Here is a 57671-nt window from a genome sequence, read left to right on the forward strand (position 1 = left end):
TTTTATAACGGTGGCGACTTTGTTGGTTATTTCACCTGGCCCCAATGGCTTCCTCATCGCTAAAACAGTTCCATTGTCTGGGCAAAAAGCGGGCGTCGCTAATATCTGTGGATTCGTTGTTGCCTTTTACGTGCATGGCACATTATCCATATTCGGTATTTCTATCCTTCTGGTTCAATCAGCTCAAGCATTCTTTGTCTTTAAAATGCTAGGTGCTGCTTATTTAATCTGGATTGGCATCAAAGCACTTGTAAGTGCTTTCAAAGTTAGCGGTGCTAAACTACCCGATTTAGATCAACGAAATGTTAAACCAGTTTCGGTTCGAAACGCATTTTTAGAGGGGTTTTTAACAAACGCTCTCAACCCCAAAGTATCAATGTTCTATTTGGCGGCTTTCCCACAATTCATATCGGTGAATGAGAGCGTAATAAATGCATATGCGTTAGTAACATTGCACTCTATAGTTAACTTTGTTTGGTTTTCTACTATGGTATTTATGTTATCGCGTATCAAAAATGCTACAAACAATGTGCGGTTTAAAAGGTGGCTAAATTCAATAACGGGTGTTGTATTTATTGGCTTTGGTTCAAAGTTAGCGTTAATGAAAAATGGTTAACAGATTAATCAACCGGACTCCGCATTGCGTGGTTCGCTTCGCTCACTTTACCAAGAAACGCTCCGCTCGGTTATTGTGACGTGAGGTGTGTAATGCCGCTATCGATAATAAATAAGGTCATTTTTGGGATATATATATTTCCAGTATTTTTACTGCTGTTGTTATCATTGACTCTGTTGGGAGACTCAAGACCAATATTCTTTTTTCTTTTGGTAGTGTCCATTTTGAGTATGCTATCTCTCATTTATATTCTTATTAAAACCATTTTAAATCAGGCTGACAGCGTGAAAACCAGGTTTGCTTACTTGTCTCATGTTGGCGTTTTAATTACGATTTTTGGTTGCACTGCATTTTTAGTTAATGGTAATGAATTTAAAAATCATTCACCTGCCGCCCCCTTTTCAATTTTTTCTTTTGGTGTGATTGTGTGCATTCCATATTTTCATGTAATGGTCGTTAATGGCTTTTTTAAAAAAGAAAAAATTTTGATAAAAACACCTAACAAGTGACTATGGCCCGAATGCGACAGTTTGAACCTTGCGAAATTGCGGTGCACGTTTTAATCGAGCTGGTCACGCGGTGATTTGAAATTATGAGTATTGATTGGAATTCTATAGTCTCGATATTTACGGCTATTGGTGTGTTGCTTGCGGCTTTTCAATTAAGGGTGAGTTCGAAGATTGCTCAATCTGAGTTCGAGGACTCAATTGATCAGCAGTACAGAGAATTAGCAAAAGATATTCCGGTGGATGCGCTGATTGGTAAAGCGGTGGCCGAAGACAAAGTTGAATTCACTCGTGAGCTTATATATAACTACCTTGATCTGTGTAATGAACAAGTCTTTCTGAGAAGAAAAAAACGCGTGAGGAAGGATACGTGGATTGATTGGTGCTCGGGTATTGAATCAAATCTTGGGAAGCGTGAGTTCAAGAAAGTTTGGACTGAAATAAAGCGTGAATCGCCAAAAACATTTACCTTTTTGGAAAGGCTTGAAGAATCAGAGTTTAAAGAAGATCCGTCGCAATGGGGTCAATAGCATTTAACAGGGAATTTAGATCAATGAAAAAACTAATTATTGCAGCCATACTTTTGATGACACCTGCGGCTCATGCTGCTAATTTTTATGATTTGGCGATCCATAAAGGAGAGACGGTTGCTGACATTCCTTTGGAGGAATATTCAAATATCTGGTGGCAATGGACTCAAACGATGCCTAAAGAAGTTAGTCCAATAAGTGATGCGACAGGCGAGAACTGTCATCAAGGGCAGAACGGAGATGTTTGGTTTTTAGCTGGAGGTTATGGCTCTTCAAAAGTTACTAGAACGTGTACTATTCCTGAAGGTAAGCATATATTTTTCCCTGTGATTAATATGCTTTACTACCCTAAAGAAAAGCACTCGCCATCGTGTGCGAGTGTTAAAAAAGGTGCAGCCCTTAACAATGAAGAGTTATTGAGCATTCGTGTTGAGCTCGACCAAATTAAAGCCATCAATCCAGCACACTACCGATTGTCTTCACCTGGCTGCTTTGATTTATTTGGGTTGCTTCCTGAAGATGTTGGTGCGCCCGAGATTTTTCCATCTGCTTCCGATGGTTACTGGGTAATGTTAAAGCCTCTGAGTAAGGGTAAGCACTCGCTTAAATTTAGTGCTCAATATGGTAGAGAAAAAGGAGCTTATAGCAAGATGCTCCAAGACATCCACTATGAGATTATCGTCGAATAAATTTTAAAAAGGTACGCTAGTAGGAATTCGAACATCGAGCCGTAGTGATGGCCCCTGCGAGTTCCGCTGTTTTAATAGTGAGTGGATACCCTATCTTCGCTAAGCTGTTAAAATTACTAAAACTGCTGTGTTGCGACGTGATATTCGGTATGTGATAACAACGATCAATTGAGAGTACGTAGAGTGATAAAAATAATTATATGTCTTATGTTGCTGTGTCCTATGAGTGTGTTTGCGCAAGTTGATGTCGCGCAAAATGACTTGTTAGGAAAGTGGACGGCGAATAAGCTGGTGGCGTTTGGTAGCACCACAGAGATGGATGACAACTACTATGTAACCTATGAATTCTCCAACGATGGCAATCTTACTCAGAGCGAGTATGACGATGGAAAAGTTACGACCAACGTTTACAAGTACTGGGTCAAAGATCAACGGCTTCAGATGAATAACGGGTTTTTAGACGTTGACTTGGAGGTGCTCGAAAAAAGTCCAGAGTCGTTGGTGATTAAGGGGCCGCATGCGACGCTCTATTTCGAAAAATAGTTAGTGACGGAGAAATCGGAGCGGCCTTTGTAAAATATTCGAAAAGTTGAGAGTTGCGTTAGACCGTTAACTTTGTTGCTACCGTTTGTTGGAAATTGCTAATACTAAAAATTTTGAATAAAGCGAGCGTTAAGCGAATGAGTGAAAGTCCTAATAATGCAACGCCATCTGATAGTGATCGTAGTGCACGGTTGATGGGTGTTAACCCCCTATTGCTGATTTTGTTATTAGCTGTTCTCGCATTTGCGGTCTATTTGCAAGTGAGCAACCCGCATAAAAAATACAGTCGCCAAGCGTACTGGCAAACGGCTACGGTAGATGACGTTTATACCATTCCAGATGAAGCGCTGCAGCCTGGAAACAGGAACGGCCCAGTACTACTTTGGGCGGCTACCGGTGCCAATGACCCTGAGGTGATTGCGGCACTGGTCGAACGAGGAGCGGATGTTAACGAATCAGATGCCGGAGCTTTTTCAGGAACACCATTAAGTGCGGCAGCGGGTTATTCATCTAATCCGGCAATTATCGACGTGCTGGTGCGATTGGGGGCTGATATTCACAAGGTCGTGGGCAGCAACAATAAAACGCCGTTAATCATTGCGGCGGAAATAAATCAAAACCCAGAAATCGCCGAGCGCTTAATCCGACACGGTGCAAACCTAAATTACCGAGATTTGACGGGCCGAACCGCGATTGAACAGGCTATTAGATTCGAAAATAATGCGGTTGCTGCTGTGCTGAGGAAGCACTCTGCGCCGGTGTTGCCGTAATAGAGTCAGGGTAATATTGAGTATGAAAAAAGTCGCGGTGTTCGGAAAACCAGGCGGTGGCAAGTCCACGTTAAGCAAAACGTTGTCGGTGGCAACCGGCATTGAGCTTTGTCCGTTAGATTTGATTGAGTATTCTCAAGGTGGCGAACGTGTGTCAGCGCAAGCCTACGCCGACAGCCATGCCAAGTTAATTGCGCAAGACAGGTGGATTATTGAAGGCTTAGGAACCTTACGATCATTTTGGTTGCGGGTAGATGCGGCGGATACACTTATCTATATTGATCTACCGTATCATGTTCATTATTGGTGGGTTACCAAGCGCTTGTTAAAGAGTTGCTTTATCCAGCCCGAGGGTTGGCCTGAAGGTAGTTCTGTTTTAAAAGGCACCTTAGCGAGCTGGAAATATCTGCGCTTGTCGCCTAAATTTTGGACTACTGAGTTGTTCAGCGAAATTGAGCTGCGTGCCAAGGGCAAAGTCATTCATCGAGTCACAACCGTTAAACAACTGAATGATTTGGTAGCGAACATCTCTTAATATTCGTTTGGTGCGAAAACACCTTGCTGACGTGACTAACAGCGTTGCTGTTGATTTAATAATTTAAAAAAACTGAATCATTACCTCTAAACCACTATGAATAAAACTATGCGACTAACTCAAAAAAACGGTGTCTTTCGATTACTTTTAAAGCCAGCCGTATTGTTAATATTTGGCCTCAATGTAGTAGCGGCATCAGCAGATCAGTCGACTGAAGAAGACGCGCCTCGACTAATTGATTCGGCTATCGTTTCGCAAGAGCAAGCGCACAAGACGCAGTATGACGGCAGCGTGTTTTATACCTATTTCATGGGTGATTCAGTGGGAACGGTAGACACAATAACTGGCGTAGCAGTATTGAATCCGGGTAAAGAGATTCATCCTCCGCATGCGCATGCGAATGAAGAGTACCTCATGATTCTTGAAGGCACCGGCGAGTGGAATCTGAACGGTAAAATTTCAAAGGCGAACACCGGTGACTTGCTCTATGCCGCGCCATGGGATCTGCACGGCATACTTAACACGGGCGAAACGCCATTAAAATTTGTAGTGTTTCGATGGAACAGCAAAGGTCTTCCTGTTCCGCCTTCACCGAGCGAATAATTGCTTTGCTACCCCTATGGTGCAGTACGAGATACTAGGCCTTGGGAATAAAGCTCAGGGCCACACCGTTATTGCAGTAACGCAATCCGGTTGGCTGTGGGCCGTCGTTAAAGATGTGCCCTTGGTGTCCACCACAGCGCGCGCAATGGTATTCGGTTCTGGGTAGAATTAACTTGAAGTCGCGTTTGGTTTCGACTCGGTCTTCAATGGCGTCAAAGAAGCTGGGCCATCCGGTGCCGCTGTCGAATTTGTGGCTCGCATCAAACAGTGCTAGTCCACAGCCGGCGCAGGCATACTGACCGTCGCGCTTCTCGTCATTAAACGGGCTGGTGAATGGTCGTTCGGTTCCCTCTTTGCGCAGTACATAAAACGCTTCTTCGCTTAACCGCTCGCGCCACTCGTCTTTACTAAGAGTGATGGGAGTTATCGATGATGGGTTGGGATCTAGGTCGTTGGGATCTAAGTCGAGAGTTGTCATAGTGGATTGAGTTTGGGTTAAAGTGTCGTCTTGCTCGGTAGCACGTAGCCAAGACACGCCGCCAAGTAGGCTAACCGCAGTCAGGGACAATAGTGTTCGTCTGTTCATAATCGATATTCTAGCAAAGTAGTGTGAGTATTATGACCTTGCTACACAGCGAGAACTTACAAACCTTGTGGTATTCTCCTCTCACTCAAAATTGGGAGCTGTCACCAACGTGCAAAAACAACCCCTAACAGATTTTCTAGCGCCTAAGTACTGGCCAACGTGGTTGGGCTTAGCCATCCTGCGCATTATCAGTTTTTTACCGCTGCCAATCTTGGCGATGCTCGGTAAAACGATTGGGCTATTGTTTTATTATCTGGGTGCTTCGCGACGACGAATTGCGTTTAAAAATATCTCGGTGTGTTTTCCAGACATGCCCGAAGCGGAGGTTCGACGCACTAACCGCACACACTTTATGTTGATTGGCCAATCGTTATTTACCACGCCAATGCATTGGTGGATTTCCAAGCGTCGGTTTAATAAATTGATCACCATTAGCGGGCGCGAGCACTACGATAAGGCGTTGGAGTCTGGTCGAAATATTATTATTCTTGCGCCGCATTTTATTAGCCTTGATGTCGCTGGTCTACGATTGGCTCAGGAGCGACCGATGCTTACCATGTATCAGTATGCCAAAAATGGATTGGTCGATGAAATTGTTAAGCGCGGCCGCTTACGTTTTGGTGGCGAGTTAGTTGAACGCAAAGCGCCGATGCGCAATTTGATTCGCGCGATCCGTAAAGGCGCGCCGTTCTATTATTTACCCGACCAAGACGCGGGTCGTAAAGGTATATTTGTCCCATTCTTTCATGAGCAAGCCGCTACTTATTCGGTATTGGGCAAGTTTGCTGAAATGACCGACGCCTTGGTGATTCCTTGTGGCACACGAATCAAACCTTGGGGCACGGGCTATGAAGTCACGTTAGGTGCGCCGCTCGATTATTTTCCAAGCGGTGATGAGTATCAAGACACCGCGCGAATGAATGAGGAGGTGGCGAATTTGATTCGGCCTCATCCTGAGCAGTACTTTTGGGTGCACAAACGATTCAAAACGCGCCCGCCTGAAGAGTTGGAAACAACTGTAAAATTTTATTAATCGTCGTTTATTTTAGAGATGGCTTGCGCTACTGTGATTTGAGTTGTTCGGACTATTCGTTGCACAGAGCTTAATCTGGCGCCAATGCGGTTGAGCAACGGTACTGACACTACGAAGTAGTAACACGTCAATTTAACCAATTTGGAGATATTCGATGAGCAAACGAGAAGAACTGATTGCGAAGTATGCGGCAGACCTAGAAAAAAAATGTGGCATGACGCCCGATATGAAGTTGTTGACTGCCGTGACGATTGGCTGTGGCCCGTCAATCTATAATGCTGATGCCTGCACAGTATCTGCTGGCGACCCGAAAGAACTTGAGCGGGTAAAGAAAAATTTCCTGATCAAGAAGCTCGGTTTGGCGGATTCGCCTAAGTTAGATGAAGGCATTGCCGCTGTGATTGAGATTTATGGTAAGTCGAACCGCAATAAGTATCGCGCCGTTGTTTACTATCTCTTGGTAAAGCATTTTCGTAAAGCATCTAGTTATAAGTAGATCTTAGAAAAACGATTTCAAAAAAAGACCGCTTTTAGCGGTCTTTTTTATTGGTTTTCATTTTGATACTATTGCTGGCAATGGAGGTTAGTCGCGCCAGAATGTGCTGGTGAATAAGACCAGTAAGGTAAACAGCTCAAGGCGACCGAGTAACATGGCGAATGATAAAATCCATTTCGCTGCGTCGTTAATGTCGGCGTAGTGCAAACCGACTCCTCCCAACCCTGGCCCAAGATTATTTAAGCATGCGGCGGCGGCGCTGAAGGCGGTTATCCAATCTAGGCCGACCGCACTCAGAGCAAATCCGGTAAGTGCAAAACACAGGATGTACATTGAGAAAAACGCGGTGACGGTATTGAGAATTTGGTCACTGATGACGTGGTTGCCAGATTTTATTGATAACACGGCGTTTGGGTGAATTAGGCGCACGATTTCTTTGCGGCCTTGTTTATACATCATTTGGATGCGCATCACTTTCATGCCACCGGCGGTGGAGCCAGCGCAACCGCCCATAAAACTTAACAGAATCAGCATGACCGGCAGCGCTCCCGGCCACCAAGAAAACCCACTTGAGGTAAATCCGGTGGTGGTTACGACGGACACCAAATGGAACAGGCCTTGGCGTAGAGCAGTCCATTGGTTGGCGTAGATGTCTTGCAGCATCAGCGCGCCGGAGATAACCACTGCGCTGAGCAATAGCACGATCAAGAAGAAGCGGTATTCGCTGTCGCGGCGATACGGCTTGAAGGTGCGGTCACGCCAAGCCAAAAAGTGTAATGAAAAGTTGGCCGATGCCACCAGCATAAAGAAAATGGCTATGGCTTCAATTGTTGCGCTATCAAAGTAGCCGATGCTGGCGTCGTGTGTCGAGAAGCCGCCGATCGCAACGGTGGAGAATGCGTGGCAGATAGCGTCGAACATTGACATACCGGCGACCCAATATGCCGCTGTGCACATCACGGTTAGGCCTAAATAGATGTACCACAAGGCTTTGGCGCTTTCGGTGATGCGTGGCGTTAGCTTGCTGTCTTTCATCGGACCAGGGGTTTCTGCGCGGTACAGCTGCATGCCCCCAATTCCCAGCATTGGCATAATGGCGACCGCCAATACAACAATACCCATACCGCCAAGCCATTGTAGCTGTTGACGATAATAAAGGGTCGATTGAGGTAGTGAGTCCAAATTGACCAGAATGGTGCCACCGGTCGTGGTTAAGCCTGACATGGACTCAAAAAAAGCATCCGTTAACGATAAAGAGTAATGCTCTGAGGTTAAAAACGGTAAGGCACCGAAGGTGGCTAGCACGGTCCAGAACAATACAACTACTAAAAAACCGTCACGGTAGCGCAAGTCCTTTTTGGTGCGTCGCACCGGGGCCCACATAATCAAGCCAGTGATAAATGTGACGGAGAATGAAATAATAAACGGGTAACTGTTGCCGTCATTATAGATTAATGAAACCAGCAGTGGCGTTAGATGCGTTACGCTGAATATGATCAGTAACACGCCGAGGATTTTTAAGACTGTTTGAAAATGCATGGTTAGCCTCAGTGTTGCTGCTGAGTTACGGCCTTAAAGGAAAGTCACGCTGACTTGGAACAAGGATTCGACATCGCTAATGCATGCCTTGTTGTCCATGAATATGATGACGTGATCTTGGGGTTCGATCTTAGTGTCTACATTGGGAATGATAACTTCGCCATCGCGTACGATTGCGCCGACACCGGTGCCGGCCGGAAACGGTATTTCCCGAACCCCTTTACCAATAACTTTAGATGAATTGGCATCGCCATGTGCGATTGCTTCAATGGCTTCAGCTTTGCCACGTCGCAATGAGTGCACGGCTACCACATCTCCGCGCCGAATGTGCGCAAGGACACTGCCTATAGTTGCCACTCGAGGTGAAATAATGACGTTGATATCGCGATGCTCAAGGTTTTCCACGTAGGCCGGTCGATTGACTAAGGCCATAACGCGCTTAGCGCCGAGACGCTTGGCTAAATTGGCCGATAAAATGTTCACTTCGTCTTTTTCGGTGACAGCGCAAAACACGTCGGCGTTCTCGATATTCTCTTGAAGTAGCAGGCCAGAATCGGCCGCGTCGCCATTTAATACAATGGTATCGCTGACTTGTTCAGCAATTTGCGCCGCGCGTTGAGGGTTATATTCAATCAATTTAACGCTGTAACCTTTGCGCTCTAATTCATTCGCCAGGTTTAAGCCGATATTCCCGCCGCCGGCAATAAACACGCGCTTGGGTTTGTCGCTCTTGCCGCGCATCTGCTTCATTATTTGCCGAATGTGTTGGCGCGCTGCCACGAAGAAGACCTCGTCTTTCTCCATGATAGTGGTGTCGGACTTCGGTGTGATAACTTCGTGGTCGCGATAAATCGCTGCGACACGAGTTTCGATGCCGGGCATGTGTTTTTTCATGTCGCGCAAGGTGCAGTTCATTAGTGCGCCACCTTTTACGGCTTTGATACCAATTAATTGCACGAGACCGTCTGCGAAATCCAGTACTTGCAGTGCGCCAGGAAACTCGATTAAACGCATGATGTGATCGCATACAATCACTTCTGGTGAAATCACTACATCCACTTTAAAGCCTGACTCCATCTTAAATAGAGCTGGGTTATTGAGATACTCTTTTGACCGCAAGCGGGCGATTTTGGTGGGAATCGAGAAAAATGCTTCGGCGACCTGACAAGCCACCAAATTAACTTCGTCGTTGTTGGTTACCGCTAGGAGCAAGGTTGTGTCTTCAGCGCCCGCGGCTTTTAACACCGACGGATGTGCTGCATTGCCGGTTACTGTGCGAATGTCGAGGCGGTTTTGCAGTTGGTGTAAGGCTTGACCGTCGATATCGACAATAGTGACGTCATTTTCTTCGCCGACCAAAACCTCGGCGATTGATCCGCCAACCTGGCTGGCTCCCAAAATCAAAATTTTCATGTCATCGTTACTTCGCGTCTCGCGCGCTGATATCTAGACTCTTTAGTTTTCGGTACAAATGGGTGCGTTCCAGCCCAACTTTTTTAGCTAGGGCGCTTACGTTGCCGTCCACCGTACCCAGATGATAGTTCAAATAGGCTTTTTCGAATGCTTCTTTTGCTTGGCGCATGTCGCCGTCAAAGTAGTCGGGCAGTACGGTAGCTTTCTGCTGCATTCCACCATCACCGCCTAGAGCGTCGGTGACATCCGCAATCATGATGGTTTTTTCAGTGTTCAAGATCAGCAAGCGCTGTAATACGTTTTGCAGCTGCCGAACATTGCCAGGCCAGCTGTAATCGATAAGTGCTTGCATGGCATCGTCGTTAAACGCCGGTCGCGGCAATTGATTTTTTACCGTGGTGTCTTCAATAAACAGCTCAATTAGTTCTGGTAAGTCTTTGCGTCGATGTCGTAACGACGGCACTTGAATAGGGATGACATTCAAACGGTAATACAGATCTTCACTAAACGTGCCTTGGTTGACGGCTTTTTGCGGATTGCCGCTAGTGGTTACGATTACACGCACGTCTAGTTCGATATATTCGCTGCCGCCGAGTCGTAGAAACTGCCTTTCTTGCAGTGCGCTGAGCAGTTTGTTCTGTGTATCTAGGGTTAAACCGAGCACTTCATTAATGAATAATGTGCCACCTTTTGCTTCCTCGAAGCGGCCAATAACTACTTTACCATCGGCTTCGCTGCCAAATAGCGCTTGGGCAACGCCTTCGCTTGGCATGGCAGCGAGATTCAATTCAACGAATTGCGCGTCAGCCCGCGGGCTGTTTTCGTGGACCTTGCGAGCAACTAAGCGTTTGCCAACACCGGACTCGCCAGTGATAAAGACCCAGCTGTCAGTTGGGCCGAGTAACTGCACGTGGCGCATGAGTTCGCGGCTGGCATCGCTGTTGGAAATAATTGGTGAGTCGTATTGAAGTCGAGACTTTAGCTGGCGATTTTCTTCGCGTAGCGACGCATTTTCTAAGCCGCGTTCGACACTTAGTAATAACTTACCGGTGGAAAGTGGCTTCTCCAGAAAATCATAGGCGCCTAATTTGACGGCCTCGACTGCATTTTCGACCGTGCCATGACCGGAAATCATCACCACTGGGGTATTGCCCAGCTGCTTGTGTTCAACCCAATGCTTGAGCACTGAAATGCCGTCTTCTTTGGGCATCCAAATATCAAGCAATACCAAATTGGGCTGATTGTCGCGAAATTGTTTGCGCGCCTGTTCGGCGTTTTCGGCGAGACTCACCGTATATCCCTCGTCTTGCAGAATGTCTTGCAAGATATTGCGGATATCGGGCTCGTCGTCGACGACTAAAATGTGTGGTTTAGAGTTAGACATACCGTCTTTGGTACTAGCCAATTAGTGAGGGTTTATCGTGGTCGATATCGGAATTCGTGGACTCGTCTGACTGTAAAGTATTTTGGTTACGATTACCACGATAGGTTTGCATTGCATTGATCGGTAGTCGCATATGCATGGCGGCGCCACCTAAACTGCTTTGGCGGGTCCAGACTGATCCGCTGTGCTCTTCGACGATTCGTTTCACGATCGCCAGTCCGAGCCCTGAGCCTTTCGCCTTGGAGCTGACATATGGGTCAAACAGTGATTCGCGAATTTCCTCTGGAATGCCAGAGCCATTATCTTCCACCACCAGATCAATATATTGACCGGTGATTTTGGCCGCAATGTGGGTACGAATTCGAAGTTTAGCCGCGGGCACATCTTCCAGTGCATGGCTGGCATTAATTACCAGGTTATTGAGAACTTGCCGCAACGCGGAGCCGTTGGCTTTGATTGCCGGTAGCGAGTCATCTAGGTCGAGCTCGATATCGATCGAGGTGAGTGATGAGGTATGTAATTCAACCACATCGCGCACCAGTTGGTTAATGTCTAGGGTGCGTAACTTGGCCCGCACTGGTTGAGCGTAGCTAGAAAATGCATTAACCATTTCTTTCATCGATTCAACTTGTTGGACAATGGTGCGTGTGGCGCGGTCGAGGGTTTCTTGTAGCTCATCACTCACGTGATCGGATAGTTTTGATTTAATGCGTTCGGCCGATAATTGAATCGGTGTCAGTGGATTTTTGATTTCGTGTGCTAAGCGCCTAGCGACCTCGCCCCATGCGGCATCGCGTTGGGCTTGAATCAGGTTGGTTACGTCATCGAACACAATGACATGGTTGTCGTACTCTACTTGATTGCTCTGATGCATTTGCATGGAGCCGTGTTCGCCATGCAAAAGTGAGCCTCGAATGATCAGAATTTGTCGACCGTGCTTGCCCAGCAGTGTAATTTCATCTTGCCAAGTTGCTTGGCCTGACGCGATACCGCTTTCGATAACTTCGAAAAACTGTGTGGTATGACCGTAGTTTGCAACGAGCTCGGGTAAGGTTTTGCCTAGCGTGGTGGAGCGATCGAGGCCGAGAATATCGGTCGCTGCGCTGTTGCAAATCTGTAAGCGTTTATCCTGATCGAATGAAAAGACCCCTGAGGATAAATTAGTTAGCACTGCTTCTAGGTAGCCTTTTTGTTGCTCGGTCTCGGTTTGGCTCGCTTGCGCGGCTTGTTGAGCATCATTAATTTTGCTGCTCATATTGTTAAATGATTTAGTCAAGATGCCGAGTTCGTCGGTCGTTGTCACCGGCAGATGCGAACCATAATCACCTTCGGCGATTTTTTGTGTGCCGGCTGCAAGGTTGGATATCGGCGCGACCAAACGGCGCGATAAATAAATCGCTGTGAGCATTGAAAATAAAAGGCTTGCCAGCGAAATTAGGCTCAAGGTCACAATTAGACTGAATTTAAGCGGCCCTCTCGCGAACAGCATTTGTGCGTACTGGCTATTGGCTTTTTCCACGCTCTCGGTGAGTGTGGCGTAGCGTAGTGGCAGAATCTTGATGGCTTGCAAGCCAAAAAACTCTCGCCCTAGTTCATTGACGCGGATCGGTGTGACGATGCGGAACTGTAAGGTGGATTCCGAAATGGGTTCGAGTAAGGTGTAGGTTTGGTTTAGTCGCAGCTCAGTGAACACTTCGTCGCCAGGTGTGTCAGGTAAAATCTTGCTGGCATCGGCGCTAGAGAACGCCACAATTCGCCCATCGTCGGAATACAGTGATAATTCGCTGTAGCCTTCGAGTTCGCGAATGTCGTCGAGCGTTCTTAGCAGTTCGCCGGCGGTGATTTTTTGGCGAATACTCTTGGCATACTCTTCGACATCGGCTGTGAGCTCTTCTTTGATGCCTTCTAGCGCGGTTTTGCTGAGGAGCAAAGAGTCTTTTACAGTTTGCTCGATTCGCACATCGAACCAGCTATCAACCCCTTTATTAAGGAACTGAATAGAGAAGAAATAAATCAGCGAAAACGGAATCACTGTTAGAAACAGGAAAATAACCACTAATTTCGCGGTTAACTTGGAGCCAATTTCATTACGTCTGAATTGGCGGAATAAGGTATAGCAATTGGTGAATAAGAAAAACACCAAGATCGCGATGCCAAGGCTGCCGAGCAGCGTGATCCAAAACTGCAGGTTGCCCGATGCGTCGTCACTCAGAGATTTAACAATGAGAAAGCACAGCGCAAAGAGCAAGATTGAGCAGACCGAAATAACCGGAATCGGTGCCGAGATTTTTTTAACTATGGAACGGATTGCCATTTCTTCCAGCCGCTGTTGATATCCCAGTCTTCCGTAATAAATGCACTTAGGCGCATGGGCCCAGGTAAGTCGACCTTGCTCAAGCGGAGCCGCATTCGATAGGGTGTTTCAGGGGAGTGATAATGATTAAATAAACCCATAGCACTACTTGCGACGTAGTCCATGGTGCTGGTTAATGAGCTAAATATATTGGGTGCTAAATCTGAACCATCGCTAACCAAGTAACGGTTTGATAAAGCATGATGAGTCACCACGAATTGATGGCTTTGAATATGTCGGGGAATCTTGAAAAAGAGAATTTGGGTGACCACTGCGTATTCGCTAATGAAAGTCAGAGGGACGCCGTTATCGACCGCCCGTGCGACTTCTGCCGACAGCGCGATTGTCAGCTCTCCGTTGTGGTACTCAATGGCTTGAGGATCCGCTGCTTGGACTTGCCCAGTTTGGGTCAATATCAGTATCGCCAGCAGAGCCCTAATGCCTGCGGGTAGGTGTCGCTGATAACTGCGTTTGGTGAGCAATGGTTTCTCTGTATAAGCGGTTTAAGTGTCGGTGTTCGCTTTCTGTATGAGGCAATAATAAAACCCATCCATCGCATGCACACCAGGCAATGTCTGCACACCAGGCTCTACGGTTTGTGCGACCGGATGTGGCGTGGCGATTAGCATAGCATCGTTTTGTTGCGCAACAAACTGGCTGACTTGAGCGTTATTTTCGGCCGGCAGTATTGAACAAGTCATGTATAACATTTTCCCGCCTGGTGCGAGATAAGCCCAAAGATTTTGTAATAACGCGGCCTGAATTGATTGCAGTTGTTCGATATCGCTGGGGCGGCGATGGTGTTTGATGTCTGGATGTCGTCGTATTACGCCTAAGCCGCTACACGGGGCGTCTATTAAAATACGTTGGTAGCCTGTTGCTGGGGTTGGCCAACTGGGTGTTTCGCTGGCATCGGCTACATAGACATTCGCATTCAGTTGTAGTCGGGCTAAGGTGCCATGTAATTGCTCGCAACGTGATTCTGAGATGTCTAGTGCATCCATGCTTAGTTGGTTATCGCAACGTTCCAAAATGTGCGCGGTTTTGCCGCCGGGAGCGGCGCAGGCGTCGAGTACGTGCATGCCTGGTTGGCAGTCGAGCAGGTCGGCGGCAATTTGCGCTGCGGAGTCTTGTACTGAGCACGCGCCTTGATCGAATTGTGGTAGCAGTGTTACCGACACCGGTTGTTGCAAAATCAGGCCGTCGCGGGTATTTGGGTCAATATCAGACGCTATACCAGCCTCAGCTAGTTGTGATTGGTAGTCATCGCGTGAAGCGTGTCTACTATTGACGCGCAAACACATAGGTGGGCGTTGGTTGTTGCCAGCCATGATGGCCGCAGCCTGTTGCGGCCAAGCAGTGTCAATGGCGTCGCGGATCCAGCTTGGATGGCTCAGCGAATTCATGTCTTGCTCAAGTATTAACGGATCGCGCTGCGCGGTGCGCAGACAGCCATTAATTAAGTTCTTGGCCCATTGTTTATTTAATTGTTTGCAGGCACTAACGGTTTCGGCCACCGCGGCATGTTCGGCGGTGTCTAATTTGCGAAGTTGGTATAAGCCCACGAGTAGCACGAAGTGGATAACTCGGTCTTTATTGCGAATCGGTGTTTTAAGCAAGCTTGCCGCAACGGTGTCTAATTCGCCGTACCAGCGGCACACACCATATATAAGTTCTTGAATGAATCCGCGGTCTTGCGGTGAAAAATCTTGTGTCTCAAACAAATCGGCCAGCGCTGCATCAAGCGAGTGTCCTTTGTCGATGATTTGCCAACAGAGTTTAGCCGCTGCTGCGCGCGTGTTTAGCGTCTTTGCCATGTCGTCAACCTATCCGAGTTGGTCGCCGACACTGAGCGGGTAACCGTTGCGGAACTCTTTATATGGCATGGCGCGACTACCATCACGTTGCAGCGTACCAATCTTAAGTGAGCCGGTGGCACACGCTACCGATATGCCGTCATCATCCAGCGCAATAATTGTGCCTGGTGTGGGGGCGCTCTGTTGGCTCACTGTTGCGTCTTGCACATTTGGATGGGTGTCGCTGATTCGTAAGCGGGTATCGCCATGCTGAGTTTGGCAGCCTGGCCATGGAAAGAAGGCTCTGGCCTTTCGGTCGATTGCCGCTGCACTGAGATTCCAGTCGACGATTGATTCGTGCTTCTCGATCTTTTTGGCGTAGCAGGATTGGTCATGATCCTGCGGTGTAGGCACTAGTTTTGGGTTTTCTGCCAAGTTGGTGAGTGTCTCGATGATGCCTTCGGCACCTAATGCGGCGAGTTTGTCATGTAATGACGCGCTGGTTTCATCGGGGGCGATCATGATCTTGCGCATTTGAAATACCGGCCCCGTGTCGAGCCCGCGTTCCATTTGCATGATGCTTGCGCCGGTTTCACTGTCGCCAGCTTCGATTGCTCGTTGAATGGGCGCCGCACCGCGCCAGCGAGGGAGTAACGAGGCATGAATATTCAGGCAGCCTAATGCGGGAACATCCAGAATTGATTGGGGCAGTAACATGCCGTATGCCACGACCACCATGATGTCAGCATTGAGCGCCTGCACATTAGCCACCTCGTTTTTCAGGCTGGTGGGCTGAAAAACCGGAATATTGTGTTGTTCGGCAACCCGCTTAACCGGTGGGGGAGATAATTTCTTGCCGCGCCCTGAGCGCCGATCGGGTTGGGTAAATACCGCGACCACGTCATGGCTATCTATCAATGCCGATAGCGGTGCCACCGCGAACTCGGGCGTGCCTGCGAAAATAACTTTCATGCTGGTATGTGTCTCGTGTGAGAGCCGCTACAGACGTGCTCGCTTAACCATCTTCTTGCGAATGCGGTCCTGCTTGAGTCGTGATAGATAGTCGACAAATACTTTACCTGCCAAATGATCCATCTCATGTTGTATGCAAACGGCGAGCAGGCCCTCAGCATCAAGCTCAAAGATTTCACCTTGCTGGTCTAATGCGGTGATCTTTATGCGTTCGGCTCGTTTGACCGGCGCATAGTATTCTGGAACCGATAGACAGCCTTCGTCGTATACTTGTTCGCCGTCACGTTCTATCACGGTAGGATTAATTAATATCAATGGAGAGTTGCGATCGTCGGACAAATCCATCACGATAACTTGTTCATGTACGTCGACTTGGGTAGCGGCTAAGCCGATACCGTTGGCGTCGTACATGGTGTCTATCATGTCGGAAACGAGCGTACGAACGCGGTCATCCACCGTTTTAACGGGTTTTGCCACGGTTCTGAGGCGTTCATCGGGGTAGACTAATATTTCTAAAATCGCCATGTGCAAGCACTATTCTGTTGATTTACTTCAATTTTGCATACAGTTTGGCGTAAAAATAACGTAAACTGCATTCTACATTGTTTGCGTAACATACTAAATAAGCAGTATTATTTGCTTTTCGAGTATGCGTTTCGGATGCGTGTATTATGCGTTATTCGGTATCGACATACCATGAAAACCAATTGCCTAACCAGCTGGTCAAAACAGAATGACAACAAAAAAACTAAATTTACACCAAAATCGCGCACGCACTTCCTACCGAAAGTCTTTTCAAAAGACAATTGCTGGGTTCTTAATGGGACTGGTGCTTGGTAGTGTATCAATCGCAAGTCTCGCTCAGGATAACCCAGTTCTAGCGGATTCGTACCCAGATCGCTACACGGTGGTTGAGGGCGATACCTTATGGGGTATCTCGGCTCGGTTTCTGCGTGATCCATGGCGCTGGCCCGAAGTATGGCAGGGTAATCCTCAAGTTCAAAACCCAGATCTCATTTTTCCGGGTGACGTATTGGTGATGACCTTTGTTGATGGTCGACCAGTATTGAAGTCATTGCGTCGAGAGACGGTCAAGATGTCGCCGTCAGCTCGCAGTGTTCGCTACGATTCCATTCCGGTAATTGATCCTGCTGCGATCAGTGCTTATCTCGATGCGCCATTGGTGACTGATGATAATGAACTGAAAAATGCGGGGTATATTGTCGACGGATTCGATAATCGATTGTTGATGGGCAAGTATGACCAGTTTTATGCCAGAAACATTCTTGATACCGAAGCCGATGCCTACCGCGTATTTCGTGCTGGCCGGCACTTTATCGACCCATTTACTGGCGAAAGCTTGGGTTGGGAAGCGGTGCACTTAGGTGACGCAAATATGCTTAAAGGCGGCGATCCAGCTCGGCTCGTATTGACCAAAGCCTACAAAGACGTGACATTACGTGATCGGTTACGCCCTATTTACGATAAAGAAGCGCTACCGTTCTATTTCCCTAAGGCGCCAGACAACGATGACGTCCGTGGCGTTATCTTGGAGACCCCTAATGCGTCAACTGAATTGGGAGCGCTGTCGATAGTGGCGGTTAATCTCGGTATTCGTGAGGGTATGAAGGTTGGCGACGTGCTTAGAATACGAAGCCAATCTGTTGCCAAGAAAGATCCAATGACTGGCGAAGCATATAAAATTCCAGAAGAAAAGGTTGGCTTGGGAATGGTTTTCAGAACGTTTGAAAAGGTCAGTTATATGTTGATTACTGACACCAAGCGTCAAGTTCGCCCAGGTGATGTTGTGGTTAGCCCCAACCAAGAGTAAGCTTAAGCAGTACTAACAACATTGGGCCGGTTGCCATGCCGGCTCTCTACTGCAGATGGATCTGCTATTTAGGATGAACCCGCTAGTTTTTTGCTTGGCGGGTTCCTCTGATTATTGACCGCAAACCAAGGAGGGTCTTGCTTATGAAGAAACAATCATCCCGAGATACCTGTCGCTCCGACTGGTGTGCTTTGATCCGAGATCGACGTTGGTCGACTCGTCAGAAGCTTATTTTACTTGAGAGTATCGGTCCGCCAGCGGCAGTATTAAATGCACCTAGGTCGCGCATCCAAGAATTGATAGGGCTGACTAAGCACTGGCATGCTGGGCGGGCGGCGGCGCGCGACGTTGAGCGAGACATGGATTGGTTGTCACAAGCCAGTCACCAGTTAATCGATTTTTGGCATGCGAGTTTTCCATCGGCATTACGGGAGTTGCCAGATCCTCCGATTGCCCTGTTTGCGATTGGCGATCTTACTTGCCTCAATGAGCCGAAGGTCTCAATTGTCGGGTCACGTCGTCCAACTCCGGTTGGCCGTCGTTTAGTCGCATCGATTGCGTCGGATTTGGCGCGGCTCGGAGTTGTGGTAACGAGTGGTATGGCGCTTGGCATTGATGGTTTGGCGCATCAAGCGGCTCTGGCTGAAAATGCGAAGAGTATTGCAATTTTGGGTAGTGGTTTAGATCGACCTACACCAAGTAGGCATGAGAAGTTATATAAGCAGCTGTGTGAGACAGGATTGGTGTTGTCAGAATACCCTATTGGCACGCATGCGACCCGCTACACGTTTCCCGAGCGTAACCGCCTAGTAAGTGGTGTATCGCTCGGTGTGGTGATTGTGGAGGCTGCTGAGCGCAGTGGAACGCTGATTACCGCGCGGCTGGCGATGGAGCAGAATAGAGAGGTCATGGTGTTGCCCGGTTCGGCTTTGAGTGCTCAATATGCTGGGTCGCATCGGCTTATTCAGCAGGGCGCTGGGTTGGTGCTTGACGGTCAAGATGTCTTGAACTGTCTGGCCCTAGAGATTCAGCAGTCAGTGGCTGCCAGTAGTAAGACTGAAGCGGCTATTGTTCGAGGTTTGCCGTCAGATTGTGTCGAATTATTGCATTGTATTGACGCTGCTGGTAGCACCGTGAACGACATAATTTTGGAGAGCGGATTGACGCCAGCAGAAGTTTCATCCATGCTAATAACGTTGGAGTTAGCTGGCGCTGTCGCGGTTGGGGTAGATGGAGGTTATGTCAATCTGTCGTAATTTAGCAGATGCTAGCCCACAGTCTTTAGACGGCGGCTTTTTAAAGTGATGGGAGAGGTGGATATGAAAGAAGATATGTTGGAAGTCTTGATTTATCTCTTCGAGAATTACATTGCCGATGGCGTAGCACTTGACCCCAGTCACGATGAATTGGCGGATGAACTTGCCGGTGCGGGCTTTCCCGGAGAAGAAATTGAGAAGGCGTTCGTTTGGCTCGAAGGTCTACTAGAAATTAGCGAGCAAGACACACAGCACAATCAGCCACAGGCAGCCGAATCATGGCGCTATTACACGGCTGATGAGTTTGCGTGCTTGAAACTTGAAGGAACGTCGTTACTTACTCGATTGGTTGATGCCGGCGTATTAGACCAGTTTCTTCGTGAGATGGTGATTGATCGTGTAATGGCGTTGGATTCCGCTGAAGTGAATATTGACCACATAAAATGGGTCATTTTGATGGTGTTGAGTAACCAGCCAGGCTTCTCTGAGATTGCGGAATGGGCCGAAGTGGTAGTAACTGAAGACCTTGCGCCGGTGATTCATTAGCGTTAAAGGCTTAATTTTGATCAACGCTTTTACGACTCAGGTAAGCGAAAAATATAATGCAGATTGGGTGAAACTTGCCCAATGACAGCAGAACGTGGATACTTCTTCCACCAAACTATTCTTAGTCTGGACTCGAAGTGGCGCATAGTCAGTTACTATTTGTGCCGATTTGAGTGCAACTAATTAGACAACATATAAGCGAGCATAATGGGCAAATCGTTAGTTATCGTCGAGTCACCAGCAAAGGCTAAAACGATCAACAAATATTTAGGTAGCGACTACATAGTTAAGTCCAGTGTTGGTCATATTCGAGATTTGCCAACCAGTGGTGGCGACAAAAAACCAATTGATGCCAAGGAGCGTGCGCGCCAAGCAGCAATTACGCGAAAGTTGTCACCAGAAGACAAAATCATCCACAAGCAAAAGAAAAGCAAGCAGCAGTTGATCAATCGAATGGGGGTGAATCCCGACAAAGATTGGGAGGCGCGCTACGAAATCTTGCCTGGTAAAGAGAAGGTGGTGGATGAATTAGTTAAGCTTGCCAAAGATGCTGACGTTATTTATCTCGCGACGGATATGGATCGTGAGGGAGAAGCAATCGCATGGCATTTGCAAGAAGCCATCGGCGGCGACCCGTCACGTTATCGACGTGTGGTGTTTAACGAGATTACCAAGACGGCTATTCAAGCCGCATTTGAGAAGCCTGGCCCTGTTGATATGGCTAGAGTCAACGCTCAGCAGGCCAGACGATTTCTTGATCGCGTGGTGGGCTATATGGTGTCGCCACTATTGTGGGCTAAAATCGCGCGTGGCTTGTCAGCAGGCCGTGTTCAATCAGTCGCCTTGAGGTTGGTTGTGGAGCGCGAGCGCGAGATTCGGGCATTCATTCCAGAGGAATACTGGGACTTATTTGCTGATCTGAAGACCGCCGGTAAAGATTCGGTCAATTTTGAGGTGAGAAAGCATCGCGGTGAGAATTTCAAGCCGTTGACTGAGGCGCAGACCTTAGCTGCTATTGATGAGTTAAAGGCGGCGGATTACCGTATTGCCGACATCAAAGAGAGGCCTACATCGACTAAGCCTACTGCGCCGTATATAACGTCCACATTGCAACAAGCCGCAAGCACTCGGCTTGGGTTTGGTGTGAAAAAGACCATGATGTTGGCTCAGCGGCTCTATGAAGCCGGTTATATCACTTATATGAGAACCGACTCGACCAATTTGAGTCAGGGCGCCGTTGCTCAGTGTCGTGACTACATTGCTGATAAATACGGTAAGAAATATTTGCCTGAGTCACCAATTTCTTATGCGAGTAAAGAAGGCGCGCAGGACGCGCATGAGGCGATTCGCCCTTCGGATGTGTCAATACTGCCGACTCAGTTAAGTAATGTTGACCGTGATGCCGAGCGCCTTTACACCTTGATTTGGCGGCAATTTTTGGCTTGTCAGATGACGCCAGCTAAGTTTATGAGCACCAGTGTGGTGGTTGAAGCTGGTGACTATGAGTTACGCACACGTGGGCGTGTCATTTTGTTTGATGGCTATCAGAAGGTGCAGCCTCCAATGAGCGCCAAAGGCGACGATGATGCGGTATTGCCGCCGATGAAGGTCAATGAAGTGTTGGCTTTGCAGGCGCTAAACCCAACGCAGCATTTCACTAAGCCGCCAGCACGGTTTACCGAAGCGAGTTTGGTTAAGGAATTAGAGAAGCGTGGTATCGGTCGACCGTCTACTTACGCAGCGATTATTTCGACGATCCAAGACCGTGGCTATGTGCAAGTTGAAAAGCGTCGTTTTTACGCACAAAAAATGGGCGATATTGTGACCGAGCGCTTGGTCGAGAGTTTTACTGAACTAATGGACTACGATTTTACCGCTAACATGGAAGATCGTTTGGATGACGTAGCTAAAGGTCGACTGGAGTGGCGCGATTTACTTAATCGCTTTTATTCCGAGTTCTCAGAAACCTTGCTTAAGGCGCAGAATGACGATGACGGTGGCATGCGGCCCAATGAGCCGACTGAAACCGATATTGAATGCCCGACCTGTGGTCGGCCGATGCAGGTTCGCACCGGAACTACCGGGGTATTCCTTGGGTGTTCAGGTTATGTGTTGCCGCCGAAAGAGCGTTGCAAGTCCACTATGAACTTGGTGCCGGGTGATGAAGCCGTTAACGTTGATGAAGACGATGAAGCTGAAGCAAAGTTGCTTATCAAAAAGCATCATTGTGCAATTTGTCATTCGGCTATGGATAGTTATTTGCTTGATGAGTCTCGTAAGCTGCACATTTGTGGGAACAATCCTGATTGTGCGGGCTTTGAGGTTGAGCAAGGTGTGTTCAAGATTAAGGGCTATGAAGGGCCGGTACTTGAATGCGATAAGTGTGGCAGCGACATGCAGTTAAAAAATGGTCGTTTTGGCAAGTATTTTGGTTGTACCAGCGAAGATTGTAAGAATACACGTAAGCTGCTTCGCAATGGTGAGGCAGCGCCGCCTAAGATGGACCCAGTGTCGATGCCCGACTTGAAGTGCCTTAAGGTCGATGACCATTATGTGCTACGAGATGGTGCGTCCGGCTTGTTTCTAGCGGCGAGCGGGTTTCCTAAAAATCGTGAAACTAGAGCGCCTTTAGTGGCTGAAATTCTGCCATATAAGGATCAGATTGATAAAAAGTACACCTATTTATTCGATGCGCCTGTCGCGGATAAGGATGGTGTGCCGACGGTGATTCGCTACAGTCGTAAGACTAAGGAAATCTACGTTCAGTCAGAGGACGATGGTAAGGCGACTGGTTGGAAGGCTTTTTATGAGGGTGGCAAATGGGTCATCACTGATGGTAAGTCGGTGAAAAAGCCTAAAGCGAAGAAAAAAGCATCCAAGAAAAAGGCCAAGAAAAAAGTCACTAAGAAGAAGGCCAGCAAAAAGAAGGTTAGTAAAAAGCAGTAATATTCTTATCTGTGATGCGCCTCCGTTCAATTGACGGGTGCGCAGCGTAAGTTTGCTGGCCTAGCTAGTTGTATGGCCTGTCAATGAGAGGTAGTCGCGCTTGCTAGAATAGGCCTTCTGTTTCTTCCTCTGTCTCGATGATGCGTTCTTCTGGCTCAATGAGCTGACTCTCGTCTTCGAGGCTGTCAGGGTCTAGTTCTCCATCTATACCAAGGTTATCAAGAGACTCCATTGCTTGTTGGTTTGGCTGAACGCCCTCTTCCCGTAACTGCTCAATAAATTGCTCTGCACTTAAGGTTCCGTCATCTAGATGTGTACGAAGCAGTGAGCGATAAAGGGCGTACTCTGGTGTCAGCGGCTTAACCACGAAATATTCTGGTATCGCATCTGGGCTGTCTTCAGTGGTGCGGCGTCCAGTCGCGCGATCGACGTACCCTGCCTCTATGTATTCAGGCAAATCCGTCGAGTCTTGAGGGATGCCTTTTAATGCTGTTTGCATATAGTCGACCCAGATGGGAAGGGCGGCTTTGCTGCCTGACTCACCTCTGCCCATTGTTGTTGGGTCATCGAATCCAATCCACACGGTCGTCGCGATTTGTGAATTAAAGCCAGTAAACCATGCGTCTACATAGTCGTTAGTAGTACCGGTTTTGCCGGCTAAATCGGTGCGATTTAAGCTTTTTGCTCGCCGTGCAGTACCGTTCTGTACAACGTCTTTCATCATGCTGACAGTTAGGAAATTATTGGCATGCGACATTACTCGCGGAGCTTCATATTCGCTCGGTGATCCGGCTTGATCCGCAGTTAGCGGCGAGTTGTTGGCTTCAGTTGAGTAGTCTGTATTGGGCTGCTCCGAGTCGTCTAATCTTATTTCTTGTTTGGCGGGCTCAAGTAACGGAGGCATTTCTATATACTTTCCATAACATTCGTCGCAAAACTTAGGTTCAGGTGCTTGGTATAGAATTTTGCCGTTACGGTCAGTGATGGTCTGAATAAAGTAAGGATTAATCCGGTAGCCGCCGTTTGCCAAGGTGCTGTACGCGTTCAAAACTTCTAGCGGAGTAGCGCCGCCAGAGCCAAGCGCCATTGTTAGGCTGCGTGAGAAGCGCTGCATATCGATGCCAAAGCGCGCGACGTACTCCCGTGCATACTCGATGCCGATAGCTCGCAGTAAGCGAATCGACACAAGGTTCATCGATTTTGCGAGGGCTTCCCGCATGCGGGTGGGGCCGTAAAATTTACCACCGTAATTTTCAGGTCGCCAGACTGTGCCGTGAGCTGGATCGGTGATAACGATAGGAGCGCCGCTAATGAGGCTGGCAGGTGTGAAGCCTTGGTCAAGTGATGCTGAGTATATAAACGGTTTGATATTAGAGCCAGGTTGGCGTATCGATTGAATGGCGCGATTATACTTATTTAGGAAGAAGTCATAGCCGCCGACTAGCGAGATAATTTCGCCAGTATTTGGGTTCATTGAAATTAGCGCTCCGCTTACCGATGGTATCTGTGATAGCTGCCATTGTATTTGCTCGGGTATTTGCTGCGCAGTCGCCTCGGTTGCATTGACTGTTGCGGGTTTTGTAGTAGCGGGTTCAACGTAAACAATATTTCCCGCCGCAACTAGGTCGGTCATTGATTTAACCGCATCACCAATTAAATCTGCGGTCTTATGTCGTCGGGCCCACTTTGCTGAATCTAGGCTGATGGATGCTTGTCCATAGTCGCGTGTCCAAATAACCGCTGATTCCTTAGTGACGCTTAAGATCAACGCGGGTACTTGCTCTTGGCTAGAGGGGTATGCGCTCAAGGCGTTTTCATAGGCTTCGTCTAAAATGCCGTCTACTGGCTCAAAACTCGCCAAATCAACTTTGCCGACGGGGCCGCGAAAGCCGTGGCGACGATCGTAGTCCTTGAGTCCGGAGCGTAGCGACTTAGAGGCGGCAAGTTGTGGCTTCGCTTGTATTGTTGTGTAAACATTTAGGCCTTGCCAGTAGGCTTCTTCGCCAAACTGTTCGGTCAGCTGAGCGCGTACCATTTCGGCGATATGGGGTGCGTTGAGGCCGGTTGGTCGTGAGTGCTTTTCAGCGCTTACAGCTTCTTCCGTCGCTATTTCTAGGTCTTCTTGCGTTATTAGCTTGAGTTCGTGGAGGCGGCCCAAGACGTAGTTGCGTCGAATGGTCGCGCGTTCCGGATTTCGCAGTGGATTAAAGGTTGAAGGAGCCTTGGGTAAACCGGCCAACATGGCCGTTTGAGCAAGAGTTAGCTCATTAATTGGCTTTCCATAGTAGACTTCGGCCGCGGCGCCGAAGCCATAAGCGCGATGTCCTAAGAATATTTTGTTTATGTACAGACCAAGGATTTCTTCTTTAGACAGTAGTTGCTCGAGCCGAATGGCGAGCAATATCTCCTTTATTTTGCGTGAGTATGTTTTATCTCGCGTGAGGAAAAAGTTACGCGCGACTTGCATCGTTATGGTGCTCGCGCCTTGCCCGGATGAGCCGCTTTTGAAGTTCGATAATGCCGCGCGGACCAGCCCTTTCAAGTCAATTCCGCCATGCTCGAAGAAGCCGTCGTCTTCGCTCGCGAGCACAGCGTTTATAAGGGTTTGCGGGATATTTTCGTAAGCGAGAGGCTTGCGGCGCTCGTCACCAAACTCAGAAATCAGGATGTTTTCAGATGAGTAAACACGTAGCGGAACTTTGAGTTCTAGCCCTTGAATCTGCGAGGCGTCTGGAAGCTCCCTGCTGAACTGAACGACTAAAAAACCGGCCGTAATAAACCCGACCATAAATAGCCAGCTGCCAATCGTGGTCAGCCTCAGCCATAGTTGTGACTTTTTCAAAATAAGTTGATTCGATCTAATAACCCAACAACGATCATATATTAAATTATGGATTTCCTAAATAGAATTGTGGCATTATTGGCGCGGGTTGGTTAGACTTTGAAGTAAGTGATTACAAAAATGATATAAATAGCGGTTTTTATGGAGGTTTCTTGAAACTGTTCAGCTCAAAATCTAAGGCAGTAATCGGCATCGATATCGGAACTCATTCGATAAAACTAGTCGAATTGGCCGGCACCAGTGCCAACCCTAAGGTGGTTGCTTGGGGTGTCGCTCCGTTGCCCGCAGGTGCTTTTTCAGAAAATGCCATTGCAAATGCAGAAGTTATTTCTGAGGTCCTAATGCGTCTAATAACGCAGTCAGGGGTCAAGGGGGATACTGCTGCGGTAGCTGTGTCGTCCTCCCATGCAATAACCAAAGTGTTGGGTATGCCGGCTGATATTGGTGAACTGGAATTGGAGGAGCAAGTCAGTATTGAGGCGCTTCACTTCATTCCGTATCCAATTGATGAAGTTAATCTCGATTTTGAGGTGCTCGGGGTGTCTGAGGCCAATGATCAAGAAAACGATGTCCTGCTAGTCGCATGTCGACGGAGCATTGTCGATGATTACATCGATTTAATGGCAAGCGCAGACTTAACACTCAATTATGTTGATATCGATACCTACGCTCTTGAGCGTGTGTATCGATCGCAAAATACATTGGGTTCTAATTCAGATCAGCCAGTAGCGGTTTTTGATATTGGGTCTTCTAGCAGCCATCTAATGGTGCTAGACGATAGTCGCGTACTATATTCGCGTCATCAAAATTTCGGTGCAGGGCAGCTTATTAAGCTTATCCGTAAGGAGTATGGTGTCAGTGCTGATGAAGCAGAAGAAATTTTGCAGTCTTCACAGCCTCCAGGTGATTTTCTGACAGCTGTGCAGGAGCCATTTGTTGAAATGCTGCGGCAAGAAGTAAGTCGTGCGCTGCAATTCTTTTACTCTTCCAGTTCATTTTCAAACATTGATAGCGTCGTTTTGTCCGGTGCATGTTGCGCGCTAGCGGGACTTGCTGGCGATCTTGAAGTTAAATTGCGTACCAAGGTGACGGTATTAAACCCGATTGCAAATGCGAACGTTCAGTCTCGTAGAGATGCAATTCTTGCTGCTGCGCCCAGTTTATCTATCGCGTATGGCTTATCGTTGAGAGGGCTGAACTAATGGCCAATATTAATCTACTACCATGGCGTGAAGTCCAGCGTAGAGAGCGCAATCGCGCAACCTTAGTGATTTGTATCGCTATGTGGGTCGCAGCAGGTCTGGTCGTAATGGCTGGTAAGCTGATCATGGATGCACGTATTAGCAACCAAGAGTCGCGTAACGCGTATTTGCAGTCTGAGATAAATGCGCTGGCGAAAGTAATCAAAGAAATTGATGACTTGAAGGCCAAGCGTGACGCGCTACTGGCGCGTATGCAAGTGATCCAGAATTTGCAGCAGAATCGCTCTCAGATCGTTCATATGTTTGATGATTTAGTTAATAAGTTGCCGAAAGGTGTCTTTTACGACCGAATCGCGAGGGCAAACAATCGTTTAAATATACGTGGTTACGCCCAGTCCAATGAGCGAGTTTCGGCGCTGATGAGAAACTTAGATGCTTCAGATTGGTTTGATCAATCGTCCCTAAAGCAAGTTGATGTTGTTGACAGAAGTGGGCTGCTTGTTAGTCAGTTTGTTATCGATGTTAAGGAGCAGAGCGGAAAGGTTAGTAAAAATGACGCGGAGGATATTCGTTAGATTGGCATAGATGTCAGTTGTTAACGAGCATATAAATATGGGATTACTTGAAGAGTTAAACGGTTTAGATTTCAATGATATCGGTTCTTGGACGCGCCGAGTAAAGTTATTGATGGCTGGAATATTGTGTGTCGCTATTATTGTGGCTGGCTACAATTTTATTATTAAGGATCAAATAACCGCGTTACAAAAAGTTCAAAAACTCGAACCGCAGTTGAAACAGACATTTCTTGAGAAGAAGGCATTGGCAATTAATCTTGATGCTTATAAGCAGCAAATGATCGAAGCGGATGAGAACTTCAGTGTGCTGCGTAAGCAGTTACCAAACGAAAGTGAAATGCCTGATTTGTTGATTGATATGACGCAGGTTGGGTTATCTCGGGGGTTGCAATTTGAGCAAATTAAACCGGGAAGCCTGATTGAGAAAGATTTCTATGCGGAAAAGTTGGTTAATATTTCTGCAAATGGAAGATATCACCAGATTGCTGAGTTCATTAGCGACGTTGCGGCTTTGCCCAGGATTATTAATGTGGCGGATTTTACGTTAGAGCGCAGAGGCGACGATCCTGAGATTTTGAGTCTTCGTGCAGTAACGAAGACCTATCACTACCTGGAGGATGCTTATGTTTCCGAATAATCTGCTAATGCAATCTTCTACCTTTTTGAGGGTGTCGCTAGTCGGTGTCCTAATGGCTGGTTTGCAGGCTTGTGGCGGTGGTAGTGCTCAAGATTTACGCGACTTTGTTGAGACTGCGTATCAAGATAAGAAGCCTGATATTGAACCTTTACCGGTTATCGAGCCCTATCAAGGGTTCACGTATTCGGCGTTTGATCTTAATGACCCTTACTCACCTGGAAATATTATCAATGCGCGTGATGCAGAGAGTCGTGTTGCAGCGCAAAGAGATGTGAATCGTCGTCGTGAAGCGTTGGAGGAGTTTCCTCTGGATGCGCTCGCCATGGTTGGAACCATGTCTCAAAATGGTGCGCCTTGGGTGATTGTGCAAACAGCAATAGGTACCGCGCACCTAGCAACTATTGGTAATTACCTTGGTCAAAATGAAGGGAAAATCAAAGAGATTTTTCCTGAAGAGCAGCGGATCGTAATTGAAGAGAGCGTACTTGACCCAGCAGGGCGATTGGTCGCTCGTGAAGTCGAAATGACCATCGATGAACTCCAATAGACATTAAAAACTAGAAGTAAATGAATAATAACAATCAGGAAGCACAATTATGAATGCAAGCCACCTACCCGAAAGCATGTGCAAACGTATTACGCAGATTCTTGCATGCGTTGCTTTGGTAACTTTTGCAAACTTTAGTCTGGCTCAACAGAGCGCTGTTCTAACCGACGTACTTTATAGTGAGTTGAGCGGTGATACGATCCAAATCAACTTTGTGACCGATGCGAAGCTCGAAGAGCCCGGAAGTTTCAGTACTGAAACACCTCCGCGAATCGCACTCGACTTTTTTGGGCTGAAAAATGGCCTTGAAAAGAGCCAAATTGATGTTTCAAGTGGAAAAGTAGACAGCATAGTAGCCGTTGAGACTGTTGATCGAACTCGCATTATTATCAATCTGTTCAGTTCGGCGCGATACACTTTGCTTCCGACCGATGATGGCTACTCGGTAACTGTCCACAATACTGATTTTGATGACAGTCAAGTTCGCGCACCAAAGCCGTTCGCTTCGCGCCCAGATGTTCAGTCAGATGTGGCTATAACCAATGTTGATTTCAGGCGTTCGGAAGCGGGCGGTGGAACATTGATTGTGGATTTTTCAGACGACAATATCTCGGTCGATACACGAGAGCGCGATGGTGAAATCGTTGTTGACCTATTGGGTGTTAACCTGCCGCAGGAGATGGAGCAGCGTTTAGACGTTACTGATTTCGCTACGCCAGTACAAACTATTGATTCATTTCAAAACGCAGATAATGTTCGAATGGTAGTGGTGCCTCAAGGTCGCTATCAACACTTGTCGTTGCAGGCTGGTAGTCGATACACGTTGGTTGTTGATCCGATTATCGAGACAGTCGAAGACGAGCGTGATCGAGCTGACAGTGAGCTTGGTTTTGAAGGTGAGCGTTTATCTATCAATTTCCAGAATATCGAAGTTCGTGCAGCACTGGCTATTATCGCTGATTTTACCGGAATCAATTTTGTCACCAGTGATTCTGTTAGCGGTAAAATCACAATCAACTTAAAGGATGTTCCTTGGGATCAAGCGTTGGATGTGATTCTGAGAACTAAGGGGCTAGCCAAGCGTCAAACCGGAAATGTGATTTGGGTTGCTCCAAGTGGTGAGATCCAAAAGGTAGAAGAAGAAGAGTTAAAGCAAAATGCCGTAGTAGCTGAGTTTGCGCCATTAGTCACCGAAGTGATTCGCATAAACTATGCTAAGGCTGAAGAAGTAGCTGATGTAATCAAATCTGTGAAAGTTATTAGGCAGGGTAATACTGCCTCTGGAACTGACTTTGATGGCCCTCGATCGAGTGCGGTTAATATCACGGAAACCGATAAGAACTCTTTGTTAAGTGCGCGCGGTAGCGTTACTGTCGACAAGCGTACTAATAGTTTGCTGGTTCAAGATGTGGCTAGCCAAATTAAGTCGCTTCGAAATGTGATTGCTAAGCTGGATAAGCCCGTTCGTCAAGTTTTGATTGAAACTCGAATAGTAGAAGCCAACGACACATTTAGTCGAGAGTTAGGCGCTCGTTTAGGTTTTCAGCGTATTACTGAAAATGCACGCTTCCCAGGGGCTAACGGTTCAAATATTGGTGACTTTGTCGGCAGTGGCACGACTGAAGGCTTAACAACTATCAGCGATTCTTTGAATGATGATGAAGATGGAGTCATATTCGATAATTCGCGCGGTACCCCAGGAGGTCTTGCGGTAGATCTGGGTGCTGAATCAATAGAAGGCACCAACCCAGCTTCTTATGCATTTGATATTTTTCGTGCAGGTACGGGGTTTGCTCATTTAATCACGCTTGAACTTTCGGCACTAGAAGCAGATGGTCGCGGTCGAATTGTCGCAAGTCCACGCTTGTTAACAGCTAATCAAAAAGAGGCTCGGATTAGTCAAGGTCAGGAAGTTTATATAGCGATACCTGGTAACGGTGCTGGTGTCGGTGGCGGCGGTCAAGGCGGACTTGAGAAGATTGAGGCTGAATTGACGTTAATCGTAACGCCGCAGATAACTCCAGATGATCGTGTCATTCTTGATGTGAAAATCTCACAAGACAATTTGATTACACCAACCATTGTTGGTACTAAGCAAATTGAGACACAGGTGTTAGCCGATAATGGTGAAACGGTAGTGATTGGCGGAATTTATCAGGAAGATACCGCTAATTCTGAGACCAAAGTTCCGCTTTTGGGAGATATTCCAATCCTCGGTAACTTGTTCAAAAAGAAGACAAAACGTTCAAATCGAACTGAGTTGTTGATCTTTTTGACACCAAAAATTATCAGTCCGAAATTGAATTTGGGATAATCGTCCCCACATACAGTTTCTCGTTCAGAAGCAGGGGCCGTGCCCCTGCTTTTGTGATTTATATTCTCCACAACTAAGTCGCCTAGCTCTTCGCGTTTAATCGCGATTGCGTGGTTGGCTTAGGCGTCTAAGAACACATTGATTAATATGCAGAATTTGATCTTGATCGGCCCAATGGGCTCTGGAAAAACGACTGTTGGTAAACAGCTTGCCAAGCGTACACGTATGGATTTTGTAGATTCAGATCACATGATTGAGGAACGTTGTGGTGTGTCAATATCAACCATCTTTGATATCGAAGGCGAAGATGGCTTCAGAAAGCGTGAAACTAAAATGTTATCGGAGCTGTGCGAACGCAACGGCATCGTGTTGGCGACAGGTGGCGGCGCGGTAGTTAGTGAAGAAAATAGAATCTTATTAAGAAAAGGGTTTGTTGTTTATCTGAAAACGTCAATTGAAACCCAGCTAGCACGCACTCAGAAGAATCAGAATCGACCGCTTTTGGAGAATGTCGATGCCGAAACTAAACTCGAAGAGCTTATGGAAGAGCGAGGCAAATTATATGAGCAAGAAGCTGATTTAATTGTAATGTCAGGCGAACGAATCGTGTCCAAGGTAGTGGATGAAATTATAGAAGCACTCGAGAAATAGTCTTATCGAGGTTTGTTTGTAAAAGTTGTTCTGTCAATATTGGAAATGCGTGCGTGAGTAGAGGTTGAGAGAGTGACATTTTCGCCTTCAGGCCTTATACTGGCGCTCCTTTTTCGCTTCGACTATCAATGTAGATAGTCTTACAGCAACTATTATTTGATTGCTATATTCTTATTTGGTTTGCCAATCGATTCGTTTCGGCGAGTTGAAGATCGGTAAACTGACGGAATTCTGCACGAATCATTGGTCATGATTGCTTTTGCAAAGTTTCGCCACTGGTTAGTTGGATGAGTTTTAGTCTGGTTCAAATATTGGTGTAGCTAGAGTGCCGTCATACCTGATTGTGGTGTTGCAACTTGAGTGCTTCTTCTCTCGAGTGCCATCACTAAATCGAGACTCATTCTAATTATACCTAGTTAGCTGTTAGCGTAGAAAACGGGGGTTGAGACACCGTTCTCGCTTCTTCCACTGCATGAGCTATGCCCGGTGCTTCTCGGGCTACCCTATATGCGCGCTAATTGAAGGACTTTATCGTGAGTAAAATGTATCACAGTGCTGGCGGACTATACCGCCCAGAGTTTGAACGCGACAATTGTGGCTTTGGCCTTATTGCGCAGATGGATGGTGAGCCTAGCCATTGGTTGATTAGTACCGCTATTAGCGCCCTTGCGCGTTTAACGCACCGCGGCGCTGTTGCTGCTGATGGTAAATCGGGTGACGGTTGCGGAATTCTGATGAGCATGCCGAAGTCGTTCATGCGTCGTGTTGCCAGCGAGCAAGGCTATCAATTGAGTGAGCTATTTGCCACTGGCCTAATCTTTCTTAATCGAGACCCTGCGCGCAGAGCCGAGTCAAAACGCTGCTTAACGTCGGAGCTAGAAGCTCAGGGCTTAGCGGTCGCAGGCTGGCGTGAAATACCGCTCGACGATTCAGCGCTCGGGGAGCAGGCTTTGGCTTCGGTGCCGGTGATTGAGCAGGTATTTGTTACTTGTCCTGATGGCATGCATGAAAATGACTTTGAGCGAAAAATATTTTTAGCTCGTAGGCTAACTGAAAAAGCCCTACAAGATTCAGACGACGAGTTCTATATTCCTAGTTTGTCTTGCAAGGTTTTGTTGTACAAAGGCCTGGTTTTGCCAGAGTTGTTGCCGGTCTTTTATCAAGATCTTCAAGCCGAAGACATGGCGTCATCCCTGTGTTTGTTTCATCAGCGGTTCTCAACTAACACTTTGCCCCAATGGCGCTTGGCTCAGCCATTTCGCTACTTAGCGCATAATGGTGAAATTAACACCATTCGAGGCAACCGAAACTGGGCGATCGCGCGTGGCGCCAAATTGTCTTCACCGTTGTTTCCGAACCTCCATGAAGCGGCACCATTTGTAAACACCACAGGGTCTGACTCAATGAGTCTGGACAACATGCTTGAGGTGTTGCTGGCTGGTGGTATGGACGTCTTTAAGGCAACCCAAACCTTGGTTCCACCTGCTTGGCAAAACGCCGAGCACATTGATCCTGATTTAAAAGCCTTCTATCGCTTCCAAGCTATCCATGCTGAGCCATGGGATGGTCCTGCAGGGATCGTGCTAACCGATGGCCGCTATGCGTCTTGTGCATTAGATCGCAATGGCCTACGTCCAGCGCGTTACGTCATTACCAAAGATAGAATCATAACCTTGGCGTCAGAGGTCGGTGTCTACGACTATGAACCTAGTGACGTTGTCGAAAAAGGCCGGTTAAAACCAGGTCAAATGATGGCGGTAGATACGCATACTGGTAAGGTAATTACGCCAGCGGATGTGCATGATCGTATTAAAAATGAGCATCCGTACAAACAATGGTTAACCAATAGCGTAGTGCGATTGAAGTCCGGCTTGACTGAAGAAGAGTCGACCATTTCATTGAACGCGGCGTCGTTGAAAATTTATCAAAAGCTTTATCAAGTCAGTAATGAAGAGCGAACCGATGTAATCCGCGTGCTAGCCGAGTCTGCGCAGGAGGCCACTGGGTCAATGGGCGATGACACGCCGATGGCGGTTTTGTCTTTACGAAATCGTTTACTGAGTGACTATTTCCGCCAACAATTTGCCCAAGTGACTAACCCGCCGATTGATCCGCTACGTGAGCAGATTGTGATGTCACTCGAAACGTATTTTGGGTCTGAAAGCAGTTTGTTTGCGCCGCATGCTGGAATGGCCAAAGCGATTGTGGTGGATTCGCCGGTTCTGTCCACTAGCAAATATCAGCGTTTGTTAGCTAATGACGATGCAGATTTTGCGGATTATCGAATTGATATCACGTATGACGTTGATCAAGATCTTAAGCAACGCGTCATTGAAATTTGTGACGAAGCGGAACAAGCAATCCGTGACAAAGCCCGTATTATTGTGTTGTCGGACCGAGAGGTTAGTAAACAGCGGGTTCCGGTTCCGGCGCTCCTTGCCACCGGCGCTGTGCATCATCGCTTAACCCAAACTGGTTTACGTTGTGATGCCAATATTGTCGTAGATACAGGAACCGCCAGAGATTCTCATCAGTTTGCTGTATTGATCGGCTATGGCGCAACCGCAATCCATCCTTACTTGGCTTACGAAACGATCACCGACATGGCTCGTGACGGTCAAATCAAAGGCGATATTAATGTCTTATTGCGTCAATACCGCAAAGGAATCAATAAAGGCCTCTATAAGATTATCTCCAAAATGGGTATTTCCACGATCCACAGTTATCGCGGTGCACAGCTTTTTGAGGCGGTTGGACTCGATCGAGAGGTGGTTGATCTTTGCTTTAACGGTACGGTAAGTCGTATCCAAGGTGCTGGGTTTAAGCAACTGCAGAACGACCTGCGCATGGTGCGGGATTTCGCTTGGAATCCCCAGACTGGTTTGGATCAAGGTGGCCTGCTGAAATTTATGCATGGCGGTGAATACCATGCGTACAACCCAGACGTCGTGAGAACTATGCACGCAGCGGTGGAAAGCGGCGATTATGAAATGTACCGAGAATACGCTGACACGGTTAATCTGCGTCGCCCGATGGTGCTACGTGACTTGTTGGGGCTGAAAGCTGACGTTGAGCCGGTAAATATTGATGAGGTAGAACATTGGCAAGATATTGTTTTACGTTTTGATAGCGCTGGTATGTCGCTCGGGGCTTTGTCCCCAGAAGCCCACGAGTCATTGGCCGAGGCCATGAATCAGCTTGGTGGTCGCTCCAACTCTGGTGAGGGCGGTGAAGACGCCGTTCGATATGGCACGCCGAAGATGTCCAAAATTAAGCAAGTTGCTTCAGGCCGTTTTGGCGTGACACCGCATTATTTGGTCAATGCTGAAGTGTTACAAATCAAAGTGGCACAAGGCGCAAAGCCTGGGGAAGGAGGGCAGCTACCGGGTCATAAGGTCAATGAATTGATCGCACGGTTACGCCACTCTCGCCCTGGTGTGGCGCTAATTTCACCACCGCCGCATCACGATATCTATTCGATTGAAGATCTTGCGCAACTCATTTTTGACCTTAAGCAAGTTAATCCTAGTGCGCTGGTGTCGGTTAAGTTAGTTGCCGAAGCTGGAGTTGGTACGATTGCCGCGGGCGTTGCCAAGGCGTATGCCGATTTAATTACTATTTCAGGATACGACGGCGGCACTGGTGCAAGTCCATTGACGTCAGTACGCTACGCTGGTTCGCCATGGGAACTCGGTTTAACTGAGGCTCACCAAACTCTCCGAGCGAATGATTTGCGCGATAAAGTTCGTTTGCAAACTGACGGCGGTTTGAAAACCGGCTTAGACGTGGTTAAAGCCGCAATTCTAGGTGCCGAGAGTTTTGGATTTGGCACTGGCCCTATGGTTGCCTTGGGCTGCAAGTATTTACGAATATGTCATTTGAATAATTGTGCGACGGGTATTGCTACTCAACATGGTGTGCTGCGCAAGAAACATTATGTTGGTACGGTAGAACGCGCGGTAAATTACTTTAAGTTTATTGCAATGGAAACCCGTGAATGGATGGCAGTTTTGGGCGTCACTCGCCTGACTGACTTGATTGGACGTACCGATTTACTCGTGATGCTTGAAGGTGAAACCGACAAGCAGCACCACTTAGATCTGTCGCAGTTGTTGTCAGATGGTGGAGTTGCTAAAGACAAGCCGCAGTTTTGCGTTGAACCCAAAAACACACCGTACGACAAAGGTGAGCTTGCGGAGCAAATGGTCTTAGATATGTTGCCGGCGATTCAAAATCGTACCGGTGGTGACTTTCATTACCAGGTCAAAAACATCCATCGTTCTATTGGCGCGCGCCTGTCTGGTGAAATTGCAAAGGCACACGGTCATGATGGTTTAGCCGACGCGCCAGTTACTTTGCATTTAAAAGGCACAGCTGGTCAAAGTTTCGGAGTTTGGAATGCCAAGGGTTTAAATATTAACCTGGAGGGCGATGCTAATGATTATGTTGCTAAGGGTATGTCCGGCGGAGTGATTGCAATCTACCCAAGCGATGACGTGAGCTTTGTTCCAAGCCAGTCGACAATTATGGGTAACACCTGTTTGTATGGTGCGACCGGTGGTGAATTATTCGCAGCGGGTAAAGCTGGCGAGCGATTTGCGGTGCGCAATTCCGGAGCGTTTGCGGTTGTTGAAGGTCTCGGCGATCACGGTTGTGAGTATATGACCGGCGGTGCCGTATGTGTGCTCGGTGAAACCGGCGTAAACTTTGGTGCCGGCATGACCGGTGGTGTGGCTTTCGTTCTGGACGAAGATCGATCATTTATCGATCGCTACAATCATGAGCTGATCGACACATATCGATTGATGCCGGAAGCGATGGAGTCCTACGCCTTGTATTTGCAAAGCATGATCGAGCGACACCTAGCTGTGACCGGTAGCGCACGAGCCCGCGAAGTGCTGGAGAATTTCACCGACTATCTACCAAAGTTTTGGATGATTAAACCCAAAGCCAGCGATCTCGAAACATTAATAGATTCGCTATCAGCCGCGGCTTGAGGACGATTTAGTATGAGTAATGACTTTCAATTTTTAGACGTGCCAAGGCAGGATCCAGATAAGGTGCCTGCCAGAGAGCGTAGTAAGCAGTTCGCTGAAATTTATGGTGAATACGAAGTTGAGCAGGCGGCATCTCAAGCTGAACGGTGCTTAGGTTGTGGTAATCCATATTGTGAATGGAAGTGCCCCGTGCATAATTACATTCCAAATTGGTTGAAGCTGGTGGCTGAAGGCAATTTGTTTGAGGCGGCTGAATTGTCGCATCAGACCAATTCTTTACCCGAGGTGTGTGGTCGAATTTGTCCGCAGGATCGCTTGTGTGAAGGTGCTTGTACGCTGAATGATGGATTTGGCGCTGTGACGATTGGGTCGGTGGAAAAATACATCACCGACGAAGCACTCAAGCAAGGTTGGCGACCGGATATGTCATCAGTCGTCTGGACCGACAAAAAGGTAGCAATTGTTGGTGCTGGGCCAGCTGGTTTAGGCTGCGCGGATATTCTCGTTCGCAATGGTGTTAAGCCAGTTGTGTTCGACAAGTATCCTGAGATAGGCGGTTTATTAACCTTCGGTATTCCACCATTCAAACTTGAGAAAGAGGTAGTTAAAACTCGGCGCGGTCTGCTCGAAGAGATGGGGGTTGAGTTCGTGCTCGACACTGAGATCGGCAAAGACATAGCGTTCCAGACATTGCTCGACGAGTATGATGCCGTATTCTTGGGAATGGGAACTTACACTTACATGAAAGGCGGTTTTGCTGGTGAAGAGCTGAGCGGCGTGCATGAAGCGTTGCCATTTTTAGTATCGAATATCAACCGATTGATGGGGTTTGAGAAAGAAGCGTTGGACTTTGTTGATATGCAAGACAAGCGCGTAGTTGTGCTTGGTGGTGGTGATACCGCGATGGATTGTGTTCGCACTTCGATCCGGCAAGGCGCCGACAGCGTGTTTTGTGCGTATCGACGCGACGAAGCAAATATGCCGGGCTCCATGCGCGAAGTCACTAATGCCAAAGAAGAAGGTGTGGAGTTTTTGTGGAACCGACAACCAATTGAAATCGTTGGTCAAGATGGACAAGTAACCGGGGTTCGTTTGGCGACGACTCGTTTAGGTGAGCCCGATGAGCGGGGGCGCCAGCGGCCTGAGATAGTGCCTGGTTCAGAGGAGGTGATTGACGCTGATAGCGTAATTATCGCGTTTGGTTTTCGCCCAAGCCCAGCAAGTTGGTTTAGTGAGTTTGGCATTGAAATCAATGATTGGGGCGGTGTTAAGGCATCAACTGATTTAGCCACACAGTTCCAAACCACCAACCCCAAAGTTTTTGCTGGTGGTGATATGGTGCGTGGTTCAGATTTAGTGGTCACGGCTGTGTTCGAAGGTCGCGAGGCAGCACAAGGAATTTTGAATTATCTAAATCAGCACTAGAGCTTTTACTGTGACACAGTTAAAGGCCGCTGACATCAGCGGCCTTTTGTTTGGTCAAATCGTTATACTGCTGCCCCAAAACACACTGAGTACGGGTATAATCGGCGCCCATGAATACGATGAAAAATGATTTATACCTACGAGCTCTACGCGGTGAACGCGTCGAGCGTACTCCAATTTGGGTAATGCGTCAGGCTGGACGATATTTACCTGAGTACCGCGCAACCCGTGCGCAGGCTGGCGACTTTCTAACTCTTTGCAAAACTCCCGAGTTGGCTTGTGAAGTTACCATGCAGCCGATCGATCGGTTTGGCTTGGATGCGGCTATCCTATTTTCAGATATTTTAACTATCCCCGATGCGATGGGCCTCGGTTTAGTATTGGAAGAAGGTGTCGGCCCGGTGTTTGAAAAACCACTGCGTAGCCAAGCTGACATTGATCGTCTTACCAAGACTGATGCTGAGCAGGACTTAGGCTATGTAATGGATGCGGTTCGTGTGATCCGAAAAGAACTCGATGGTCGCGTACCGTTAATCGGCTTTACTGGTAGTCCATGGACTCTCGCTAGTTATATGGTCGAAGGTCAAGGCAGTAAGGAGTTTCGTCGCATCAAGGGGTTAATGTTTGAATCACCAGCCGCGGCGCATCAGTTGTTGCAAGTGGTGACGGACTCGGTAATTGACTACCTCAAAGCCCAAGTAGCAGCCGGTGCTCAATCATTAATGGTATTTGATACGTGGGGCGGTATGTTATCGACATCAAATTACCAGCAGTTTTCTTTGGCGTATATGGATCAAATCGTTAAAGCCTTGAAGGCGGATCCGGCAACCGCTGACACGCCAGTTGTGCTGTTTACTAAGGGCGGTGGGGCTTGGCTTGAAATGATGGCAGACACGGGTTGTGATGGTCTAGGACTGGATTGGACTGTCGACATGGCCGACGCTAAAGCCCGAGTCGGTGATCGCGTGGTGTTGCAAGGTAATATGGACCCGGTAGTTATGAATACGGGTTCTGAGCAAGTTACTGACCATGCGATGCAGGTGTTGCAGGCGTATGGGAATCATGCTGAAACGGATCGAGGTCATATTTTTAATCTTGGGCACGGTATTCAACCGCACGCAAAGCCAGACAATATGCGAGCCTTAGTCGAAACGGTTCAGCATAAGAGTGCGGCGTTCCATCAGGGATGATTAACTTCGGTCGCATCGAGCAAGATATCTTTATTGGTAGCGCTCCACAAAGCAATATCGACGTGGGGCGGCTCAAAGCTATGAAAATAACGGCGGTGCTGTCGCTCCAAAGCGATCAGGACTTAAAGGATTATAAAATCGCTTGGAGTAAGCTTGAGAGCGAGTATCGGGCTAACGCGATTTCAGTTCATCGTTTTCCGATTATGGATTTCGACGAAACTGATTTGGGCAATAAATTGGTCGACCCCGTTACTCAGCTGCACCGTCTGTTATCGATTGGTCATCGTGTTTATGTGCACTGTAATGCTGGAATATGTCGCGCACCGGCTACCGTATTAGGCTACCTTTGTCATTACCGTGGCCTAACTATCGATCAAGGGCTTGAGTATATTCGGCGTAATCGGCCTCAGGCGAATCCTTATGTCCGCGCCGTGACGAAAGGTTTAGTCACTTTGGAGAATACCGCTAAACGTTGATCTATTCAGCATCGCTGAGCAAAGAATTCTCGTTTAGAAACTCGATTACGATATCTCGCACCAGCGGTTGTGTGATGGCGGTTGGATGCAGGCCATCTTCTTGGATATAGCCTGGTTTAAGAAAAAACTCTTCCCGATAAAAGTCGATAAACGGCAAGTTATATTGTTCAGCGAGATCGACGTAGGTTTTGCGAAACTGGTCGATGTATCTAGGGCCATAAGACGCAGGCAGAGAGATTCCGACTAATGCGACCTTGGCACCAGAATCTTGACCGAGTTTTATCATGTTCTCTAAATTCTGTTTCATGCTGTCAATCGGTAAGCCACGTAAGCCGTCGTTCGCGCCCAGTTCTAGGATAAGTACATCAGGTTTAAATTCGGCCAAAGTTAGCGGGAGTCGAGCTAACCCCGCAGCGGAAGTGTCGCCAGAAATAGAGGCGTTGATAACGGTATGGTTTGGCGCTAAGCTTTCAGCTAGGAGTGTTGCCCAGCCTTGTTCTAAGTCCATTCCGAATGCAGCGCTTAAGCTATCGCCATAAATTACCACACGTTTGGCAGCGGCGGCCTTGCCACTAACATTGGTGCTTAGCAGTAAAATGCTGAATAAGATGGTGAGTGTGAACTTGATTTTCGAACGATTCGTTATCATATGACTATTATTGACTGTATGCGATACGTCGCGTGATTTTACATTGGGCATTGTGGGTATTAGATCATTTAATCACGCGCTTGCCGAAAAATCCGACTCACTTTTCACGAGCGAACTACTTTTAACCAAAATGTGCTCAAGCAAATCGACGTAACTAGCGTGCGTTGGCGGGCGGCAGCGCGGCTAGGAATCTATTAATTTATGAACGATATCATTTTACGTGCACAGAACGTGTCGAAGCGTGTGGCCACCGCTGATCACGAGTTGACTATTCTCGACGATGTGTCACTGTCTATTCCCGCCGGTCAGAGTGTCGCTATTATTGGCCCGTCAGGGGCGGGCAAGTCAACTTTGCTGGGTCTGTTGGCTGGATTGGATTCGCCGTCTGCTGGATCCATATGGTTGGCGCAGCACGAAATCACGGCGATGGACGAGGAAGGGCGCGCGCGAGTACGCGCTGAGCTTGTTGGTTTCGTGTTTCAAACCTTCCAGTTGTTAGGCAGTTTAACCGCGTTGGAAAACGTCTCATTGCCGATGGAGTTGTCTGGGACACCTGACGCGCGATCTCGCGCTATAAGCTATCTGGAGAAAGTTGGCCTCGCAGCTAGAGTCGGACACTACCCCAAGCAGCTCTCGGGTGGCGAGCAACAGCGAGTAGCCTTAGCCCGGGCATTTGCTTGCCAACCTAAAATACTATTTGCTGATGAACCCACTGGTAATCTAGATCAAGCGACTGGGCTAAAAATTAGTGATCTATTATTCGAACTCAATCAGCAAAGTGATACTACCTTAGTGCTGGTAACGCACGAGCAGCGACTTGCCGAGCGCTGCCAATCAATTATCACCATCGACGATGGTAAAGTGGTGTCGCAATCATGAACTGGGTTGACTTAAGGCTGTTGTGGCGGGACTGGCGAGGTGGTCAGTTAAATTTAGTGGTGTCTGCTTTAGTATTGGCGGTCACGGTGGTTACCGCTGTCAGTCTATTTGCGGATCGTGTTGAGCGAGGTCTTAACCAGCAAATAAGTAGTTTTTTAGCCGCCGACTTAGCGTTGTCTGGAGGCATCGAAATTGCGCCGGAGTATCGTGATAAAGCGCAAGAGTTAGGTTTGGTCTGGGCTGATACAGCACAGTTTCGATCGATGGTTTTTGCCGGTGATTCGAACCACCTAGCTTCAGTAAAAGCCGTCAGTAGTACCTACCCTTTACGTGGCGTGCTGGAGTTAAGTGACAATGCGGCAGCCAACAATGTCGTGAGCTTGGCGTATGGGCCCAGTTCTGGCGAAGCATGGGTTGAAGCACGTTTGCTGAATTTGCTAGGCATTGGAATTGGCGATGAGATTGAAGTTGGTTATGCGACGCTAAAAGTGTCGCAATTGATTGTAAATGAACCTGATCGTGGGACGGGTTTTTCGGGTGCTGGCGCGCGAGTCATGATGAGTTTGGATGACTTGCCAAGCTCTCAATTAGTTCGTCCTGGCAGTCGCATCAATTACAAATTTCTGTTGGCTGGAAGCGAAACCTCAATCGCGGGCTATCAGACCTGGTTTGAGACGCTTAAAGATAATGTTAAGACCGATGAGTCGGTACCGCATTATCGTTTGTCGACGCCTGAAAATGCAGAAGAGCAACTATCCGATGCGTTGCAGCGTGGTCGAGCGTTTCTGCTGCTGAGCGGCACTATTGGTGTGCTGTTGGCAGGCTTAGCAATGGCGCTCGCCAGTCAACGCTATGCCAGTCGCCTTACGGATCAAGTGGCTTTGATGAAAGCGTGGGGGCAATCTACCGCATCAATTCGACGCAGTCAGTTTTTTCGATTATTTATCATTGCTGCTGTTTCAACACTGCTCGGAATCGCGTTTGGTTGGCTAGCGCATTACTTGCTATTAGAAGTGGCTCGCGGATTTCTTGATGTGGTGTTACCAATGCCAGGATGGCGTCCATGGGTCGTGGCGTTTTTTACCGGTTTTATCTGTGTTCTAGGGTTCGCTTTGCCGGCATTGTGGCATTTGCCGAAAATTGAGCCGTTACGAGTATTGCGAAGAGATTTGCCGGATTCTTTGATGGGTCAAGGGAAGCGTTTGATCATTGGTGTGACGGCGTTGTTGCTGCTGACTTATTGGTATAGCAGTAACCTAATTATCTCGTTGATGTTTTTAGGTGCCCTTTTTGGTCTATTTGGAGTGTGCGCATTGATCGCGCTTCAGTTGTTACGCTTGGTCAAGGGCTTCGGTAGTTGGCAAGGCAGCTATGTACGACTAGGCCTAGCCAATTTATGGCGCCGTCGAGCACAAACCTTGGTGCAGTTAGTGGGCTTCTCAACTACGTTGATGCTGCTATTGGTGGTGACGGGAATGCGTACCAATCTTATAGCTGAGTGGGAAGCGCAGTTACCAGCAGATACACCGAGCCATTTCTTGTTTAATGTTTCGACTGACGAAGTAGCCCCGGTTAAGGAATTGTTGGCGAACTCAAACGTTACCACTACGACGTGGTACCCCATGGTCCGTGGACGCTTGGTCACGATTAATGGCGAACCGATTTCACGCGAAAGAATGGCTCGATCTGACGGGCTCAGCCGTGAAGTAAACTTTACTCAAGCAACGGAGCTTCCAGCTGGCAATGACATCGTGGCAGGTCAATGGTGGTCGTCTAATTCTGAAATCTCGACCGCACCAGTGGCCGAATTTTCTATTGAGCAAGAGGTCGCATCCGAAATCGGTGTGGGAATCGGTGACGAGATTGAATTCAGCGTCGGCGGACTACGATTTTCCGCTAAGTTAACCAGCATTCGTAGTGTTGATTGGCAAAGTATGAACCCAAATTTTTATGTAGTATTTCATCCCGGTATGTTGGACAAATACGCGCCTAATTGGGTTACTGCTGTTCGTGGTGGTGATTTAACTACCGCTAACCGCGGCGCGGTTAGTCAGCAGGCCCCTTTTGTTAGCGAAATGGTTAAGCAATTTCCAACCACCGTAGTGTTGGAGTTACGTGATGTTATTCAACGAATTCGTGACGTGATCGATCGTGTAACGCAAGGTCTTGAGTTGATTCTATTATTAGTACTAGCGTGTGGAGCCTTAGTATTATTTGCCGCGATCGGCGTATCTTACGATGAGCGTCTTCGTGAGAATGCGATTCTGCGGACTTTGGGTAGCTCGAAAAAAATCATTGTTGGCGCTTTGACGGTCGAATTTGCGATGTTAGGCGCAATTGCGGGTCTAATTGCTGCGTGTGGTGCTGAGCTGATTTTGTACTTTGTACAGAAAAATCTATTTGACCTTGTTCCGCAATGGCATGCTGAGTTGTGGTTGATGGGTATTGTTTCAGGGTTGGTTTTGATTACTACTTTGGGATTGTTGCGCAGTCGAAAAATCATTACCGTGCCGCCGTTACAGTCGTTGCGGCAGCTAGCGTAGTAGTCGCGTTGATTGGTAAATAGTCTAATGCGCGTTTTTCCACTACACTTAAGCTATATCAACGGGCCTGTTAGAAATAGGTCGAGGAGGAGGCAGCACATGATAAAGCAGATCAGTAGTGTGAGTCAGCGAGGGTTAATAGTAATGTGGGCATGTTTGTTCGCTAGTTCTGTAACGGCCCAGAATAGTACGTTGGTTGGCGGCGATTCTTTTGCGCGTGAATGTTATTTGAACTCTCAGAGTGCGGCCCTTCAGAAAGGGGTTAACCGGCTTGATACAGTGCCGTGTAATCGCGCGATCGATGATGCCGGTCTGAATCAAGCAGACCTGCTCGCAAGCTTGGTGAATCGAGGCATTATTTTCACTGCAATTGGTGATTATGTATCGGCCGCCAAAGACTACAATCGAGCGTTAGAGATCAATCCTGAGGTCGGTGAGGCTTACTTGAATCGCGGTAATTTGTGGTTTTTAGCGCAGCGTTATCAAGCGGCTATAGACGACTATGATGATGCACTGAAGTTCGGAGTTAAAGAACCTCATGTGGCGTACTTAAATCGAGGTATGGTACTTGAGAAAGTGAATGATCGTGATGCCGCAAAACTCAGCTATCAGCGCGCTTTGGAATTGGTTGAGGCTTGGGAGCCAGCAAAGCTTAGATTGAAACGACTTGATAAACTACCAGCCAGTGACTGACCCAGTTAAGGCCGTTGAACGGTGGCTGACATCAATTGTTATAGACCTCAATTTGTGCCCGTTTGCACAACGTGAATACCGTTCTGGAAATGTACGTTTTAAGCAATCCAATGCTGATACCGAAGAACAAGTTCTCAAGGATTTAATCGTTGAATTGTCACTATTAAGCCGCCGGCCCGATGTTGAGACAACATTACTAATATTGCCAAATGCGTTATCTGATTTTTTGACCTTTAACGATTTTCTTGGGTTTGCGGAACATGTGTTGGCTGAAATGAAGATGGATGGAATGTATCAAATCGCCAGTTTCCATCCGGATTATCAGTTTGCCGAGACCGAGCCTGAGGATGCGCAAAACTACACTAACCGATCGCCGTATCCGATCTTGCATTTGCTGCGAGAAGCTAGCTTGAGTGAAGCGATCGACAGACATCCAGACACGGCTAAAATTCCTGAGGATAACATCCGCTTGATGCGTTCACTGGGCGCACCACACATGCAAATCTTGCTAGCCCAATGTGGTAGCGGTGAATCGACCTAAAGTTACATTTTCGCTGTGGACGCTCGTTGCACTCGTGGTCGGGAACGCTGTCGGTGCGGGAATTTATACGACGTCTGGATTTGCGCTAGCGGATCTAGGTTCTCGAGAATGGGTACTGTTGGCTTGGTTGGTAGCTGGGTTTATCGCTCTGGCTGGCGCGATCAGCTATGGCATGTTAGTTCGTGGTTTGACCGAGTCTGGCGGCGAATATCTGTTTTTGTCACGTTCAATTCATCCGCTGGCGGGTTTTATCGCCGGCTGGGTATCATTACTGGCGGGCTTCCCTGGCGCAATCGCGTTTTCAGCATTAGCGTTTGATGCTTATATGCGTTCAGCGGTACCGAGTTTGCAGGCGTTGCCGCTGAATGCCTTAGCGCTAATAATTACTCTTGCGGCCGGCTTATTACATGGTGTTCGGGTCAAGGCTGGAAATCGGGGTCATGAAGGGTTTGTTAGCCTAATGCTTGGGGCGCTCTGTGTTGTGATTGTGTGGAGCGCAATACGTTTTTTTACCTCCGCGACGTTGCCAGTGACTACCGAGCTATCGTCTGGGCCGTTCAACGTGTTTGTCTTTGCTAACACCTTAGTTTGGGTGTCATTAAGTTACTCGGGGTTTAATGCGGCGGCTTATGTGGCGGGCGAAGTTGAGGATGCGCGACATATTGTCCCCAAAGGGATGATTCTAGGCACTTTGTTGACCATGCTGCTTTGCGTGTTGATTAACGCTATTATGATCTATGGTGTTGAGGCCAATGCCATTCGAGGGCGCCCAGATATTGCGACTCAGGCGGCTTTGGCATTGGGCGGTGAGCCGGCTCGTCGTATCGTTGAATTGATGATAGCGGTGTCGTTGTTGACGTCTATTACGGCGATGACGTTAGCTGGACCAAGGGTTTACGCTAAAATGGCAGATGATGGTGCGCTCCCTGCGTTGTTCAAACAATATGCTGGGTTGCCACCTCGCGCCGCCATCGGCTTGCAGGTAGCTATTGCGCTTACGCTGATCATGCTGTCTGATCTGCGTGGGCTGATGTCGTACCTCGGATTTACTTTGTCATTGTGCCTTGCGATGGCGGTGAGTAGCCTATTTGTGCGTCATTACCGGTTTGGTGAACGACCTGCGTCAATGTGGTATCCGGTTGCGCCAATCGTATTTGTTGGCTGTACCCTGTTGTTCGCTTGTTTGTCGGCCATTAATGACTCTCGGCAGTTTATAGCTGCCATACCAACCGTGGTTATTGGTGTTCTTGCCTATTTTGTGTCGGTTAAATCTCGGAGAATGAAATGACCACTAAAAACATGTTTGTATTGCTTTTTGCCCTGTTTGTTTTAACTGGCTGTGTCGCGTTGATTACGCCAAAGGTTGAATCGTCTTTCACGCAACTAAAAGCGGGGGACTATGCGCTGGATCCTAGTCACGCCAGTGTGGTGTTCAAAGTGAAACATCTTGGGTTATCTAATTATGTTGGTCGTTTTAATACGGTGGCTGCGAGTCTGTCGTTCGACCCGAGCAATATTACTGCGTCGGCACTAGATGCGGTGATTGAAATTGATTCGCTGGATATCAACGACCCAAGTTTAAAGAACGACCTAATGGGGGGCACTTGGTTTGATCAAGCACGTTTTCCTCAAGCCCGATTTTCGACCGTTTCGGTAACTTCCGTGTCGGAATCAGAGTATGACTATGTCGGTAACCTGGAGTTTCGCGGGGTCACTAAACCGATTACGTTCCGAGTAACATTCTTGGGCGGCGCGAATAATATGTTAACTGGAAAATACACCTTGGGCTTTTCAGCTAGAGCGCAGTTTAATCGTTCGGACTTTGGTATGGATGCCTATATTCCGTTAGTCGGTGACGAAATTCAAATTGAAGCCGAGGCTGAGTTTCAACGAAATTGATAGACCCCGCTAGCCTCGCTTCAAGTGATGAGCGGCGCGCTCTGATTTTGAAGGCGCTATTCGTCGTATGGATGCGCGCTATTAGGTGATTGTCGATTTCACTTAGCTTGGTTAGCATAGGCGGCACAATCATTTGGCCATCAATGTACAGTGGCAAAGGAGTGAAGATGGAAATACTAGAAGAGTTTCGAGATATGGTGCAGCGTTTTTTGCAGCAAGAAGTGGCGCCACATTACCAAGATTGGGAAGCACAGAAAATCATGCCCAGAGGGTTTTGGAACGTGATGGGACAAGCTGGCTTGCTGTTGGTTGATTTCGAGTCGGAGTATGGCGGAGCTGAGGCGAGTTTCGATGTAAGTTTGATGGTGCAAGAAGAAATGTGTCGCGCTGGATACCATGCGCTGGCGTCGGCTTATAATATCCACGCTAATATTGTGGCTCCGTATATCGCCAACATCGGAACCGATGAGCAGAAGCAGACTTGGTTACCGGGCATGGCTAGTGGTGATATCGTCACCGCGCTAGGGATGACCGAACCTAGTGCGGGCAGCGATTTAGCGGCCCTAAGAACACGTGCTGATCGTGATGGTGATGACTACATCATTAATGGATCGAAGGTGTTTATTACCAATGGTATTCACGCTGACATGGTTGTTGTCGCGGCAAAAACAGATCCTAGTTTAGGTTCTAAAGGAGTATCTCTATTCTTAGTTGATGCGCATCTTCCTGGATTTAGTAAAGGTAAAAAAATAGACAAAATGGGGCAGCACAGTGGCGATACCGCTGAATTGTTTTTCTCCGACGTCCGAGTTCCGGCGTCGGCTTTGCTCGGTTCCGCAGGGCGGGGATTCGGCTATATGATGCAAGAACTACCGCGCGAGCGTCTAGGGGTTGCGGTGCAGGCTATCGGGCATGTGCAAGGTGCGTTAGATATGACGGTTGCGTACGTTAAAGAGCGGCAAGCGTTTGGGCAATCAATTAGTCAGTTTCAAAACACTCGGTTTAAACTTGCGGAGGCACAGACTGAATTAGCCATGTGTCGAGCGCTGATGGAAAAATGCTTGGCTAAGTTCTATCAGAAAAAAATGACAGTCGAAGACGCGGCGATGCTCAAGTATGCCGCGACGGATATGCAGGTACGGTTGATAAGCGAGTGCTTACAACTATTCGGAGGCTATGGTTATACCGATGAGTACCCAATATCACGTTTCTATCGGGATGCGCGCGTCCAGACTATTTATGCCGGCAGCAGTGAGATAATGAAAGAGATCGTGGCTCGAGGTTTACTTGGTCGATAGACTTCGTGACCCCATAACGAGATTCGCGCGAACCCCAATGGTCATCACTTCGGTACCAGTGCTGAGCTAGAACGTTCGCGCGAAAAATTTTCCGCTGGTATCTGTTGGAATTGCGACGACCGCTTAAACAGCGGCGGTCGCAAAATCTGCCCAGCGTTGCTTGATGCCCAGAGCTTTTTGATAGTTAGAGCTCTTTGATTCGGACGCTTCCACCGCTGGTTTTAAGTGTCAGTGTTGGACCACCGCCATTTATCTTACCGCGAATGCTGGTCTTCTTAACCTTGCCATCTACATCGAAATCGCTTGTGACGCGGCCACCACTAGTGCTGGCTGTAATGTCGACCGCAATGTCCTCCGCTAAATAGGCAGTGACACTGCCACCGGATGTGGTTAAACGGCTATTCTCAGTGGGTTGCTTTGATATCTTAGCCTTGATGCTGCCACCGGAGGTATGTGCGTTGAGGTTACCTGCTACATCATCGATACTGATTGAGCCGCCTGAAGTTTTGACATCGACATCGCCGACAATCTTACCAAGCTCAATCGAGCCGCCAGAGGTTCGCGCTGCCACGGTGCCTTCAAGGTCGGTGATCTCAATTGATCCGCCACCAGTATCTAACTCAACGTTATACCGTTTAGGTACTTTGATTTCGTAACGTACACTGAGGTTGTAGCCAAAAAAGCCGCCGCCGTTTTTTTCACCAGCAATCATGATGTCGTCACCGATTTGCGAAATGGTGATCTTAAAGTCATCGGCATTTGCGCCCTTTTTCTCGACACGAACCTCGATTGAGTCTCGGTCGTGGGACTCAACTTCAACCGAGCCTGAGTCAGAGTCGAGATACAAAGTTCCACCAGAGTTGACCTTGTAAGTACGTTCGGTTTGGCTAGGTTTTGCTTGGCTTATGCCCAGCGCTAACAGGCCGATGACGGCTCCGCCAACCAGAAATGGTAGTTTTTTTGTCATGCAATTCCTCACTTAGTGTTATGGCTCAATTGAGCGGCTTATTATTACTTAGATGCCGATACGTCGAATATGGTTTACAGCAATTTGTAAAAAACTTGAATAACACTCAGTGCTTGGTCAACTCGCCAGTGCTTAAGTCAGTGGCTAGTCGCTAAGGCGACGTCAGCAAGAAGTCTTCGATCGACTGATCGCCAACCGATAGCTTCGCGATTACGCCGCGTCCGTTTTTCACGCGCACCGTCGCTGTGACTGTTTGCGTTGGGTCAATACGGCGCTGATTTCTGACGGTGGTTTCCATGCTCGGCGCTTTTGCCTCGTTTGCGTAGTAACGGTTGAACGGGAACTTCAGTGAGTAGAGCTGCTTACTCGAAACGCCAACCTGAACTTCAATAAAGTCATCGTATAACGGTTTGACAACTGACAGCGACGTCACTTTCGCGAGCCCGGAGTCATCAATGCTTAGCTGTGCATAGGCTGTTTGTCGACCGGGCGGCAGCAGCTCAACACCAGGTAACTGGCGTTGCTCACCGCCTAATAGCTCCTGTTCAAAGGCGAGTCGCACGTAGCGTCCGCGAAATGGGTCTGCCGGATCAACTGGGCGAACCTCAAAGCGATATGCAGTGCCGTTTTTTAATGTGGACTCATGCTGATAAATCATCGAAGCGGGTACGCTTAACTGTGCAAGGCTGGCAAGGGTTATTAATAATATCTTCATGCTGATTTCCTCCGGCTGTGCCAAATGTTCATTCCGATTAATGTGAGCCCCATGGCAATGAATGCGACGCCGCGAGCGATAAAACTCAAGTCCTGATCAAAGAATCGTAGCGTTAGCAGGGTCATTAACAGTAGTAAGCCAAAGTTCAGTTGACTCGTGCTATTGAGCGCTATGCCTTGTTGCACATACCAAATGCCTAGCCCAATTACTGCGATGGTAATGACCGCAGCGGGAATCACCGGGCTGGTGAACGCAAAGGGGAGTATTAGTAAAATTAAAATCAGTGGCACTAAACTACCAATCGGTACTGCGCGCCAATGACTTCGTTTAATTACGATTCCCAGCAACGTAAGTGCCGTTAAGATTAAGCCGATTGCAAAGGTGTGATCATGCCAGCCGCTTGCCGTGATGCTTGACCATTCGAATACTCCGGTATTGTGGCGCTGGTCCGACCACGGCTCTTGATAAGTCAGGACGAGTGCGGTTATCGACATGGCGATTGCGCCGATATTGGTGCATGGTTTGTCGCGAAACCGATTTGAGTGTTCCATCAGAACACCCGTAAAATAAAGTACAGCGGCGCCGGAGATAAACGAGAGAAGCACTAATTGCGATTGCTGATCCTTGAAAAGCAGGAATGGACAAGCAATCGCGTAGGCAATCGCAAACAGCCAACCAAATTGTAAGGTGCGTAGTCGAAAGCCCTTATGTTTTACTAACCAGTAGTACGGCGCTAACATGAGCAATGCCAGCCAATAGGGTGACTGATAGGCGATGATTAAGCAGACACTCAGTGCGAGCATCAGTGATGCTAATAAGTGTGAGCGCAGCCAATAAATAAACGGCACCAGTAACACGAACCACCAAGTCAGAAACGACTGCGTGTCATTACTCAAATGGTAGGTCTGCCCGATAATGCTGATGCTGGCTGGAACGGCACAAAACAGCAAGGCGCCAGCGGTTTCGAGCCACGCTTGATTATTCGGTTTGCGCATTACGCTATAGAGCGTTAAGCCTTGAGCAACGAGTAATGGTAGAAAAGCCAGGATTGCCCGTGTGGTACGACCGAAGTGTTCCCAATTGTGCGCGAATATGAGAATAATGCCGCCACCAACCAACAAGCCGCCAAACGCGGCAAGAATAATGGTGATTAGCGAGACTGAGCGCGATGCCTCTGCCAGCGAGTCGAGTTGGTAGTGATTGCGTAGGCGTTGGGCGTTGTCTTGGTCCAACACTGCGTCGTCAACCAGTGCAGGTAATTCGTCTTTAAGCCACTTGCGATGGGTTTCAGGCATATATTTCTCCGTGTCCGAGTGGAAGCTCTAGCGACATCGTATTGTGAATGGTCTCAGCCGCAAAGCGCGAATCCGAGAAGTAGTACATGCTTATGCTTGAAGGTTAACCTGATGGTACTTTTTGTGCCCAGTCCTTAGTCTGCGGTGCGCCGTAATGGCGATTCAGGTTCAATATTGCTACACCGGAGCGCTCAGGCTTGCAGCTACATCAGCGATTAGGTGGTTTGCACAGTTTAGCGTGGAGACTTGCCAAGGTTGGCGGCCTTCAACGATGGTTAATGAGGTGTTTTGTACGTCTGCGTTGCTTGCTAATGTTGGCGGTATGTTTAGGTGGTTTTGGCACAGTGCGCGGCAGACAAAGCCATGTGTCATTACTAACAGCGCCCCGTCTGTCTGGTTTGCATGCTCAGTCACTGATTGCCATGCAAGCGCGACGCGCGCGAAAAAATGCTCCCAGCTCTCGCCTTCTGGCGGCTCATAGCTTGGTGAAAATGGGTCGAGCTCGAGTTCGTCATAGGAGCGGCCTCGAAGTTCTCCAAAGTTTCTTTCGCGTAATAACGGCGTTAGCGTTAGGTTGGCGCCAGTGGCATTAGCAATCGGTTCAGCGGTTTGCACGGTTCGGAGATAGTCGCTACATAGAATATGCGAGATGGGTACCTCACGTAGGCGCTCAGCCAGAAGCCTCGCTTGAGTTTGCCCAAGCTCAGACAGCGGCGAATTCGGTTGCTGTAGTATTCGAGCGGCATTATCGAAGGTCTGACCATGTCGAGCGATATACAATTTCATAGCGGATTAGCTAGCCTTAGCTTCAGCGCGCAACTTGTCCACAGTTGCTTGCCATTTGGCCATTGCATCGTAATAGTAATCGTAGACACAGGGCACGCAACCGCCACCACAGCATTCTTCTGGGGCCGGTCGTTCTGGTTTGGGGGGTAGGTTAAGTTGATGGTCAGGGCTTTCAGTTGACATGGTTCGAGTCAAAGTTAGGCTGCGAGTATGACCCGAGTATAGCGTTGATTAGATGTCGAGGCGATTATCTAGCAGGACGCATTTTGATCTTGTATAAGCCGCAGTAAGTGCGCCGTGGCACGGGCATCGTTGAGTGCTCGGTGTGCGCCTACAAGGTCGATATCGAAGTGAGTGGTTAACGCGCCTAAGCTATATGACTTTAGGCCTGGAAACGCCTTGCGCGAATTTCTCACGGTGCAATATTTTGGTTTTCGAAACGATTGACCAATGGCCTCATACGCGGCTTTAATAAAGCCATAGTCAAAACCAACGTTATGCGCCACGAAAATGCAATCGCGCAGCTGGTCTCGCAATTGGTCGGCGATTTCGGCAAATACTGGCGCATTGGCGACCATGGCATCGTCTATGTGAGTCAAGCGGGTAATGTAGGCTGGAATCCGTCGCTGAGGATTCACCAATGTCGACCATTCGCTAATGATGTTACCGCCACGAACCTGTACTACGGCAACTTCGGTAATCGCATTACCGCCTTTCATCGACCCAGTGGTCTCGATATCGACGACCGCATAAACTTGATCTGGGTTGGTGGACCAATGAACTTGGCTAATATCGACTCGATAGCCGGCTCGTCGTAGTCGGTTGATACTTACTAGTTGGTTGGGACGTAGGCTATCTCCCGGCGCTTTAATTTCTTCAAAACGTAATTCGCTGTTTTCTACCACCAGCAAGTCGGGGTAGCCATCGCGGGCATGTTGATAGTTCATTGCCATGCGTCTGAGTACCTGAGCGATCGCTGTTGGCGGGCTGTGTAGAACACATGGTTTTAGTAAGTCCAAAAGGTTGGCACGCCATCGAAAAATGCCATTTGGCTGGCCATAGTTAATGGTGGCGCAGCGAGCAATTGATTTAAGCATGCGCTGAGGGTCGTCAAAACCGAGTAATATCTGCTCGATGCGTGTCTCTAGAGATTGATAAAACTGCCCATTGCGTAATAGTGGCGGTAAGCGATCAAATTCACCGTAATTGATTTCTTGCTCGCCAAACAATAACTCCCAAAAAGTCAGCGCGAATAAAGCCCGCCAACACTTGTTTTCGCTAAACTGAGCACTAATACCCTGCCGTTGATAGTGTTCAATAACGCCGTCTTCAACGTCATTTATGTAGGCCTCGTCGAGCTGCAATGCTCGGGTCGGTTCTCGTACCAAATCGGTATAGACGCTGGTGCGCTTGCCCTGATATTTTCTGGCATAAAAGTCTTCAATGAAAACTTGGCAGCTTGCGGGTAAATCCTTCTCACGAAGGGTCTCTAATTCCACTTTTAATGCGCTGCGGTCGCCTTGACGATGGGTTTCGCGAACCCATTTTTCGACGGCTTGTGGTTCATTAGACGTGCGCCACAACTGCAGTGCTCGGTCTGCATTTTGGCTTAGTAATTCATTGCCGACCTCTAGCAGTAGCTTGCTATGGGTTTGTTGTGCTGCAAACCCAACCGGGTGTTTGCTGAGTAAGTAGTCCGCAGCCGCTTCTTGTGTGGCTTGAGGGTCGGCTTGAAACGATCTCCGTAGTTGCTGCAGCTCGAATGCGCTATACGCGTCATCAGCCTGCTCAAAGCGAGCTACCGGTTTGCTATTACTTTTTCGTGTGCGTAACACTCCAAGATCACGCATTGCAAACTTCTGAAAGCGATTGCGCAAATCCCCAAAAAATAGAAAGAAGATATAGTCTACAGTTTGGCTTTGTCGACGCACTACGAAATTGTTTAGCAGGTCGGCATCAGTTAAATGGCTGGCGTCGAGTTGTTGTGTGCTGAATTCGACGACTTCCTGACGGCTTACCGATGACTTGACCGCATGTCCGTAAAGTCTGACTAGCGCCAGTAGCTCAGGCTTAGTTAGCGCAGTTGCTAAGTTCGGCCAATCTGAAGGCGTGGCCAATGCAAGAAATTCCTGCTCCAGTAGGGTATTGAGAGCGGAGCTAAGGGAGTCGATTTCAGGATAACTTAAGCTGGCGCGCTTAATGAATTTTGGCTTGCGTGCTAAACAACGGATTAACAGACATTGACTGTTTTCATCGAGTTCATTAAAACGCTGCAAATAGTCAAGATGATGTTTATCGAGTAGGTGCGAGCACTCTAACCGTACGAAATCAAATAGCTCTCTGGCGTGCGACAAGTAGTACTTTTGTGGGAGGCTAGTGCTGGCAGTGCTTGGCATATCGGGCATCGGATTGGTTGATGCGAAGATACTATAATTATATACAGTTAATTTCAATTGTAAGATTATCAATCCGACCATGTAAAAACTGCCTGCGGGCGTGTTCAATCGCGACTTTACGTGCTAACGTCACGCCTCTTTCGATCTGAGAGCAGGAGTCAACGTGTCGCAAAAACAAGCCATGTATTACGGATTAGCAGCCGTGCTGTGCTGGTCGACGGTCGCGACCGCGTTTAAATTGAGCTTAGTTCACTTGAGTCCTACCCAGTTAATCCTGCTGGCGTCAGTGACCTCTTGGTTGTTTGTGACGGTGATGCTTGCGATCCAGGGTAAGTTTACCGATCTATTTCAACAAACTAGGCAGACGTATATCGCGTCTTTTTTATATGGCTTGTTGAATCCTACGCTTTACTATCTACTGTTATTTACCGCCTACGATTTGTTACCAGCGCAGGAGGCGCAGGCGATCAATTACAGCTGGGCAATCGTAATGTCGTTTCTCGCGGTTCCCTTGCTTGGTCAGAAACTCACGCGCAGCGATATTCTAGCAGCGGTCATTTGCTATTTAGGTGTGCTGGTGATTGCCACGCGAGGAAATGTACTGGGGCTTGAGTTTGCCAACCTACAGGGTGTGCTGTTTGCGGTAATCAGTACCGTTGTTTGGTCGCTGTATTGGATTTTGAATCGACGTGACAATCGTGACGCGCTGCTCGGCCTGTGTTTAAATTTCACCTTCGCCGTTCCGTTGATAGCCGTGTATGCGTGGTGGAGTGGCGAGCTGCAGGGGCTTGATAGCACAATCCATTGGCAAGCATGGGTTGGCGGTGTGTATGTGGGGTTGTTCGAAATGGGTATTGCGTTTGTCTTATGGTTGCAAGCTATGAAGCGAGCCACGAATACATCGCGGATCGCGAATTTAATTTTTGTGTCGCCGTTTCTTTCACTGGTGTTAATTGCGACATTTTTGCATGAACCTATTTTACCTAGCACTGTGGTTGGCTTGGTGTTGATTCTTGGTGGACTGGTATTACAGCAGCGCTATTCGACTAAATAGTCCGTCGCCAGAAGTGTCATTCTGAGAGACGAAGACTTGCGCTCAGTCATACTGTCAGGATTGTTACTAAGCAAAAATACGCGTACCCTGAAGCGTATCTGACGGAGCAGCATTAGGCTCAGGCTGGCACCGTCCTGTAGCATTGCAGTGAGCGGCGACCAGGCCGCAACGAGGAAGCTAATTTTATGAAAGACGATACCCAGCTAGTCGCGGTCGGGCGCAACAAAAAGTACACCGGGTCAGCGGTCAATCCGCGAATTGCTCGTGCGTCGACTATTGTATTTGATTCAGTCGAAGAAATGCTGGCAGCGGGGCGAGAGAAAGACAACGGTGCCGAATTTTATGGTCGTCGTGGCACCGCCACTACCTTCGCATTTACTGAGGCTATGTGTGAGCTTGAGCAAGCAGCAGGCTGCTATGTGTACCCTTGCGGAACATCGGCGATCACCGCATCGTTAATGTCGTTTCTTTCGGCTGGTGATCATTTGTTGGTGGTCGATTCAGTGTATGAACCGACGCGTGAATTTTGCGACGGAACCTTGGCGCGATACGGCGTTGAGACGAGCTATTACGACCCGCTAATAATTCCTGAGGCTTCTATTCGAGAAAATACCAAAGTCATTTTTATTGAGTCGCCCGGCAGTCTGACCATGGAGGTTCAAGATATTGTGGGAGTCGTGGCCGCGGCAAAGGCACACGGTATCACCACAATAATGGATAACACCTACGCTACGCCACTGAATTTTAAACCGTTAGCCGTCGGCGTCGATATTTCAGTGCACTCGGCGACCAAATACCTAAGTGGGCATTCAGATGTGATGCTAGGCGTGGCCAGTGCTAATCAAGCGCATTGGCCGCAGCTGCAGGCGCGTAGTTATGAGTTAGGCCTGTGTGCGTCGGTAGATGACATCTACACTACCTTGCGTGGAATTCGAACCTTGGGCGTTCGTATGCGTGAACAAGCGAGCAATGCGCAACTGATTGCCGAGTGGCTAGCAGAGCAGCCTGAGGTTGATCATCTGCGCCATCCGAATTTTTCGAGCTGCCCAGGTTACGAGTATTTCGCGCGCGATATGTCTGCGAGTAATGGACTATTCTCGGTGGTCCTAAGACAGAATAATCCCGCCGCAATTAACGCGTTAGTTGATGGTATGCGACACTTTAAGATAGGTTTTTCATGGGGCGGTTATGAGAGTTTGATCCTGGCGGCCAGTGAGTTTTCGGCACGTCGTACGGCAACCGCTTGGGACGAATCCAAGGGCCTGATAAGGCTCAGTATTGGTTTGGAAGATCCACAGGATTTAATCGACGATTTGAATATGGCATTCGTACGTTACCGCGAGGTCCTGAGATGACTAACTTACCGAATTGGCTGAGTCTACTGCCCGCCACTGTGGCAATTGTCTATGTGCTGTGGCGGCGTGAAGTGGTGATCGCCCTAGCTCTGGCTATTTTTACCTCGGAGTGGTTGTTAGTGCTGGATGCTGGCAGTGGATCGCCAGTGAATGGTTTGTTGAACACCATTGAGCGCGTAGTCAGCGTTTTTTCTGATGCTGGTAATGCTCGGCTATTATTATTCAGTGTGTTGGTCGGTGCGCTGCTGGCCTATATGCGCTTTTCAGGTGGGGTCCAAGCCACGGTTCGGAAATTAGTTAACTCCGGACTTGCGACCAATGCTCGGCGCACCGGCTTGGTAACCTATTTTACCGGCGTGGTTATTTTTATTGAGTCTAATTTGAGCGTGTTAACGGCCGGTATTTTATCGCGCGGCTTGTTTGATAAATTTGCTATGAGTCGAGAACGGCTGGCCTATATTATTGACAGCACCTCGGCGCCGATCTGCATTCTCATTTTGTTGAATGCTTGGGGCGCCTTTATTCTCGGTTTGATTGCGCCGTATGTTGGCGAACAGTCAGCGGTCTCGGTGTTAGTCGCGACTATTCCACTTAATATCTACGCCATTACTACGTTGTTGTTGGTTTTCTACACGGTCTGGACCGGCAAAGTTTATGGTCCGTTGGCACGCGCTGAGTCTAGCTCAGTAGCGCCCGCTGACGCAGATGTCACATCTGCTAATGGGCGTGCGCGTGATATGTTGATTCCGTTAGTTGTACTGGTCTTTTCAATGCTGGGTTTTATGTTCTGGACTGGCGATGG

51 protein-coding genes (2 of these 51 only partly in view) are annotated in these 57671 nt (G+C 48.1%); 34 read left to right on the plus strand and 17 right to left on the minus strand.

All coding sequences use genetic code 11. From position 1 onward, the window contains the following. The 8 genes from DFR28_RS16100 to DFR28_RS16135 form a co-directional block, all read left to right on the plus strand. On the plus strand, positions 1-616 hold the 3' portion of the coding sequence (locus DFR28_RS16100; protein ID WP_113955411.1) for a LysE family translocator. The gene continues 23 nt to the left of window position 1, outside the view; the window shows 616 of its 639 coding nt (coding positions 24-639); its start codon lies off the left edge, out of view; the stop codon is at positions 614-616. Between the two features lie 284 nt (positions 617-900). Beyond that, entirely contained in the window at positions 901-1125 is a 225-nt protein-coding gene (locus DFR28_RS19595; RefSeq protein ID WP_147251037.1) for a hypothetical protein, read from the plus strand. A gap of 83 nt (positions 1126-1208) precedes the next feature. Next, positions 1209-1652, plus strand: a complete 444-nt coding sequence (locus tag DFR28_RS16110) for a hypothetical protein (RefSeq protein ID WP_211317028.1) — start codon at positions 1209-1211, stop codon at positions 1650-1652. A gap of 23 nt (positions 1653-1675) precedes the next feature. Continuing rightward, positions 1676-2341: a hypothetical protein gene (locus DFR28_RS16115; RefSeq protein WP_113955413.1), complete on the plus strand. Its 666-nt coding sequence runs from the start codon at positions 1676-1678 to the stop codon at positions 2339-2341. Positions 2342-2563: 222 nt separating this feature from the next. Continuing rightward, entirely contained in the window at positions 2564-2884 is a 321-nt protein-coding gene (locus tag DFR28_RS16120) for a lipocalin family protein (protein WP_113955414.1), read from the plus strand. A 137-nt stretch (positions 2885-3021) separates the two neighbouring features. Next, complete coding sequence (locus DFR28_RS16125) at positions 3022-3654, plus strand: ankyrin repeat domain-containing protein (protein WP_113955415.1); 633 nt, start codon at positions 3022-3024, stop codon at positions 3652-3654. 22 nt (positions 3655-3676) lie between these two features. Further along, entirely contained in the window at positions 3677-4189 is a 513-nt protein-coding gene (locus DFR28_RS16130; protein WP_113955416.1) for a P-loop NTPase family protein, read from the plus strand. Positions 4190-4285: 96 nt separating this feature from the next. Continuing rightward, positions 4286-4792, plus strand: coding sequence for a cupin domain-containing protein (locus DFR28_RS16135; RefSeq protein WP_113955417.1), 507 nt, complete (start codon positions 4286-4288; stop codon positions 4790-4792). Positions 4793-4826: 34 nt separating this feature from the next. On the opposite strand, the gene msrB is transcribed toward DFR28_RS16135, so the two are convergent. Beyond that, a complete protein-coding gene (gene msrB / locus DFR28_RS16140; RefSeq protein ID WP_245941778.1) occupies positions 4827-5378 on the minus strand; it encodes a peptide-methionine (R)-S-oxide reductase MsrB in 552 nt (183 codons plus the stop codon). A gap of 109 nt (positions 5379-5487) precedes the next feature. Here msrB and DFR28_RS16145 point away from each other — a divergent pair, with 109 nt between their 5' ends. Next, positions 5488-6411, plus strand: a complete 924-nt coding sequence (locus DFR28_RS16145; RefSeq protein WP_170132139.1) for a lysophospholipid acyltransferase family protein — start codon at positions 5488-5490, stop codon at positions 6409-6411. Positions 6412-6565: 154 nt separating this feature from the next. Beyond that, the gene (locus DFR28_RS16150; RefSeq protein WP_113955419.1) at positions 6566-6907 is read left to right on the plus strand and encodes a DUF2853 family protein; all 342 of its coding nucleotides are present in this window, start codon (positions 6566-6568) and stop codon (positions 6905-6907) included. 87 nt (positions 6908-6994) lie between these two features. Here DFR28_RS16150 and DFR28_RS16155 read toward each other — a convergent pair whose 3' ends face one another. Genes DFR28_RS16155 through def form a run of 8 tightly spaced genes read right to left on the minus strand, consistent with a single transcriptional unit; the run spans position 6995 to position 16889 of the window. Continuing rightward, positions 6995-8446: a TrkH family potassium uptake protein gene (locus tag DFR28_RS16155; RefSeq protein WP_113955420.1), complete on the minus strand. Its 1452-nt coding sequence runs from the start codon at positions 8444-8446 to the stop codon at positions 6995-6997. Between the two features lie 33 nt (positions 8447-8479). Then, positions 8480-9859, minus strand: a complete 1380-nt coding sequence (trkA, locus tag DFR28_RS16160) for a Trk system potassium transporter TrkA (protein WP_113955421.1) — start codon at positions 9857-9859, stop codon at positions 8480-8482. Between the two features lie 7 nt (positions 9860-9866). Continuing rightward, a complete protein-coding gene (locus DFR28_RS16165) occupies positions 9867-11243 on the minus strand; it encodes a sigma-54-dependent transcriptional regulator (protein ID WP_113955422.1) in 1377 nt (458 codons plus the stop codon). Positions 11244-11256: 13 nt separating this feature from the next. Continuing rightward, positions 11257-13557, minus strand: a complete 2301-nt coding sequence (locus DFR28_RS16170; RefSeq protein WP_113955423.1) for a sensor histidine kinase — start codon at positions 13555-13557, stop codon at positions 11257-11259. Then, positions 13539-14078 carry a DUF4390 domain-containing protein gene (locus DFR28_RS16175; RefSeq protein WP_113955424.1) on the minus strand — a complete coding sequence of 180 codons (540 nt, stop codon included), beginning with the start codon at positions 14076-14078 and terminating at the stop codon, positions 13539-13541. Before DFR28_RS16175 ends, DFR28_RS16170 begins: the two co-directional genes overlap by 19 nt. A gap of 21 nt (positions 14079-14099) precedes the next feature. After that, entirely contained in the window at positions 14100-15413 is a 1314-nt protein-coding gene (gene rsmB, locus DFR28_RS16180) for a 16S rRNA (cytosine(967)-C(5))-methyltransferase RsmB (protein ID WP_113955425.1), read from the minus strand. A 9-nt stretch (positions 15414-15422) separates the two neighbouring features. Continuing rightward, complete coding sequence (gene fmt / locus DFR28_RS16185) at positions 15423-16364, minus strand: methionyl-tRNA formyltransferase (protein ID WP_113955426.1); 942 nt, start codon at positions 16362-16364, stop codon at positions 15423-15425. Positions 16365-16391: 27 nt separating this feature from the next. Beyond that, positions 16392-16889: a peptide deformylase gene (gene def / locus DFR28_RS16190; protein ID WP_113955427.1), complete on the minus strand. Its 498-nt coding sequence runs from the start codon at positions 16887-16889 to the stop codon at positions 16392-16394. 208 nt (positions 16890-17097) lie between these two features. Here def and DFR28_RS16195 point away from each other — a divergent pair, with 208 nt between their 5' ends. The 4 genes from DFR28_RS16195 (at position 17098) to topA (ending at position 22943) form a co-directional block, all read left to right on the plus strand. Beyond that, positions 17098-18195 (plus strand): LysM peptidoglycan-binding domain-containing protein, encoded by a 1098-nt coding sequence (locus DFR28_RS16195; protein WP_113955428.1) that lies wholly within the window; start codon positions 17098-17100, stop codon positions 18193-18195. A gap of 143 nt (positions 18196-18338) precedes the next feature. Further along, a complete protein-coding gene (dprA, locus tag DFR28_RS16200; RefSeq protein WP_113955429.1) occupies positions 18339-19451 on the plus strand; it encodes a DNA-processing protein DprA in 1113 nt (370 codons plus the stop codon). A 63-nt stretch (positions 19452-19514) separates the two neighbouring features. Beyond that, positions 19515-19997 (plus strand): Smg family protein, encoded by a 483-nt coding sequence (locus DFR28_RS16205; RefSeq protein ID WP_170132140.1) that lies wholly within the window; start codon positions 19515-19517, stop codon positions 19995-19997. A 207-nt stretch (positions 19998-20204) separates the two neighbouring features. Further along, positions 20205-22943 (plus strand): type I DNA topoisomerase, encoded by a 2739-nt coding sequence (gene topA / locus DFR28_RS16210; protein ID WP_113955431.1) that lies wholly within the window; start codon positions 20205-20207, stop codon positions 22941-22943. Positions 22944-23046: 103 nt separating this feature from the next. Here topA and DFR28_RS16215 read toward each other — a convergent pair whose 3' ends face one another. Next, positions 23047-25785 (minus strand): penicillin-binding protein 1A, encoded by a 2739-nt coding sequence (locus DFR28_RS16215; protein WP_113955432.1) that lies wholly within the window; start codon positions 25783-25785, stop codon positions 23047-23049. Between the two features lie 152 nt (positions 25786-25937). On the opposite strand from DFR28_RS16215, the gene pilM reads away from it, so the two are divergent. From pilM to DFR28_RS16265, 10 genes are all read left to right on the plus strand, one after another. Beyond that, positions 25938-26987, plus strand: a complete 1050-nt coding sequence (pilM, locus tag DFR28_RS16220; RefSeq protein WP_170132141.1) for a type IV pilus assembly protein PilM — start codon at positions 25938-25940, stop codon at positions 26985-26987. Continuing rightward, positions 26987-27562: a PilN domain-containing protein gene (locus DFR28_RS16225; protein ID WP_113955434.1), complete on the plus strand. Its 576-nt coding sequence runs from the start codon at positions 26987-26989 to the stop codon at positions 27560-27562. The genes pilM and DFR28_RS16225 overlap by 1 nt, the downstream gene beginning before the upstream one ends. Positions 27563-27572: 10 nt before the next feature. Beyond that, on the plus strand, positions 27573-28199 hold the full coding sequence (locus tag DFR28_RS16230; RefSeq protein WP_113955435.1) for a type IV pilus inner membrane component PilO: 627 nt from the start codon (positions 27573-27575) through the stop codon (positions 28197-28199). Continuing rightward, on the plus strand, positions 28186-28746 hold the full coding sequence (locus DFR28_RS16235; protein WP_170132142.1) for a pilus assembly protein PilP: 561 nt from the start codon (positions 28186-28188) through the stop codon (positions 28744-28746). Before DFR28_RS16230 ends, DFR28_RS16235 begins: the two co-directional genes overlap by 14 nt. A gap of 49 nt (positions 28747-28795) precedes the next feature. After that, a complete protein-coding gene (locus DFR28_RS16240) occupies positions 28796-31060 on the plus strand; it encodes a type IV pilus secretin PilQ (RefSeq protein ID WP_113955437.1) in 2265 nt (754 codons plus the stop codon). A gap of 138 nt (positions 31061-31198) precedes the next feature. Next, positions 31199-31711, plus strand: coding sequence for a shikimate kinase AroK (gene aroK / locus DFR28_RS16245; RefSeq protein WP_113955438.1), 513 nt, complete (start codon positions 31199-31201; stop codon positions 31709-31711). A gap of 542 nt (positions 31712-32253) precedes the next feature. Continuing rightward, on the plus strand, positions 32254-36708 hold the full coding sequence (gltB, locus tag DFR28_RS16250; RefSeq protein ID WP_113955439.1) for a glutamate synthase large subunit: 4455 nt from the start codon (positions 32254-32256) through the stop codon (positions 36706-36708). 12 nt (positions 36709-36720) lie between these two features. Beyond that, positions 36721-38133: a glutamate synthase subunit beta gene (locus tag DFR28_RS16255; protein WP_113955440.1), complete on the plus strand. Its 1413-nt coding sequence runs from the start codon at positions 36721-36723 to the stop codon at positions 38131-38133. A gap of 110 nt (positions 38134-38243) precedes the next feature. Then, positions 38244-39323, plus strand: coding sequence for a uroporphyrinogen decarboxylase (gene hemE, locus DFR28_RS16260; protein ID WP_113955441.1), 1080 nt, complete (start codon positions 38244-38246; stop codon positions 39321-39323). After that, positions 39320-39799, plus strand: a complete 480-nt coding sequence (locus tag DFR28_RS16265; RefSeq protein WP_113955442.1) for a dual specificity protein phosphatase family protein — start codon at positions 39320-39322, stop codon at positions 39797-39799. Before hemE ends, DFR28_RS16265 begins: the two co-directional genes overlap by 4 nt. A 1-nt stretch (position 39800) precedes the next feature. Here DFR28_RS16265 and DFR28_RS16270 read toward each other — a convergent pair whose 3' ends face one another. Further along, a complete protein-coding gene (locus tag DFR28_RS16270; RefSeq protein ID WP_113955443.1) occupies positions 39801-40448 on the minus strand; it encodes an arylesterase in 648 nt (215 codons plus the stop codon). A 201-nt stretch (positions 40449-40649) separates the two neighbouring features. On the opposite strand from DFR28_RS16270, the gene DFR28_RS16275 reads away from it, so the two are divergent. The 7 genes from DFR28_RS16275 (at position 40650) to DFR28_RS16305 (ending at position 48301) form a co-directional block, all read left to right on the plus strand. Beyond that, positions 40650-41327 (plus strand): ABC transporter ATP-binding protein, encoded by a 678-nt coding sequence (locus tag DFR28_RS16275; protein ID WP_113955444.1) that lies wholly within the window; start codon positions 40650-40652, stop codon positions 41325-41327. Further along, positions 41324-43870, plus strand: a complete 2547-nt coding sequence (locus DFR28_RS16280; RefSeq protein ID WP_113955445.1) for an ABC transporter permease — start codon at positions 41324-41326, stop codon at positions 43868-43870. The genes DFR28_RS16275 and DFR28_RS16280 overlap by 4 nt, the downstream gene beginning before the upstream one ends. 99 nt (positions 43871-43969) lie before the next feature. Then, a complete protein-coding gene (locus tag DFR28_RS16285) occupies positions 43970-44563 on the plus strand; it encodes a tetratricopeptide repeat protein (RefSeq protein WP_170132143.1) in 594 nt (197 codons plus the stop codon). Beyond that, entirely contained in the window at positions 44556-45104 is a 549-nt protein-coding gene (locus DFR28_RS16290; protein WP_211317030.1) for a DUF1415 domain-containing protein, read from the plus strand. Before DFR28_RS16285 ends, DFR28_RS16290 begins: the two co-directional genes overlap by 8 nt. Further along, positions 45091-46392: an APC family permease gene (locus DFR28_RS16295; protein WP_170132144.1), complete on the plus strand. Its 1302-nt coding sequence runs from the start codon at positions 45091-45093 to the stop codon at positions 46390-46392. The genes DFR28_RS16290 and DFR28_RS16295 overlap by 14 nt, the downstream gene beginning before the upstream one ends. Continuing rightward, complete coding sequence (locus DFR28_RS16300; protein ID WP_113955448.1) at positions 46389-47003, plus strand: YceI family protein; 615 nt, start codon at positions 46389-46391, stop codon at positions 47001-47003. Before DFR28_RS16295 ends, DFR28_RS16300 begins: the two co-directional genes overlap by 4 nt. A 167-nt stretch (positions 47004-47170) precedes the next feature. After that, positions 47171-48301: an acyl-CoA dehydrogenase family protein gene (locus tag DFR28_RS16305; protein ID WP_211317031.1), complete on the plus strand. Its 1131-nt coding sequence runs from the start codon at positions 47171-47173 to the stop codon at positions 48299-48301. Positions 48302-48485: 184 nt separating this feature from the next. On the opposite strand, the gene DFR28_RS16310 is transcribed toward DFR28_RS16305, so the two are convergent. The 6 genes from DFR28_RS16310 to DFR28_RS16335 form a co-directional block, all read right to left on the minus strand. Further along, entirely contained in the window at positions 48486-49268 is a 783-nt protein-coding gene (locus tag DFR28_RS16310; RefSeq protein WP_113955449.1) for a DUF4097 family beta strand repeat-containing protein, read from the minus strand. Positions 49269-49419: 151 nt separating this feature from the next. Beyond that, positions 49420-49983, minus strand: a complete 564-nt coding sequence (locus tag DFR28_RS16315) for a GDYXXLXY domain-containing protein (protein ID WP_113955450.1) — start codon at positions 49981-49983, stop codon at positions 49420-49422. Continuing rightward, entirely contained in the window at positions 49980-51278 is a 1299-nt protein-coding gene (locus DFR28_RS16320) for a DUF2157 domain-containing protein (protein WP_113955451.1), read from the minus strand. The genes DFR28_RS16315 and DFR28_RS16320 overlap by 4 nt, the downstream gene beginning before the upstream one ends. A gap of 177 nt (positions 51279-51455) precedes the next feature. Next, on the minus strand, positions 51456-52064 hold the full coding sequence (locus DFR28_RS16325; protein WP_113955452.1) for a histidine phosphatase family protein: 609 nt from the start codon (positions 52062-52064) through the stop codon (positions 51456-51458). 6 nt (positions 52065-52070) lie between these two features. After that, complete coding sequence (locus DFR28_RS16330) at positions 52071-52247, minus strand: oxidoreductase-like domain-containing protein (protein WP_113955453.1); 177 nt, start codon at positions 52245-52247, stop codon at positions 52071-52073. A 68-nt stretch (positions 52248-52315) separates the two neighbouring features. Further along, positions 52316-54460 (minus strand): exonuclease domain-containing protein, encoded by a 2145-nt coding sequence (locus DFR28_RS16335; RefSeq protein ID WP_170132145.1) that lies wholly within the window; start codon positions 54458-54460, stop codon positions 52316-52318. Positions 54461-54623: 163 nt separating this feature from the next. On the opposite strand from DFR28_RS16335, the gene DFR28_RS16340 reads away from it, so the two are divergent. The 3 genes from DFR28_RS16340 to DFR28_RS16350 all read left to right on the plus strand — a co-directional run. Further along, complete coding sequence (locus DFR28_RS16340) at positions 54624-55514, plus strand: DMT family transporter (protein WP_211317032.1); 891 nt, start codon at positions 54624-54626, stop codon at positions 55512-55514. Between the two features lie 185 nt (positions 55515-55699). After that, positions 55700-56869, plus strand: coding sequence for a cystathionine beta-lyase (metC, locus tag DFR28_RS16345; protein WP_113955456.1), 1170 nt, complete (start codon positions 55700-55702; stop codon positions 56867-56869). Further along, positions 56866-57671 carry the 5' portion of a Na+/H+ antiporter NhaC family protein gene (locus tag DFR28_RS16350; protein ID WP_113955457.1) on the plus strand. The gene runs 580 nt beyond the window's last position, so 806 of the gene's 1386 nt are visible here — the first part of the coding sequence; its start codon is at positions 56866-56868; its stop codon lies off the right edge, out of view. The genes metC and DFR28_RS16350 overlap by 4 nt, the downstream gene beginning before the upstream one ends.

The organism is Arenicella xantha (genome assembly GCF_003315245.1).
Lineage (GTDB): Bacteria > Pseudomonadota > Gammaproteobacteria > Arenicellales > Arenicellaceae > Arenicella > Arenicella xantha.

Coding starts and splice junctions, on each gene's coding strand:
- DFR28_RS16110 (WP_211317028.1), top strand. CDS start 1,209: ATGAGTATTGATTGGAATTCTATAGTCTCGATATTTACGGCTATTGGT.
- DFR28_RS16115 (WP_113955413.1), top strand. CDS start 1,676: ATGAAAAAACTAATTATTGCAGCCATACTTTTGATGACACCTGCGGCT.
- DFR28_RS16120 (WP_113955414.1), top strand. CDS start 2,564: ATGAGTGTGTTTGCGCAAGTTGATGTCGCGCAAAATGACTTGTTAGGA.
- DFR28_RS16125 (WP_113955415.1), top strand. CDS start 3,022: ATGAGTGAAAGTCCTAATAATGCAACGCCATCTGATAGTGATCGTAGT.
- DFR28_RS16130 (WP_113955416.1), top strand. CDS start 3,677: ATGAAAAAAGTCGCGGTGTTCGGAAAACCAGGCGGTGGCAAGTCCACG.
- DFR28_RS16135 (WP_113955417.1), top strand. CDS start 4,286: ATGAATAAAACTATGCGACTAACTCAAAAAAACGGTGTCTTTCGATTA.
- msrB (WP_245941778.1), bottom strand. CDS start 5,378: ATGAACAGACGAACACTATTGTCCCTGACTGCGGTTAGCCTACTTGGC.
- DFR28_RS16150 (WP_113955419.1), top strand. CDS start 6,566: ATGAGCAAACGAGAAGAACTGATTGCGAAGTATGCGGCAGACCTAGAA.
- DFR28_RS16155 (WP_113955420.1), bottom strand. CDS start 8,446: ATGCATTTTCAAACAGTCTTAAAAATCCTCGGCGTGTTACTGATCATA.
- trkA (WP_113955421.1), bottom strand. CDS start 9,859: ATGAAAATTTTGATTTTGGGAGCCAGCCAGGTTGGCGGATCAATCGCC.
- DFR28_RS16165 (WP_113955422.1), bottom strand. CDS start 11,243: ATGTCTAACTCTAAACCACACATTTTAGTCGTCGACGACGAGCCCGAT.
- DFR28_RS16170 (WP_113955423.1), bottom strand. CDS start 13,557: ATGGCAATCCGTTCCATAGTTAAAAAAATCTCGGCACCGATTCCGGTT.
- rsmB (WP_113955425.1), bottom strand. CDS start 15,413: ATGGCAAAGACGCTAAACACGCGCGCAGCAGCGGCTAAACTCTGTTGG.
- fmt (WP_113955426.1), bottom strand. CDS start 16,364: ATGAAAGTTATTTTCGCAGGCACGCCCGAGTTCGCGGTGGCACCGCTA.
- def (WP_113955427.1), bottom strand. CDS start 16,889: ATGGCGATTTTAGAAATATTAGTCTACCCCGATGAACGCCTCAGAACC.
- DFR28_RS16195 (WP_113955428.1), top strand. CDS start 17,098: ATGACAACAAAAAAACTAAATTTACACCAAAATCGCGCACGCACTTCC.
- dprA (WP_113955429.1), top strand. CDS start 18,339: ATGAAGAAACAATCATCCCGAGATACCTGTCGCTCCGACTGGTGTGCT.
- DFR28_RS16205 (WP_170132140.1), top strand. CDS start 19,515: ATGAAAGAAGATATGTTGGAAGTCTTGATTTATCTCTTCGAGAATTAC.
- topA (WP_113955431.1), top strand. CDS start 20,205: ATGGGCAAATCGTTAGTTATCGTCGAGTCACCAGCAAAGGCTAAAACG.
- DFR28_RS16225 (WP_113955434.1), top strand. CDS start 26,987: ATGGCCAATATTAATCTACTACCATGGCGTGAAGTCCAGCGTAGAGAG.
- DFR28_RS16230 (WP_113955435.1), top strand. CDS start 27,573: ATGTCAGTTGTTAACGAGCATATAAATATGGGATTACTTGAAGAGTTA.
- DFR28_RS16235 (WP_170132142.1), top strand. CDS start 28,186: ATGTTTCCGAATAATCTGCTAATGCAATCTTCTACCTTTTTGAGGGTG.
- DFR28_RS16240 (WP_113955437.1), top strand. CDS start 28,796: ATGAATGCAAGCCACCTACCCGAAAGCATGTGCAAACGTATTACGCAG.
- gltB (WP_113955439.1), top strand. CDS start 32,254: ATGTATCACAGTGCTGGCGGACTATACCGCCCAGAGTTTGAACGCGAC.
- DFR28_RS16255 (WP_113955440.1), top strand. CDS start 36,721: ATGAGTAATGACTTTCAATTTTTAGACGTGCCAAGGCAGGATCCAGAT.
- hemE (WP_113955441.1), top strand. CDS start 38,244: ATGAATACGATGAAAAATGATTTATACCTACGAGCTCTACGCGGTGAA.
- DFR28_RS16265 (WP_113955442.1), top strand. CDS start 39,320: ATGATTAACTTCGGTCGCATCGAGCAAGATATCTTTATTGGTAGCGCT.
- DFR28_RS16270 (WP_113955443.1), bottom strand. CDS start 40,448: ATGATAACGAATCGTTCGAAAATCAAGTTCACACTCACCATCTTATTC.
- DFR28_RS16275 (WP_113955444.1), top strand. CDS start 40,650: ATGAACGATATCATTTTACGTGCACAGAACGTGTCGAAGCGTGTGGCC.
- DFR28_RS16280 (WP_113955445.1), top strand. CDS start 41,324: ATGAACTGGGTTGACTTAAGGCTGTTGTGGCGGGACTGGCGAGGTGGT.
- DFR28_RS16285 (WP_170132143.1), top strand. CDS start 43,970: ATGATAAAGCAGATCAGTAGTGTGAGTCAGCGAGGGTTAATAGTAATG.
- DFR28_RS16300 (WP_113955448.1), top strand. CDS start 46,389: ATGACCACTAAAAACATGTTTGTATTGCTTTTTGCCCTGTTTGTTTTA.
- DFR28_RS16305 (WP_211317031.1), top strand. CDS start 47,171: ATGGAAATACTAGAAGAGTTTCGAGATATGGTGCAGCGTTTTTTGCAG.
- DFR28_RS16310 (WP_113955449.1), bottom strand. CDS start 49,268: ATGACAAAAAAACTACCATTTCTGGTTGGCGGAGCCGTCATCGGCCTG.
- DFR28_RS16315 (WP_113955450.1), bottom strand. CDS start 49,983: ATGAAGATATTATTAATAACCCTTGCCAGCCTTGCACAGTTAAGCGTA.
- DFR28_RS16320 (WP_113955451.1), bottom strand. CDS start 51,278: ATGCCTGAAACCCATCGCAAGTGGCTTAAAGACGAATTACCTGCACTG.
- DFR28_RS16325 (WP_113955452.1), bottom strand. CDS start 52,064: ATGAAATTGTATATCGCTCGACATGGTCAGACCTTCGATAATGCCGCT.
- DFR28_RS16330 (WP_113955453.1), bottom strand. CDS start 52,247: ATGTCAACTGAAAGCCCTGACCATCAACTTAACCTACCCCCCAAACCA.
- DFR28_RS16335 (WP_170132145.1), bottom strand. CDS start 54,460: ATGCCAAGCACTGCCAGCACTAGCCTCCCACAAAAGTACTACTTGTCG.
- metC (WP_113955456.1), top strand. CDS start 55,700: ATGAAAGACGATACCCAGCTAGTCGCGGTCGGGCGCAACAAAAAGTAC.